The organism is Oculatella sp. LEGE 06141 (assembly GCF_015207605.1).
In the GTDB taxonomy this organism is placed as follows: Bacteria; Cyanobacteriota; Cyanobacteriia; order Elainellales; family Elainellaceae; genus Oculatella.
Genome location: NZ_JADEWO010000050.1, coordinates 1 through 45,615, shown reverse-complemented (window position 1 = coordinate 45,615; position 45,615 = coordinate 1). Strand labels below are relative to the sequence as shown.

The 45,615-nt window shown below is 51.3% G+C and carries 29 protein-coding genes; 16 read left to right on the top strand and 13 right to left on the bottom strand.

Translation table 11 applies throughout. The features are described 5' to 3' along the window. Positions 1-136 precede the first annotated feature (136 nt). Positions 137-820 carry a magnesium protoporphyrin IX methyltransferase gene (bchM, locus tag IQ268_RS24820; protein ID WP_193884857.1) on the top strand — a complete coding sequence of 228 codons (684 nt, stop codon included), beginning with the start codon at positions 137-139 and terminating at the stop codon, positions 818-820. A 199-nt stretch (positions 821-1,019) separates the two neighbouring features. Here the strand turns inward: bchM and treY are convergent, their stop codons facing one another. The 6 genes from treY to IQ268_RS24790 form a co-directional block, all read right to left on the bottom strand. Further along, positions 1,020-3,848: a malto-oligosyltrehalose synthase gene (treY, locus tag IQ268_RS24815; protein WP_193884863.1), complete on the bottom strand. Its 2,829-nt coding sequence runs from the start codon at positions 3,846-3,848 to the stop codon at positions 1,020-1,022. Between the two features lie 341 nt (positions 3,849-4,189). Beyond that, the gene (treZ, locus tag IQ268_RS24810; protein WP_193884855.1) at positions 4,190-6,007 is read right to left on the bottom strand and encodes a malto-oligosyltrehalose trehalohydrolase; all 1,818 of its coding nucleotides are present in this window, start codon (positions 6,005-6,007) and stop codon (positions 4,190-4,192) included. Positions 6,008-6,163: 156 nt separating this feature from the next. Beyond that, entirely contained in the window at positions 6,164-8,287 is a 2,124-nt protein-coding gene (gene glgX / locus IQ268_RS24805; protein WP_193884854.1) for a glycogen debranching protein GlgX, read from the bottom strand. Positions 8,288-8,774: 487 nt separating this feature from the next. Continuing rightward, the gene (glgB, locus tag IQ268_RS24800) at positions 8,775-10,712 is read right to left on the bottom strand and encodes a 1,4-alpha-glucan branching protein GlgB (RefSeq protein WP_193884853.1); all 1,938 of its coding nucleotides are present in this window, start codon (positions 10,710-10,712) and stop codon (positions 8,775-8,777) included. A 638-nt stretch (positions 10,713-11,350) separates the two neighbouring features. Further along, on the bottom strand, positions 11,351-14,824 hold the full coding sequence (gene treS, locus IQ268_RS24795) for a maltose alpha-D-glucosyltransferase (RefSeq protein WP_193884852.1): 3,474 nt from the start codon (positions 14,822-14,824) through the stop codon (positions 11,351-11,353). A 149-nt stretch (positions 14,825-14,973) separates the two neighbouring features. Then, complete coding sequence (locus IQ268_RS24790) at positions 14,974-16,932, bottom strand: alpha-1,4-glucan--maltose-1-phosphate maltosyltransferase (protein ID WP_193884851.1); 1,959 nt, start codon at positions 16,930-16,932, stop codon at positions 14,974-14,976. 380 nt (positions 16,933-17,312) lie between these two features. Here IQ268_RS24790 and IQ268_RS24785 point away from each other — a divergent pair, with 380 nt between their 5' ends. After that, entirely contained in the window at positions 17,313-17,573 is a 261-nt protein-coding gene (locus IQ268_RS24785; RefSeq protein ID WP_228035690.1) for a helix-turn-helix transcriptional regulator, read from the top strand. A gap of 577 nt (positions 17,574-18,150) precedes the next feature. Continuing rightward, complete coding sequence (locus IQ268_RS24780) at positions 18,151-18,591, top strand: DoxX family protein (protein ID WP_193884850.1); 441 nt, start codon at positions 18,151-18,153, stop codon at positions 18,589-18,591. Between the two features lie 259 nt (positions 18,592-18,850). Here IQ268_RS24780 and IQ268_RS24775 read toward each other — a convergent pair whose 3' ends face one another. Continuing rightward, positions 18,851-19,039 (bottom strand): hypothetical protein, encoded by a 189-nt coding sequence (locus IQ268_RS24775; RefSeq protein WP_193884848.1) that lies wholly within the window; start codon positions 19,037-19,039, stop codon positions 18,851-18,853. A 398-nt stretch (positions 19,040-19,437) separates the two neighbouring features. Here IQ268_RS24775 and IQ268_RS24770 point away from each other — a divergent pair, with 398 nt between their 5' ends. Beyond that, the gene (locus IQ268_RS24770; RefSeq protein ID WP_193884846.1) at positions 19,438-22,392 is read left to right on the top strand and encodes a DUF4347 domain-containing protein; all 2,955 of its coding nucleotides are present in this window, start codon (positions 19,438-19,440) and stop codon (positions 22,390-22,392) included. 237 nt (positions 22,393-22,629) lie between these two features. Further along, positions 22,630-23,994 (top strand): tetratricopeptide repeat protein, encoded by a 1,365-nt coding sequence (locus tag IQ268_RS24765; protein ID WP_193884844.1) that lies wholly within the window; start codon positions 22,630-22,632, stop codon positions 23,992-23,994. A gap of 244 nt (positions 23,995-24,238) precedes the next feature. On the opposite strand, the gene rpsN is transcribed toward IQ268_RS24765, so the two are convergent. The 4 genes from rpsN to IQ268_RS24745 form a co-directional block, all read right to left on the bottom strand. Then, on the bottom strand, positions 24,239-24,541 hold the full coding sequence (gene rpsN / locus IQ268_RS24760) for a 30S ribosomal protein S14 (RefSeq protein WP_193884842.1): 303 nt from the start codon (positions 24,539-24,541) through the stop codon (positions 24,239-24,241). 149 nt (positions 24,542-24,690) lie between these two features. Continuing rightward, positions 24,691-25,386: an endonuclease III gene (gene nth, locus IQ268_RS24755; protein ID WP_193884832.1), complete on the bottom strand. Its 696-nt coding sequence runs from the start codon at positions 25,384-25,386 to the stop codon at positions 24,691-24,693. Beyond that, positions 25,383-26,471: an RIP metalloprotease RseP gene (rseP, locus tag IQ268_RS24750; RefSeq protein WP_193884830.1), complete on the bottom strand. Its 1,089-nt coding sequence runs from the start codon at positions 26,469-26,471 to the stop codon at positions 25,383-25,385. Before rseP ends, nth begins: the two co-directional genes overlap by 4 nt. 213 nt (positions 26,472-26,684) lie before the next feature. After that, entirely contained in the window at positions 26,685-27,620 is a 936-nt protein-coding gene (locus IQ268_RS24745; RefSeq protein ID WP_193884828.1) for an SDR family oxidoreductase, read from the bottom strand. A gap of 221 nt (positions 27,621-27,841) precedes the next feature. On the opposite strand from IQ268_RS24745, the gene IQ268_RS24740 reads away from it, so the two are divergent. Together IQ268_RS24740 and IQ268_RS24735 are read left to right on the top strand one after the other, a co-directional pair. Beyond that, on the top strand, positions 27,842-28,486 hold the full coding sequence (locus IQ268_RS24740; protein WP_193884826.1) for a YqiA/YcfP family alpha/beta fold hydrolase: 645 nt from the start codon (positions 27,842-27,844) through the stop codon (positions 28,484-28,486). A 181-nt stretch (positions 28,487-28,667) separates the two neighbouring features. Then, positions 28,668-29,840, top strand: a complete 1,173-nt coding sequence (locus tag IQ268_RS24735) for a histidinol-phosphate transaminase (RefSeq protein ID WP_193884823.1) — start codon at positions 28,668-28,670, stop codon at positions 29,838-29,840. Here the strand turns inward: IQ268_RS24735 and IQ268_RS24730 are convergent. Then, positions 29,830-30,423 (bottom strand): hypothetical protein, encoded by a 594-nt coding sequence (locus IQ268_RS24730; RefSeq protein WP_193884821.1) that lies wholly within the window; start codon positions 30,421-30,423, stop codon positions 29,830-29,832. The genes IQ268_RS24735 and IQ268_RS24730 overlap by 11 nt on opposite strands. Before the next feature lie 729 nt (positions 30,424-31,152). On the opposite strand from IQ268_RS24730, the gene IQ268_RS24725 reads away from it, so the two are divergent. From IQ268_RS24725 to serS, 9 genes are all read left to right on the top strand, one after another. After that, entirely contained in the window at positions 31,153-31,617 is a 465-nt protein-coding gene (locus IQ268_RS24725; protein WP_193884819.1) for a Fur family transcriptional regulator, read from the top strand. 156 nt (positions 31,618-31,773) lie between these two features. Then, positions 31,774-32,097 (top strand): hypothetical protein, encoded by a 324-nt coding sequence (locus tag IQ268_RS24720; RefSeq protein ID WP_193884816.1) that lies wholly within the window; start codon positions 31,774-31,776, stop codon positions 32,095-32,097. 234 nt (positions 32,098-32,331) lie between these two features. Beyond that, positions 32,332-34,350, top strand: coding sequence for a hypothetical protein (locus IQ268_RS24715; RefSeq protein WP_193884814.1), 2,019 nt, complete (start codon positions 32,332-32,334; stop codon positions 34,348-34,350). A gap of 142 nt (positions 34,351-34,492) precedes the next feature. Then, positions 34,493-36,352, top strand: a complete 1,860-nt coding sequence (locus IQ268_RS24710) for a DUF3685 domain-containing protein (RefSeq protein ID WP_193884812.1) — start codon at positions 34,493-34,495, stop codon at positions 36,350-36,352. Positions 36,353-36,477: 125 nt separating this feature from the next. Further along, a complete protein-coding gene (locus IQ268_RS24705; RefSeq protein WP_193884809.1) occupies positions 36,478-37,122 on the top strand; it encodes a thylakoid membrane photosystem I accumulation factor in 645 nt (214 codons plus the stop codon). Positions 37,123-37,273: 151 nt separating this feature from the next. Then, positions 37,274-37,927: a DUF3386 domain-containing protein gene (locus tag IQ268_RS24700; protein WP_193884807.1), complete on the top strand. Its 654-nt coding sequence runs from the start codon at positions 37,274-37,276 to the stop codon at positions 37,925-37,927. 150 nt (positions 37,928-38,077) lie between these two features. Further along, positions 38,078-38,308, top strand: coding sequence for a NifU family protein (locus tag IQ268_RS24695; RefSeq protein WP_193884859.1), 231 nt, complete (start codon positions 38,078-38,080; stop codon positions 38,306-38,308). Between the two features lie 110 nt (positions 38,309-38,418). Continuing rightward, the gene (locus IQ268_RS24690; RefSeq protein WP_193884805.1) at positions 38,419-40,653 is read left to right on the top strand and encodes a glycoside hydrolase; all 2,235 of its coding nucleotides are present in this window, start codon (positions 38,419-38,421) and stop codon (positions 40,651-40,653) included. Positions 40,654-40,800: 147 nt separating this feature from the next. After that, complete coding sequence (gene serS / locus IQ268_RS24685; RefSeq protein WP_193884803.1) at positions 40,801-42,078, top strand: serine--tRNA ligase; 1,278 nt, start codon at positions 40,801-40,803, stop codon at positions 42,076-42,078. A gap of 48 nt (positions 42,079-42,126) precedes the next feature. On the opposite strand, the gene IQ268_RS24680 is transcribed toward serS, so the two are convergent. Then, positions 42,127-45,615: calcium-binding protein (locus IQ268_RS24680; RefSeq protein ID WP_305082387.1), on the bottom strand; the 3,489-nt coding region annotated here is incomplete at its 5' end.

The following is a 45,615-nucleotide window of genomic DNA, read 5'->3' as shown; positions in this document are numbered from 1 at the left end:
GGTTTGAAGTGTGGTGAATGCAAATGAGAATGGCTATAAAATGGCAAGAAGTCGGCCAGAAACGATCAGCTTGGGCACAAGATGTGAGGTAATAGGGATTGATCCTGTTTGAAATGGTTGAACGAAATCCCAATTTATGAACGTAGTGGATGATAAAACGGTTGTTCGAGAGTATTTCAACGCGACGGGGTTCGATCGCTGGCGGCGCATCTATGGGGATGGCGATGTCAACAAAGTTCAGCTCGACATTCGCCAAGGTCATCAACAAACGGTAGAGACGGTTTTGGGCTGGCTCAATGCCGACCCAAATTTACCAGGGCTGACCGTTTGTGATGCGGGGTGCGGGGTTGGCAGCCTCAGCATTCCTCTAGCTCAGGCGGGGGCGATCGTGTATGCTAGCGACATTTCAGACAAGATGGTAGGTGAAGCCAAAGAGCGGGCTGCTTCGCTAGGACAAAGCGATAACCCTATTTTTGCAGTGCAAGATCTAGAGTCGCTAGAGGGCGAGTATCATACTGTGGTTTGCCTGGATGTGCTCATTCACTATCCGCAGGAGCAGGCAATGGAGATGATTTCGCATCTCAGCCAGTTAGCACAGTCGCGGCTTATTCTCAGTTTTGCACCCAAAACGATCGCCTACACGCTGTTGAAAAAGATTGGTGATTTCTTTCCAGGCCCCAGCAAGGCCACTCGTGCCTATCTGCATCGGGAAGCGGAAATTGTGAAAGCGCTAGAGGCAAACGGTTGGGCGATCGAGCGCAACGACATGAGCAAAACGCGGTTCTATTTCTCGCGCGTGTTAGAAGCCGTCCAACGGTAATGTATCCCCAACCCTCCTGGTGTACGAGTTACTGCTGGGAGGGTTTAGTTGAATCACAAGATAAATTCGCTCCACAGCCTTCAACGTTAGAAGACTCCGAAGTGAGTTCGTAACCACTGCTCAAAACCCATTAGCTAGTGATGATAGCCAGTCGAGACGCGAGCAATCGCGTCTCGACTCGTTTCTACAGAGGGATCGACTAATCAGGTGATTCTGTCTCAACTTGTTCAGTGGTACTGTTGCCTATCAACAATGCCACCGGGAAGTGTTTCAATGCATCCCTGATCCAGATAGTGTCTGTCACGCCTACGTTTTCTCCAGTGATGGCATCTTGCCATGAATGGGCATCCCCCTGAGCAAGCGGAATCCGGGTTTCGTACCAGACTTGCTCTCCCATGGGATACTCTCCCGGTTGCACCAGAGAGGTCACTAGACGAGGAGCGATCGCAATTACCTTACGATCGCCCAGGGTGCGGCTAAAGGCCACAACATGATCGCGCAAACTGCCGGAAATCAGCAATTTTTGATAATCGCCCCGCTGAAACAAGTCTAAGTGGGCTTGCCTCACCTGGAGTCCACGCTGAGTTAAAAACAGCTTGATCCGTCCATCTTCGGGCGTTTGCAGCAGGTCTTTAATTAATCCCAGGATATCGTCTTGCGATCGCTGCTTAATTTCTTGCAAAACCTGCGATCGCAACTCATAGTCCACCGGACGACGGTTATCTGGATCAACCATGCTCAAGTCCCAGAACTCTGTGCCCTGATAAAAATCGGGAACACCAGGAGAGGCCAGCTTGATCAATACCTGGGATAGCGAATTGCAGATACCATACTGCTGAATCTTTTGCTGGAAGGGGCGAAACGACTGCCAAAAGGGGTTGTTTTCAGGATCTTTTAGCAGTTGCTCTGTAAATTGAGTAAAGGCTTCTTCATAGCTGGTATCCGGTCGAATCCATCCCGTATGAACCTTCGCTTCTCGGATAGCTTTAATGATGTAATCCTTGACGCGATCGACAAAGGATGGAAACTCCTCATCATCAAATGGGGCAGAACCAATCAACGTTTGATACAAGAAATATTCATCATTGGGATCAGGCGCATCTTGTCCTTCAACCACCTGCTTATACGACGCATTTATATCGCGCCATTCCTTCAGGCAGGTTTCCCATTCCTGCGGCATCTCAGATAAAACATTGATTCTGGCGCGTGTATCTTCGCCTCGCTTTGTATCATGAGTCGAGGTGGTATTCATGGAGTGAGGCCATTGCGTTGCCTTCTCCTGGTTAAAGGCATGGAATTCATCTACCGAGATGCCAAAATCACACGGGCTAGAACCCACTTCATTGATTGAGATCAGACGGTTGTAAACATATAGCACCGTATCTTCTACCCCTTTAGCCATCAAGGGGCCAGTAAACTGTTGCAACCGCATGATGAAATGAATCCATTGGTCTTTATCTTCCTCTGTAATGGGTTGATCAAAGTCCAACAGCAGAAACTTTTCAATGAAATACAGCTCATTTAAAAAGTTAGGAATACTCTTCTTGGCTTTGTCGAGTACTTTGCGAATGTAGCTGCGATCGATTTTGCTCGACCCTTCCCGGTTGATGTAGGTGCGATAAATGGGAAACACGGCCAGAATTTCTACCAATGCCCGCTTTAAGCCAAACATGGTAAAGTCGCTGGCGTAGCGATAGCGGCTAGAAAGCTGCTTCAGCAAGTGAGCCAGGTTATCAATGTCTCCTGCTAAGTGCTTGCCCAAAATCAACCGCTTGTTTTCATCAATCAGGCGATCGCAAGATACAGGCTTACCAATGAACCGATGATAAACCGAGGTATACTCGTCCTCATTCCCTTGAGCACAAAACAGGCCATTGACCTGGTTCAGAAAATCGTATCCTGTTGTTCCTTGAATCGGCCAGTGCAGTGGCAGTTGCTCAGCCGGCTCCAAAATTTTCTCAACCGTAATGTAAGCATCCCCCGCGCTTTCTCGCAACCGCTTCAAGTATTGGGACGGATCGTACAGACCATCAATGTGGTCAATCCGCAGTCCGGTGATCTTTTCTTCCTTGAGCAGTTTGAGCGTCAGTTCGTGAACGATGTCAAAGACACTTTGCTCTTCTACTCGCAGCGAGATCAACCCATTGACGGTAAAAAATCGGCGGTAGTTCAACTCCTCGTTGCCCACCTTCCAATATGAAAGACGAAAGAACTGTTCTTGCAGCAAATTGTCGAGTTGGTTAAAACTCTCTGCATTTCCCGGCGCGCCATTGAAGACCTTGATGTTTTCGTCTAAATACTGCTTTACGTCCGGGCTGTCGTTCCACAGTTCCCACAGCATTCCTTTGATGAAAATAATCTGGTCATACCGCTCGCGGCCTTCCTCCCCAGACGGAATGTACTTCAGCATGTAGAGAACACCGAGCAGCTTCACAAAATCGGGATGGTTTCGCCCCAGTTTCTTTCGCAGCCGCGCCAGGTCATAGCTCAACACCTGAGTGTAGGACTCGATCCGGATCGGAAACTTCATGTCGTAGTAGTTAACCGTCAATCCCGCTTGGCCGTATTCAAGCTGAAGTTCGCCGCTTTCTAAGCAATCGCCATAGAACTTACCAAGAAACGGAGCCAGTAGCCGCCCCCGCAGTGCCTCGTAGGGGTGATCCCAGTCAATATCAAAAAAGTTGTGATATTGCGAATCAGGCCCGTTTTCTAGAACATCCACCAGCATTGGGTTCTGGCTATTGAATGCCATATGGTTGGGTACAATATCTTGCAGCCATCCCAGTTTGTGTTGTTTTAGCACCTCCGCCAGCGCTTCAAACCCCTCCTGCCCACCTAATTCTGGATTAATTTGAGTTGGATCCACTGCATCATAGCCGTGGGTGCTGCCTGTGGTTGCGGTCAATATGGGAGAAGCATATAGATCAGAAATACCGAGTTCAGCTAAATAGGGAACGATCGCCTGGGCAGAGGCAAAATCGAAGTCAGAGGTGAATTGAAATCTATAGGTAGCTGCGGGAATTCGCATCATAAGAAAATTACTCCTAGGGAATCACCTGGCTATGGACAACGCTTTGGGGGCAAATTAGCATAGGCAGGTGCTGATGGTATGGGGGTTAAAGCACCACAGATAAATCCCTCTTCGCTCCAGTGCAGGAGCGAGAAAGAGGGAGTAACCGGCGGCTCTTTGTAACATCAACTGGATCGAAACAACTTAAAACTGTAGCGGCTGAGAAGACCGACTTGAGTGAGTAGATGCGGCAAGGCTTGATTTGACTTAAGACGTTAACCTCTAGACCTAATCAGTAGATTATTCAAACTCCGACAGGATCACTGCTGTTTCAGAGCTTATCGCCTGAAGTGGATGGTTTAAGCGGTGTACACAACAAAACTCAACGGTTTAATTGTAAGGGTTTGTCCAGATTGAAGCTGCGCGGGTAGCTCAGACCCAGAACCGAGCCATTCTGAATCCGACGAATCCAGGATCTTCTGCCAGTTGCCTTGAGGAACGTGGGGCGTGAAGGTCACCGCATCATGGTCAAAATTCAACAGGGAGAAGATTTGATCGTGGTCAGACGTGCGATGGAGCGTGAGCAAATTGGCTGTGTCCAGGCTGGTCACCTCTAACCGATGCTTGTCTAGATTAGCTAATGCCTTTACGTCTTGACGTAGCTGAATTAACCGTTGGTAGAGCGATCGCAACACGCCATGCTTACCCTCACGGCACTTTTCCCAATTCAGGGTAGATTGCTCAAAGACCTCCATCCCTTCCGGGTCGGGCGCTTCTTTGTGCCAATCAAACGACTTAAATTCTTCTTTGCGCCCTTTGCGAACCGCCTCAATTAGATCTGGATCGGTATGGCTAACAAAATATTGGAACGGCGCATCTTCACCATATTCCTCGCCCATAAACAGCATCGGCACAAACGGCGAGAGGAACAGGGTTGCAGCAGCCACCTTTAGCCCGTCGTAGCTGGTCAACATCGACAGCCGTTCCGCATCTAGGCGGTTGCCCACCTGGTCATGGTTTTGAATGCAGACAACAAACTGCTTACCGGGGCGATCGGCGGGCGAATTGCCGTGGCGGCGGTGGCGATGCACGGAATAGGTGCCGTCATACACATAGCCCTGCCGCATCGACTTTTCTAAATCTTTAATGGTGCCAAAATCGCTGTAATAGCTAATTTTCTCCCCAGTTAACAGCGTGTGAACGCAATGGTGAAAATCGTCGCACCACTGCGCGTCGATACCAAACCCGCCTGTTTCTTTGGGGCGAATAATTTTGGTATCGTTGAGTTCACTTTCGGCAATCAAATAGCGCTTGTAGGTGTTCTGGCTCAGCCGCTCGTCTACAGCCGTAGCCATCTCTTCCAGAAAGTGTTCTGCGCCGAGGTCGTAGATGGCGTGGATCGCGTCGAGCCGCAGCCCGTCAATGTGGTAGCGATCGAGCCAGTAGATTGCATTCTCCAAAAAGAAATTACGAACTTCGTCAGAATAGGAATCGTCGTAATTCAGTGCAGCTCCCCAGACCGTACGATATTTCTCTGTGAAATACGGGCCATACTCCCGCAGATAATTGCCTTCTGGCCCCATGTGGTTGTATACCACGTCCAAAATAACGGAAATACCAGCCGCGTGACAGGCATCTACTAATACTTTCAGGCCATCGGGGCCGCCATAGCCATGCAGCGCAGCATAGGGGTAAGCACCGTCGTAGCCCCAATTGCGGTTGCCCGGAAACTGCGCGATCGGCATCAGTTCGATCGCATTGACCCCCAATTCCTTCAGGTCGGCCAGTCGCGGAATGATCGCTTCAAACGTGCCGTCTGGCGTAAATGTGCCAACGTGCAGTTCATAAATAATCATCTCTTCCAGCGGCACCCCAGACCACTGCGTATCGCTCCAGGGAAAGGAACTGTGATCTACAACTTCTGAGGGGCCGTGGACATCCTTCGGCTGATGCTGAGAGGCGGGATCAGGCCGATCGGTTTCTCCATCCAACTGATAAAAATAAAGCGTGCCGGGAGCGGCATCGACCGTCGCTTGCCAATAGCCTCGTTCATCCTTCTGCATGGGGATGATCTGTTCATTGGGCGAAACGATGTGAACGGCGACCTGCGATCGCAACGGTGCCCACACGGTAAATCGACACTTGCCATTGCCAAGGTACTCGGAGCCAACGTTCATAGGTTGTAGATAACGGGTGAAAGACGGTTAAGCGGAACGATGAAATGACCTGAGCGTCAAAGTTACTTTACACTTAGCGATGGCAATATCAACCTATCTACAGAGGGAAGACCGAATTCCTCTAGTTTTCGGTCTTCCCTCTGGCTTAATCCGTGCTTACACCCGCTTCAGCACAAACACCGATCGCCCCTGCACCGGAATCGGTTTGTCTTCTTTGTAGCGAACGCTCCGCTCGATAATCCGGAGTTTGCTGGTATCAATGGTGACCGCCCACTGGCGATCGCGCAACCCTTCGGGCAACAGAAACTCAACCGTTTCGTAGTGAGCGTTGAAAAACATCATAAAACTGTCGTCAATCACGCGTTCTCCCCGGGGGCCAGGAGTGGCAATTTCTTCACCATTGAGGAAAATGCCGATCGCCTTGGCAAAGCCATCACTCCACTGTTCCTGAGTCATTTGCCCCCCATCGGGGTTAAACCAACCGATATCGGTCACTCCCGAACCGTGGATTGCCCGCCCCTGGAACCATTTGCGCTTGCGGAAGATAGGGTGCTGCCGCCGGAAGTAAATTAACTGACGGGCAAAATCCAGCAGCGACTCATTTTCGTCCTGTAAATCCCAATCGAGCCAGGAAATTTCGTTGTCCTGACAATACGGGTTGTTGTTACCGCCCTGGGTGCGCCCAAACTCGTCACCGCTCAGCAGCATCGGCACACCTTGCGACAGCATCAGCGTTACCAAAAAGTTGCGTCGCTGCTGCTTCCGCAGTTTCAGCACCGCTGCATCCTCGGTGTCTCCCTCTGCACCGCAGTTCCAGGAACGATTGTGGCTTTCGCCATCCCGGTTGTCTTCACCGTTCGCATCGTTGTGCTTTTCGTTGTAGCTCACCAGATCGTTCAACGTAAAGCCATCGTGCGCCGTGATGAAGTTGATGCTGGAGTTAGGGCTGCGTCCATTTAGCTGATATAAGTCAGAGCTGCCCGTGAACCGATAGGCGAACTCGGCCAGGCTGCTGTCTTCGCCGCGCCAAAAGTCGCGCACCGTGTCGCGGTATTTGCCGTTCCACTCAGACCACAGCAGCGGAAATTCACCTACCTGGTATCCGCCTTCGCCCACATCCCACGGCTCTGCGATCAGCTTCACATCAGACAGCACCGGATCCTGGTGGATGATGTCGAAGAATGCCGCCAGACGGTCAACCGCATACAGCTCGCGTGCCAACGCCGATGCCAGGTCAAAGCGGAAGCCGTCTACATGCATTTCCAGCACCCAATAGCGGAGGCTATCCATGATCAGTTTTAGGACTTGCGGGTTACGCACATTCAGCGAGTTACCGCACCCGGTAAAGTCCATGTAATAGCGGAGATCGTCTTCTACCAGCCGATAGTAGGAGGAATTGTCAATTCCCCGTAGCGAGACGGTTGGCCCCATGTGGTTGCCTTCCCCGGTGTGGTTGTAAACCACATCCAGAATCACCTCAATGCCAGCCCGGTGCAGGGCTTTCACCATTTCTTTGAACTCGCGCACCTGCTGCCCACAACTGCCGGTTGCGCTGTAGCCAGAGTAGGGGGCAAAGTAATTGATCGAATCGTAGCCCCAGTAATTTTTCATTCCCTTATCAACCAGGTGTCCAGGTTGAGAAAGGAAGTGATGAACGGGCATTAACTCAACGGCTGTAATTCCAAGCGTTTGTAGATAGGACACAGCAGCAGGGTGAGCCAGGCCAGCATAGGTACCGCGCAGCGCGTCTGGAACTTCTGGATGCAGCTTGGTAAAGCCTTTAACATGCGCCTCGTAGATGATCGTCTCATGCCACTGCGTTCTGGGGGGTTCGTCGTCTCCCCAGTCAAACGATTCATCAACCACGATCGACTTAGGAATAAGATGAGCATCATCCAAGTCAGAAAAGGATAGGTCTTCCTCCGGATCGCCCCAGGTATAGCTAAAAATTTCCTCTCCGTACCCAATTTCTCCATCGATCGCTTTGGCGTAGGGATCGATTAGCAGCTTGTTGGGGTTAAACCGATGCCCCTCCTCTGGGGCAAAGGGGCCATACACGCGAAAGCCATACCGTTGTCCTGGGTTAATTCCCGGCACATAGCCATGCCAGACAAAATTGCTGACTTCCGTCAAGTTCAGGCGCGTTTCCTTCCCTTGCTTATCAAACAAGCAAAGCTCAACTCCAGTGGCATTTTCTGAAAACAGAGCAAAATTGGTGCCCTTTCCATCCCAAGTGGCTCCCAAAGGATAGGCTTTTCCAGGCCAGAGTGGTAAGTACATGTTTTTATAAAATTAGGGTCTAGGTTATTTGGCGATTATTTGGCGATCGCGATCGGAAGAAGGCAATGGAGGCTATTCGTGGTTGCTGTCACCCTGCGCTGCAACGTCCCTCGTTCTAACCTGTTAGAACTAGCTTATTGATAAAGATAAAAGACGATCGCATCAACATGCAAACCAAATACCCCCTGGGGAGTATGCCAAGCGTCGAGGATGCTACAAGTATATCCAGGCCAGCAATTGACCAAAGAAACCAGGCACGTTTCGCTGGGAGTGATGATGGTCTGGTCGAGTTAACCGAGTCCGTCTCCAGCCGTTAGACAAGCTGGCGATCGGTATTTAGAACGGCATCTAATCCATCAATATCTCATCGCCTAGCTCGCTATCTCAACCCAACATATAGAAGGGGCAACTCGCCATTGCCCCTTCTACAAACCGGGTAGATTGCCCCAGTGCAGATGGCTGTCAAACCGCTCTGCCTAACCACCGTTTATGACTGCGGCTGGGTGCACTTAAAGAACACAACCGACAGCGGAGGCAGGTGAACGTTGAGCGAATACGGACGGGCATGGAACGGCATTGGGTCGGCCTCAACGCCGCCGAAGTTTCCTAAGCCGCTGCCGCCGTAAATTGACGCGTCGCTATTGAGCAGTTCTTGCCAGAACCCACCGCTGGGTGCGCCAACGCGGTAATCCCACCGGGGAACGGGTGTAAAGTTACAGATCACCAGAACCGTATCATTAGCAGAACGGCCTTTGCGAAGTAGGCTGATGATGCTGTTCTCGGTGTCGTTACAGTCCACCCACTCGAAGCCTGCCGGATCGCAATCTAGCTCGTGCAGCGCGGGTTCTGTTTTGTAGATCCGGTTTAAGTCTGCAACCCATTGCTGCAACCCCTTGTGCATGGGGAACTCTAGCAAATTCCAATCCAGGCTGGTATCATGCCGCCATTCGTTGAATTGCCCAATTTCGCCACCCATGAAGATCAGCTTCTTCGCCGCCTGAGCAAACATATAGCCAAACAGCGATCGCAAGTTAGCAAACTTCTGCCAGTAGTCGCCTGGCATCTTGCCAATTAACGACCCTTTGCCATGTACCACTTCATCGTGCGACAGCGGCAGCACAAAGTTTTCGTGATACGCATAGAGCATCCGGAAGGTTAGCTCGTTGTGGTGGTATTTGCGATAAATTGGCTCCTGGCTCATGTAGTGGAGCGTGTCATGCATCCAGCCCATGTCCCACTTCATGCCGAAGCCCAAACCACCCAAATAGGTAGGGCGAGACACCATCGACCAGGAGGTTGATTCTTCTGCAATGGTTTGCACATCTGGAAAGCGCTCGTAGATAGCTTCATTCATGCGGCGGAGGAAGGCGATCGCTTCCAGGTTCTCGTTGCCACCATGACTGTTGCGAATCCACTCGCCATCCTTGCGGGAGTAATCAAGGTAGAGCATGGATGCCACTGCATCCACCCGCAGCCCGTCAATGTGGCACTTGTCCAGCCAGAACATAGCACTGCTCAGGAGGAAACTGCGGACTTCATGCCGCCCGTAGTTAAAGATAAAACTGCTCCAGTCAGGATGAAACCCTTGCCGGGGATCAGCATGTTCAAACAGGTGCGTGCCGTCGAAGTAGCTTAGCGCGTGTTGATCGGTGGGGAAATGAGAAGGCACCCAGTCGAGAATGACACCGATGTTGTGCTGGTGCAGGTATTCCACTAAATACATGAAATCCTGTGGTGTACCATAGCGACTGGTTGGCGCAAAGAATCCAGTAGCCTGATATCCCCACGAGCCGTAGAAAGGATGCTCGGTCAGGGGTAAAAATTCAACATGCGTAAAGCCAAGCTGCGTTACATAGTCCGCCAGTTTGGGCGCTAACTCCCGGTAGCTGAGCGATCGATTTTCCTCTTCAGGCACCCGCATCCATGAGCCGAGATGGACTTCGTAAATTGAAATTGGGGCACCCAAATCGTTGCGCTGTTTACGAGAGGCCATCCAATCCTGATCGCGCCACTCGTAGTCGTCATCCCAAACAACCGATGCCGTCTTGGGCGGCACTTCTGCTAACCGGGCAAAGGGGTCTGCCTTTTCAACCTGGTAGTTGTTGTGCCTGGAAATGATGCGATATTTGTAAACGGCTCCTTTTTTAACGTCTGGAATAAAGCCTTCCCATATACCGGAACCCGACCGGGTACTCAGGGGATGGCTTTCACCATGCCAACCGTTAAAGTCGCCAATGACGTAAACCTGCGCCGCATTGGGTGCCCAAACTGCAAAGTATGTGCCTTCAACCCCATCTTTGACAACCGGACGCGCTCCTAGCTTGTTATACAAATCAGTATGCGTTCCCTCGTTAAACCAGTAGAGGTCGTCATGACTGAGAAGCGTTAAATCAGAATGAACTGGAGATTGTTGTGTAAATACCATAGTTTTCTTAAAGAAACTTCACATTAGCAGTTAACGATAGGCCGTATTAGCGCCATGCAGGTTGATAAACCCAACCCATGTGCTAACCCTATTGCCACCGTGTTGAGAAAACTGCGTTTTGCTCCTCGCTTCATCGCTAAAGGAGCCAATTGCCGCTTATGCGGCGACAAATAACCATTCAACAAAACCAATTTTGAGGCCATACACAGGGGTCTTGAAATCTAGCGAGTTGCTGTATTCAACAGGTACATCAATCAACAGCGGTTTGACTTCAAACGGTAGAGTATGGCGATCGGTTCAAGCTGATAGCAGCGGTAGAGCCGATTGAGGATTCGCACCTTAGCCAACCATCAGGACAATTGAGCAGAGTCAACCGCCTAGTTTAGGCTCACCTTATTAAAGAGGATCAATCTCTAATTTGTCGTCTGCTCTTAGGAGGAAGGTGAAGTCGAACGTTGCGGGTTAATCATTGACATTGATGCCGGAAATACCAAAAATCGCTCTAAACATCCCCTTTAAGCAGGAGTTTAGAGCGATCGCCAATACAAATCCACCCATTTAGGAACCAGCCAGGGCGCACTTAGCAGAACCCCAGAGCATCCAGACGAGATGGCTGCCCCTCAAGGCAATAGCTGCTACTAAGACTTCCAGTAGCCCATCTGCGACGAATCCAGCAATTGCAGAATGCGGTTGAGCGGAATGTCTGCCCAGGTGGGACGGTTGTTCAGTTCATAAGCCAGCTCATAAATCGCCTTCTCTAGCAGATAGGCATCGAGTAAAACCTGTAGCTCTTGGGGAGCCTTGGGCAAAAACGCGGCATCTTTAGCGGTGGTTAAGTAGCTCTTGAGGAAAGAAATACTCGACCAACAGTAGAGGAACTGCGCCCACTGCTCCATTAAAGGCTGGTTTTCGGGACGAATGAGTCCACTTTCTAGCTCATGGCGGAGAGCCATTTGGCTGGCATAGTAGAACGATTGCAGCATACCCGCCACGTCCCGCAAGGGCGATCGCTTCATCCGCCGTTCGCTTAAGGGGCGAGCCGGTTCGCCTTCAAAATCGATAATGATGAAATCTTTACCGGTATACAATACCTGCCCCAGATGATAGTCACCGTGGCAACGGGTTCGCATTGCGGTAATTTTCTGGTTCAGGATGAACCCAAACCGTCCCAAAATGATCTCTTTTTGATTCAGAACCGTTTGCGCCAAGGGCTGCAACTCTATCGGCAGACGAACGATTTGTTTCTTTAACAGCAGCAATGCCTGCCCTGCCAGGTTCCGCATGTACTGGTAGATCGATCGCTGATAGAACGACGAGAATGCTTCTGGCGCAAAGTTAGGATTCTCATCATCAGAGGCCAGAGCAATGTGCAGTTCAGCCGTTCGCTGACCCAGCAATTCAGCCGCTGTCAGGTACGACCCCATCACCTCGTAGGCCAGATCTGGAATTTCCGTCTCGATCGCCGCTGCCAGCAGAGCGGGCGGCATCGTAATTTCATCGGCCTCAACCTGCATTGCCATGATCTTCTCAAACAGATCGCGCAGGGTATCCAGCGTATAGCTCCAGGCATCGCGGGTGTCGGGAACGAACTTCAGCAGAATCCCAAGCGTCATCGGCTCTGCCTTAGGACGACGATATTCCAGGGCACCGCCCACCGGAGCCAAATGCTCCAACAAACGGTGATCCGTCAGGAATCGACCAATTTCCAGATCAGGATTTAGCCCTTCCTCTACCTTGCGGAAGAGTTTGAGAATGAGACGATCGCCATAGACAATCGACGAGTTGCTCTGCTCCCCTTTCAGCAAATGTGGCTCCAGGTGAACGTTGAAATTGGTATCAATGGCATCCCCACACAGTTCAGGAAAAGCATCGGTTGCCGTTGCCACAAACTCTCCTGAAGTGCCCCTAAACCGCCGTTTGTGGGCGATCGCATCCAGCGGGAAGGTCAAGAAATCTTTATCCGATAAGGCTTCATACAAAACACCCACCTCAGCAGCTTGATCGCCATTCTGGTGAATTTGGGCGATCGCTCGTTCTGGTGGAGCAGATTGACGTTCACCCCCTCCGCCAATGGTTTCGTAGGCCAGCGGCAACACGTAGGTTTCGGGAATGCCTTCGGTGTATTCTACCCGCAGCAGCACCAGATGATAAGGATGGCTTTGCTTACCATCACTCTTGCTGCTGGGTTCCAAGGCGCTGGGTTCAATGGGAATAGCTTCAATGATGTGAACCGTTTGCACCACGCGGGCTTTTCCGCCAAACCAGCGGCAGGTGCGGAGGTAGGTTGGCAATATAGCTTCCAGTGCCAAACGAGACTCTGGCTTTGTAAAGATGTTCTGCCACTTGCCCACCACGGCTAACGTTGGCATATTGGCTTGCGGTATTGCTGCCTCGCCAGGGCTATGTTGCGGTTGCAGGGTAAACCAGAAGAAGGCGTGAGGCCCAAGGCTTAAGAAGTAAGGTTCCTCACCAACGGCTGGGAAGGAAGCGCGACCAAACATTTCGATCGGCACCATGCCCTGGAAGTGAGACAAATCCAGTTCCACCACCTGCACAAAGCGAGACAGGTTGGCGACCACCAAAATATGTTCACCACGATAAGTCCGGGTAAAGGCCAGTACTTTGCGGTTTTCGGGGTAAAGGAACTCGAACGTGCCGCGCCCAAACGCCTGATAGCGGCCTCTCAGCGCAATTAAGCGCTTCATCCACCACCATAACGAGTTGGAGTTGGCTCGCTGCGCTTCGACGTTGATGGCTTCGTAGTGATATTCCGGATCAACAATAGGAGGCGCATACAATCGCTGCGGGTTAGCGCGGCTAAACCCACCGTTACGATCGGCACTCCACTGCATCGGGGTGCGAACTCCATTGCGATCGCCCAAATAGATGTTGTCGCCCATGCCCACTTCGTCGCCATAGTAAATGACAGGCGTTCCTGGCAACGACAACAGCAGACTGTTCATTAACTCAATTCGACGACGGTTGTTTCCCATCAACGGCGCAAGACGGCGACGAATTCCCAGGTTGATTCGCGCTTGCGGGTCTTGGGCATAAACCCGATACATATAATCCCGGTCTTCATCGCTCACCATTTCCAGGGTCAGCTCATCGTGATTCCGCAAAAATAGCGCCCACTGGCAGTTATCGGGAATTTGCGGGGTCTGTTGCAAAATATCAATGATGGGGAAACTATCCTCCATCTGCAACGACATAAACAGCCGGGGCATCAGCGGAAAGTGGAAATCCATCTGGCACTCATCGCCAGCACCATAGTACTGAACGGCATCTTCCGGCCACTGATTTGCTTCTGCCAGCAACATCCGATTCTCGTACTTGGAATCAATATGCTGCCGCAAATCCTTTAGAAACACATGCGTTTCAGGCAAGTTCTCGCAGTTAGTGCCTTCCCGTTCATACAGATATGGAACCGCGTCCAGCCGCATTCCATCCACGCCCATGTCCAGCCAGAAGTCCACCACGTCAAACAACGCTTGCTGCACGTCGGGGCTGTCAAAGTTAAGGTCAGGCTGGTGAGAATAAAAGCGGTGCCAATAATATTGCTTTGCCACCGGATCCCAGGACCAGTTAGATGTTTCAAAATCCTGGAAGATCACCCGCACGCCGGGATATTTTTCGGGGGTCTCGCTCCAAACGTAAAAATCACGCTCACGGCTACCCACCGGGGCTTTGCGTGCCCGCTGGAACCAGGGGTGTTGATCAGAGGTGTGGTTAACAATCAGTTCAATAATGACCCGAATCCCGCGCTGATGCGCGGCATCCAGAAACGCCTGAAAATCTTCTAGCGTTCCATAAATTGGGTTGACGCTAAAATAATCAGACACATCGTAGCCATCATCACGCAACGGTGACGGAAAGAAAGGCAGAATCCAAATCGCCGTTACGCCCAAGTCCTGAATATAGTCCAACTTCTCCGTTAGCCCACGGAAGTCCCCAATGCCATCGCCATCACTATCTGCAAAGGCACGCACTGGCACCTCGTAGATAATGGCATCCTTAAACCACAACGGGTCATTTACAAGCAAAGTCGAACTGGAATTTTGCACGGTCGATGGAGTTACCACTTGCTTCGGGGGTGAGCTAAGGTTCTGCATACGGTACTTCAGGAACAGGTAAGTGTACTAAGTGTGGGAAAAGCCAGACAATGAGTGGAGCTTACTCATCAATAAGCAACGACAATCCGCAGGTCAATTTTGGAAACGAAAAAGCAGAGGCCATGCCTCAGACTTCGTCTTTTCCTACGTTACTGCTTGATCGAAAAAATGTGGGCAGGCATGGCGTACGGGTTAAGCTCGACATAGTTATGTCCGCCAAACCAGGTGTACTGAGCATCCGTCAGCACGTCATACAACTGATAGTGCCGATAGGGGTCAAGCCCCAACGACTCCAGTGGCAGGTCAACCCAGCCAGACTGAGTATGGTAGGGGTTGAGGTTGACCACCACCAACACTCGATCGATGTAATCAGCGGTTTGCTTGGTATAGCAAATCAGTTGGTCACTGCTGACATGATGAAAGCGAATACTGTGGTTGCTCTGTAACGCAAGATGCTCTTTGCGAGCCTGGTTAACCCGAGCAATTAAATCCTTGATGCTGTAGGGGCTATCCAGATCCCACTCGCGAATCTGGTACTTTTCGGAGTCGAGATACTCTTCACTCCCCTCCCGCAGAGGACGGTTTTCGCAAACCTCGAAGGCTGGCCCATAAATCCCATAATTGGCCGTCATGGTTGCAGCCAGGGCTAGCCGGATAATGAATGCCGGTCTACCGCCATGTTGCAGGTACTCATGCAGAATGTCGGGCGTGTTAGGCCAGAAGTTTGGACGAAAGAAATCGTGGGCTTGAGACTGAGTTAATTCGGTGAGGTATTCAGTCAGTTCGTCCTTGCCGTTGCGCCAGGTGAAATAGGTGTAGGACTGAGAGAAGCCCAACTTGGCGAGACGGTACATTACTTTGGGGCGGGTAAACGCCTCGGCCAGAAACAGCGTTTCAGGATGCTGATGTTTGACCGTTCCAATCATCCACTCCCAAAATGGAAACGCTTTGGTGTGTGGATTATCGACCCGGAAAATTTTGACTCCCTGCTCGATCCAGAAGAGAACAACACTTCTCAGTTCTTCCCAAAGACCCTGCCAGTTCTCAGTTTCAAAATCGATTGGGTAAATATCCTGGTACTTCTTGGGAGGGTTTTCTGCATATTGAATGGTGCCATCGGGACGATGACGGAACCATTCAGGATGTTCCTTCACGTAAGGGTGATCGGGAGAACATTGGTAGGCTAAATCCAGCGCAATTTCAATGCCGTACTCCTGAGCTTTCGCAACCAGCGATCGAAAATCGGCCAGCGTTCCCAGGTCGGGGTGGACTGACTTGTGCCCCCCCTCAGCGGAGCCAATCCCCCAGGGCACGCCCACATCATCGCTTCCAGCGATCGTTGAGTTGTTCTTTCCTTTGCGGTAGGTAGACCCAACCGGATGGATTGGCGGCAAGTAAAGGACATCGAAACCCAGAGAGGCAATGTAGGGCAAGCGGGCTTCACAATCTTTGAAGGTACCGTGCTTTCCAGGTGCGCCGCATGAGCGGGGAAACAGTTCATACCAGGTGCTGAAGCGAGCCTTCTGGCGATCGACCACGATCCCTAGCTCTCGTTCGTAGGTGGCAGCCCACTCTAAGTTGGGGTACTGCGAGGTTAGCGCTGCAATCTCATCTGATAGTGCCCATTCGGCTAAAGCCTTCATGTCTTTTTTGTCAGCCGATCGCAGGTGACTGGCATATCCACCCAGCACATCTGCATCGTGCCCTGTGGCACGCTTGCTGGCATGTTCAATCAGTTCTGCGCCAATTAACAGGTCAACCGATATATCTTGATCCGCAGCCAGTCGCTTTCGAAGATCCCGTCGCCATGTCTCGAAGTCGTCTACCCAGGCTGTGAATGTGTAAACATACCGTCCCATTTCGGTAACGGTAAATGTTCCACACCAGCGATCGTTCACTGTATGGGTGAGTGGTGCTTCCAGCCACTGAGTGGAAGTTTCCGGACGATAGCGAACAACACCTGCAATAACGTTGTGACCATCTGAAAACATATCAACTTCAACGTCAACCTGTTCTCCGACGATTCGCTTAATCGGGAAACGACCTCCGTCAATTTCCGGCGAAGCACCCTCGAGTTGAACTCTTCTTCTCCCTTCTTCCGGCAGCATGTCTAGAGGTTTCCTTTGCTAGTAATCCTACGTCTAGTATCTTTACGGTCAAGCTCAACTAATCTTTATCCGTTGTAACCCTGCTTTCTGGCAGCCGTCCTCAGTGTTTTGTGAGCCTGTCAGCAACAAACTTGGCGTAAGCTCAAACTAGTTGCTTATGGATAAACCTGTTCAGTTGACACCTTAGCCGGATAGGCTAATAGATGTCAAAATCTCCGCAAATATGACAAGCGATCGCGCTAACAGAACAGCCTGATCCACTAACTACATAACCGAAAACGTTGGAAGAAAGAATCTGACTCAGGCTAGAGTTACACTACTCAACATTATTTTCATCTACTGAAAGCTAATTTTCATCTACATAAAGTTCAAGTAAAGAGATGCCAATCAAGTGGCGACTAGCGGCGGTCATGGCTGACCGTGAAACGGAATACAAGGAACTCGCGCGGTTGACAGGGCTACACCCGGTCACCCTTTCCAAACTCAAAAACAGTCGTTTGATGCCACCTCGGCTCGATCGCACCACGTTGGAAAAATTGTGCAAGGCGCTTGACTGCCAACCGGGTGAGCTGCTGCGCTACATTCCCGAACCAGAAGAGCCTGCTAAGTCTCAAGAAAGCAAGCCGTCCAACCGTCGTTGATCGCTGCATGTTGATCCTGAGCTGTAATGGCTCACTTCTGTAGAGCAATTTGCCAAGGAGCAGAGATGTAAAGTCTGGTCTGTACTGTAAGGTTTGATCGTCGGTTCTCTAATTTCGATGGCGATTTAACCAAGACGACAGCCATAGAGCCTGATGAACTGACAAACGTACTAGAAACTCCATTCCGCTGTATTGCGCAAACATCAGTACTAGTAGAGTCAGGCAGACATCCACATGCTACTGGTGGATCTGAACAAAAGACGACTGAACCGTGACGGTGAATGACGGAAAATGATGGAGCAGGAATAGTCTGCTCACTTCCGCATCAGCGGAACCAGTGCCAGAATCAATGAAGGTTGACTCAGTAGCGATCGAACAAGAATGATAATGTGGCAACGATGATCCTGAAGCAGGAAACGTATTTACATCACAGGATAAGAATCATGATGGAAAATAATCAAAGACTTGCTTCTTAAGCACTACCTGCATCAGACCAACCTCATTGAGCCAATAACCCAGTCTGTCGTTGAGTTCACTCTAAAGTCGAATTGAAGTCGAAGTAATTAGGGGTTTCACCATGAACGTACAACGGTTTATTCCAGTAGTTGCCCGTGCCTTTCTGGTTATCATCTTCGTTCGGTCAGGAGTAGGAAAACTGCTAGATCCAGCAGGCACAATTGAGCAAATTCAGGGAGTTGGTCTGCCGATCGCGCCCTTATTGCTGATTGGAGCGATCGCGCTTGAATTGGTTGGCGCAGCTTCTGTCATTTTGGGCTACAAAGCTCAATGGGGAGCCATCTTGCTCATCGCATTTCTTATTCCTACGACACTCATTTTTCATACCGACTTTGGCAATCCGATGCAGGTCATCCAGTTTTTTAAAAACCTGTCCATCATGGGTGGGTTGCTCATGGTTGTCGCCTTTGGAGCGGGAGCGATCAGCCTGGATGCCAGAACCGCTGCGTCTCACAGTGCAACCTATGCCAACCGACCCACCGACCTGGAGAGCCGCCGCTAGAGCTGCAACAGGCATCGGTTCGGCCTGTATGGTTTGTTGGCTTACCGGATCAACCCATACGTACTTTCTGTCGCTGTTGCACATAGGGCGATCCAATTTGCCATGCACAATCATTCTGCAAGTCAACCCTTTCTCTCGTGTAGCGTGTAGTGCAATTGTTGAACACCTCAGAGGGTTGCACTACTAGCATAAAATGCAACAATCCAACGGGCAGTTTTTGATCGACTCTGATCAACTCCTATCGACTCCTGAAATCGACCTATTTTGAATAGGCTTGCACGGCAGCTAAATTATCAACCCAATTGATGCAGCAACCATCGCAGACGCTGCATTGGCGATCGCCCGTTTGCTCAATCAAATCGTAGGGTTGAACAGGCAGATGTGGACTCGCTCTAGCCATGAGCAAATGCCATTTATTACCACTGGGATGATGCCGCTTCATCTTCATTTAACTTCACTTAACATTGAGCCTACCTTTGAAATTTTGGTGGCAGACGTGCCCAATGTTCTGTCTTTGTGAAGCATTCATTAAGCGTTACATCTGAATTTATGCAGCCAGGCTCTCTGGCACAAACCATTGCCTGACTGGTTTTGACAGCATTTTGACCTTGAAATCAACCCTATGAATGATGTGTTGCTCAGTAAAAGAGTGTTCAGTAATACTACCGCAATTTAAGGGATTATACGTAAGATTGTTTGTATATTCAATTTAGAACTACGCGACATATCGCTCATCATATGCGAAATTATACGCAGGGTAATTCTACGCAGGGTGTTGAACACAGATCGTCCATTTAATCGCTGTGCCATCGTCCAGTCCGTTGTTGTATATAGCAAGCGTTTACCATGACCTCTTCACCTACTTCTACCCTGATTGTTGTTGATCCAACAGTCGAGAATTATCAGAGTTTAATTGCGAGCGCCAGCCCTAATGCTGAAGTGCTCATACTCGATACTTCTCGCAACGGCGTTGAACAAATTACCGCAGCCCTGGCCGGAAAAACTGGGGTTGAAAGTCTCCATATTGTGTCCCATGGAGAATCTGGACAACTGCAACTTGGTGCAGCACAACTGAGCGCAAGGACGCTTAGTTTATATGCCGAGCAGCTAAAAAGCTGGTCCACTGCTCTTACGGCTGATGCTGACATTCTGCTGTACGGCTGTAATGTGGCCGCAGGAGACATCGGCACAGACTTTGTGCAAACTTTGGGTGCTATCACCGGAGCGGATATTGCCGCTTCTATCGATTTAACCGGAAATGCAGCGTTAGGCGGCAATTGGGTTTTAGAAGCCTCTACAGGAGACATCCAATCCTTTATTGCATTTGAACAAAGCGTCCTAGACAGATACGATTCGGTTCTACAAACGGTCTTGGTCTCCGAGACGTTTACTGGAGCTACTTTAAACAGTGGTCCCTGGCTCTTTGGTAGAGGAACTACTGCCACTCAGTTTGACCCCTTTTTAACGGCTCGAAGTACGACGGCTCCGGATGCATCGGGCATACCGGGTAGCCCCACTGGAGTTGCCCTTGACCCAGATGGACAGGGCGCGTTGAGACTAACCAGCGCCGATCGCGATGAAGCGTCTTTTGTCATTTATGACACTCCTGTTGAGTCTAACGCCGGGTTGTCCATCACATTTGATCTCTTTGCCTACGGCGGTACGGGGGCAGACGGTATCGGCTTCTTCCTGATCGACGGCAGCCAGTCTCCTAGCGTTGCGGGAGGCTTTGGCGGTTCCTTTGGCTATGCACCCCGTAATGTGGATGGCATCGCCGGTTTGCAAGGAGGCTACCTTGGCATCGGGTTTGATGCCTATGGCAACTTCTCCAGTACCGAAACGACGTTCCGAGGCAGCCAAAAAACAACCGGGCCAGGACGAATTCCTGACTCTATTGCAGTTAGGGGTAGTCAACAAACCGACTATGCTTATCTAACGGGCACTGGCAGCTTACCTCGCGGCATCGACAATTCCTTTAACGGAGCAGTGGTCACGAACCGTGAGGATGCTCGCCGCCGCGTCAATGTAGAGCTTAGCCGGACGGGCGTTCTAAGCGTTCGGATCGACCTGAACGGCGATGACGATTTTAATGACCCCGGTGAGTTAGTCATTGATTCCTTTGACGCGATCGCCGCTAACAGTCCGGTTCCCGACACCTTCAAGTTTGGGTTTAGTGGCTCCACTGGCTCGCAAACGAACATTCACGAAGTTCGTAATTTCCTGGTTGAAACGCTGTCCCAACCACCACAGGTTGCCAATGTCAACCTCAGCCTGAACCAGGGTGAAACGGTCAATGTCACCGGGCTAAATGCAACCGACCCCGATGGGGTGATTGTTGCCTATTTTATTGACACCCTTCCCCCGGCTAACCAGGGTACGCTCTTCTTAGGCAACCCCAATGCAGGCGGTACCGCGCTGGTTGAAGGGCAGGAAATTTCGCCCGCTCAAATTGGGCAAATTTTCTTCAGAGGCACGCCAGAGTTCTTTGGCAACGGCGGTTTTACATACAACGCGATCGACGATAGTGGTTCGGTTGCCGCTACGCCTGGAACGGTTGCCTTGTCGGTTCAGGGCGTGTTGGACTTTCCACCAGAACCAGAGTTTCCAGAACAGCCACCTGCAGACCCCGGTTGCTTGCCCGGTTTAACCCTGGTAGGTACGGCGGGCAACGACCGTATTGAAGGTAGCGCCGATAGCGACACCATTCGCGGATTGGCGGGTAACGACGTGCTGCTTGGCCTGGAGTGCGGTGACATCCTGGAGGGAGGTCTGGGGAACGATCGCCTCATAGGAGATGGCGGTAACGACTTGCTGCGCGGCAATCAAGGCGACGACATTCTGCGCGGCGGCCAGGGAGTTGACGTGCTGTTTGGCAACCTTGGCAACGATGACCTGGACGGAGGATCAGGTGACGACTTCCTCGATGGTGGGGCTGGCAATGACATCGTCCGAGGGAAACGTGGCAACGATGTCCTCCGAGGAAACGATGGCAACGATGTTCTAGAGGGCGGAGCAGGCAACGACGACCTCGATGGCGGTCTGGGGAACGACATCCTGAGAGGGGGCGGCAACCAGGACATCCTGAGAGGCCGACAAGGAGAAGATAGGCTCTTTGGTGGTCGTGGTGACGATAACCTCTTTGGCAACCTGGGTGACGATCGCCTTGATGGTGGCTTGGGTGACGATCGCCTCAATGGCGGAGTAGGCAACGACGTGCTGTTTGGCCGTCAGGGCGACGACTTGCTCCGAGGCAAAGAAGGAGATGATGTCCTCTACGGTAATCGCGGTAACGATGTTCTTCAGGGTGAAGAGGGCGATGACCTCTTGGTGGGTGGTCCCGGCCAAGACATTATGACAGGGGGTACCGGAGCCGATCGCTTCTTCTTTGTTGGGGTGAATCAAGATGCTGCATTGCGACAGTCAACGGGTGCAGCTCCCGATCAAATTACCGACTTCAATTTCAGCGAAGGCGACAAGGTTCTACTGAGCTATGAAAATAATCTGGGGGCATTAACGGCTCCAACCGGGTTGTTTAATGCTGGAACAATCACGGCTCGAAACATCATTCGGGCAGGCAGACGCGCCTTTCGCGACAAAAATCAGGAAGCTGAAGGCAACCAGCGACTACAAGCCAGAGAAGCGGTGTTCTTTGAGTGGCGGAATCAAACCTTCCTCGTTGTCAACAACAACGTCCCAGGCTATGGCTTCCGTGACTTGACGGTGAATATGACTGGCATCAACTTTAAGCCCGGCGATCAGGCGGCAGGGGTGCTAAACGTAACAGATTATTTTGCCGTCTAAGCCTCACCATAGCTAAAACAAATACCCTATGTAACATCCGAAGGGACAAGCTAGCTTGTCCCTTTTTTGCATGTCCTTTGTTTGCATAACATCGGGCTGCGCTTAAAGATTTGCAATGAAGCTGTTGCTGGACGCCGTAGCCTGGGTACTATTTGGCTGAAGATTCGGCATTCGGGAATCTCTCTGCATTTATCGGCAAAATCTGAGGGCAAAGCTATGCATTCAATGCACAGGATTATGACGGCAGTCGGACTGGCTGCCTGTTTAGCAGGGGCACCTATCGCTTCCGCCCAACCTCCAGCTTTGGTTGCCCAAGCAACGGCAGGCGACTACTACACGCGCGGCGTTGCTAACGTCACCGAACAAAACTACGGTGAGGCCATTGCTAATTTTGACCAGGCGATCGCCATTGACCCTGATTATGCGGCAGCTTACCTTTATCGTGGCTTTGCCCATATCGCGTTAGACAATGAATCCGCCGCGATCGCAGATTATGATCGGGCGATCGCACTCAACCCAACCTATGGCGAAGCGTATTACAACCGGGGCATTGCCTATTACAACCTGGGCGATCTCCAGCAGGCATTAGCTGATTTTGATCAGGCCGTTCAAATTGAGCCAACGAATGCCAGAGCCTATCTCTATCGGGGCATTGCTCAGGCAGCACAGGGCGATCGCACCGCTGCCGCTGCCGATTTTGAACAGGCCACTCAGCTTCAGCCCGATTTGGCAGAAGCGCATTTTCATCGTGGCACCACCCAAATGGAACTAGGTGATTCAGAGGGAGCGATCGTCCATCTTAGCCGAGCCATCCAGATCCAGCCGCGTTATGCTAAAGCCTATTTAAACCGTGGCAGCGCTCAGTATGCGTCTGGGAATCGGCAAGCGGCCGTTGCTGATTTTGACCGGGCGATCGAGCTAGCCACTGATTCACCAACCGCTTACTTTAACCGAGGCTTTGTTTTATCCGATCTAGGCGCACTTGATCAGGCACTGGCCGACTTTAATCAGGCCATCACTCTCAAACCAGACTACACCGAGGCGTATTTGGGTCGTGCGGTCGTGCGGCTGGCATTAGCGAATCGGCAGGGAGCCTTTGAAGATTTGAACCGAGTGATTGCCTTAGATCCTAGCTCCTCAGAAGCTTACAAGCGTCGAGCCGACATTCGGCTGCAAACCGGCGACCCAGAAGGGGCAATCCAGGACTATACGCAAGCCTTGACCATTCAGCCCGATCATGCAGAAGCGCTGAGCGGTCGGGCAACGGCTCGTCTGGCTTTAGGAGATAGCGGTGGCGCGAACGAAGACTACACCCAGGCGATTTACTTCAATCCGGGGAATGCCCAGGCATTGGGAAATCGCGGTGCAATTCGCTCGACGTTGGGCGATCGCCAGGGCGCTCTGGAAGACTATACGCAAGCGATTCGGTATAACCCTGAGAATGCAGATACCTACTACAGCCGGGGGCGGTTGCGGGTAGAGATAGGCGATCGCTCGGGGGCAATGGACGACTTTGGCCGCGCCTCTGAGCTGTACTTACAGCAGGGGCAGGCCGAAGGGTACCGGAATGTGCTTCGTTCGATATCCAGTCTGCAACAGTAGCCGATGCAGGCCATTTAATTAAAGGCATTGCTGAACAGATGGATCAGGCGTTGAGCGGTCACAGCTTCAATCGCCTCCCAAATCCCTTAGATTTTTGGGAACGTCGGAGATGCGGACGTTCCCTGAAACTGGAGGTGAGTGGACGAATTCATATCACGATTTAGCAACGCCACAATAAACAAAAGCGATCGCTCTATCCGAAGGCGATCGCTTTTGTTTATTGAACGTTAAATGATTCAAACCGCTACCAGCTTGACTTAACAACTCCAGGCAACAATCCCTCGTGGGCCATTTCTCTCAGAACGTTGCGGGACAGACCAAAATCACGATAGTAGCCCCTTGGCCGTCCAGTCATCCAGCACCGATTCCGCACACGATTTTGAGCGCTGCTGCGTGGCAACTGCTGAATTTTGCGATGAATCTCAAGTTTTTCTTGCTGAGTCGTAGCGTTCGCAAATTGCTCTTTTAAATCGCTTCGTTTTTGAGCGTACTTATCCACCAATTTTTGGCGTTTTTTCTCCCGCTCGATCATGCTCTTCTTTGCCATGCAGGTTTCTAATACCCCAATTAAGACACCGTTTTCTATTCTATCCGATTCAATCTGAAACCGTTAGATGCGATGCTCACTATTTCTGATTTTGCCATGACCAGAGCGGCAATCACGAGTGGCTCCCTACTGCAATCTACTGAGGCAATCTACTGAGGCAAGATCATGGCCGGTGGAGAGGGAGGCGTTACTTTGGTTAAATCGACCGACGGGCACAGATCCGCCAACTGGCAGCGATCGCAAGCCGGGTTGCGAGCATTGCAAACCGCTCGACCGTGATAAATCAACCGAATCGACCAATTTTCCCAATCGGCCTGGGGCAATAGCTCCATCAAATTGCGTTCAATTTTGACTGGCTCAGTTTGCTCGGTTAGCCCCAAACGGCGGCTCAACCGCTTGACATGGGTATCGACCGTTACTCCAGCGTTGATGCCATAGGCATGAGCCAGCACCACATTGGCGGTTTTGCGGGCAACCCCCGGCAGTTTTAGCAACGCGTCCATTTGCCTGGGCACGGTGCCTCCAAAGTCCGTCACAATCATGCGGCACGCCGCCTGAATGTTTTTAGCTTTGTTGCGATAAAACCCGGTAGAACGAACCAGACGTTCGATTTCGTCACTATCCGCCTCGGCCAGGTCGTGAGCGGTTGGAAACCGCCGAAACAGCTCTGGCGTAACCATATTCACCCGCTCATCCGTGCATTGAGCCGAGAGAATGGTAGCCACCAGAAGCTGCACTGGCGTTTCATAGTTAAGGCTGCACGTTGCATCTGGATAGAGCCGCTTCAGGCGGAGCAAAATTTCTAACGCTCGTTGCTTGATGACCCGTTTACGGCTGATGCTCACTGGAATAGCTGTTGAAACACTTCTAGTTGAGTTGTATCACGAACGATCAAAAAGATACCTAACCCCAACAGCAATACCAGGCCAGTTTGCATCACGTTTTCCTGAATGCGGTTGGGTAAAGGTTTGCCGCGTAAGCCCTCGATCAGCAGAAATGCCAGTTGCCCACCGTCTAGAGCCGGGAGAGGCAAGATATTGATGATCGCCAGGTTAATACTGATGATGGCTGTGAACGGAAACAGGCTGTTCGCGTTAGAGGAGACTAACCCTGCTCCTTGTTCCACAATTTTCACCGGGCCAGCAACCTGACCTGCCATCTCTGAGAAATTAGTGATCAGCATCCCAAATCCCTGGACGGTTCTAACGAACATGCCCTGGAAATCTTGAGCAGCAAGGGTTAGCACCTCGCCTACTCCATTGGGAGAGCGGTACTCTACCGTTCCATTTGGGATGAGTTCTACGCCCACTCGCGATTTGCCATCAGGATTGGGAGCGGGTGTTACCGCCACGTCTAGCTGACGTGTGCCCCGTTGTACGGTTAAATCGAGCGATTCGTTCGGGCTGTTTTGAATCGTCTGCATCAACTCTTGAATCGCCGTTTCAGACGAGCCAAGTTCGCGATTGTCGATCGCCAGAATAATATCGCCAGAACGCAGTCCCGCTTCGGCAGCAGGCGATTCCTGCATCACTTGCGGCACTAACACTCCCGGTTGATAGTTAAACCCGTCGGGAACGCCAACCGTTGTGAATTGAACCACAAAGACCAGGTAAGCAAAAATTAAGTTGGCAATAACGCCAGCGCTGATGACAATAGCGCGATCGAGAACGGGACGGTTGTGTAGTAGGTCTGGATCGTTTTCTGGAATCTCACTCTCTGGGTCGTCATCCGGAAAGCCAACGAAGCCACCTAAGGGAAAGGCTCGAATCGCATATTCCGTTTGTGCCCCCTGGTATTTCCAGAGGACAGGGCCAAACCCAATTGAAAAACGGTTAACATGAATCCCTTGCAAACGAGCGGCTGCAAAGTGACCCGCTTCATGTACCACAATCAAAACTGCTAGTACCGCGATCGCCGCCAAAACTGACATATAAATTCCAGCGCAACTCAGTTAGTTATCTTAATCCATTCTAGAGTGTCTCTGCTGCGACACTTGAGACTCATTTTGCTACTTTGCCTGTATCCAGGCCAGAATTGAGCCAATCAGTATTCCAACCATGTCTCCCACGCTTGGGAATTCAGCGGCGAGCAGTGCCACGACCACTCAACCAATGCATTCGTCCATTCAGCAACGCCCGTGTCTCTATTTTCGCGGCGCAGCCAAACCGTTTCCTTTCGGTTGCTGTTTTAATCGCCAGTCTTTAGCGACCTGATCGATGCCATAAAAGCGTTGCCAGAACCGATCGACCAGGCGAGTCGGCATGAGCTTAGTCATAACAAACACCAAAAAACGGCCACCGGTCGCTGCCATATAACGCGGCTTGGGATGGCGATCGCTAATCGCTTTTAACACCACTTTAGCGACCTGTTCGGATGTCCAGGCACTGCGGCTCACTTGTTGGTCTAACCCTTCTAGTTTTTCAAACGCTGCTCGATACGGTGTTTCCATTGGGTTGTGAATCGCCAGTTTGACCTGTTGTTGCGCCACGTCAACAAAATCGTTTTGCACCGCACCTGGCTCAACCACACTGACGCGAATATTGAAGGGTTCTAACTCCATGCGCCAGGCATCGCTTATCCCTTCCAGGGCAAACTTCGACGCGCTGTATAAGCCGCCAAAGGGAAAGGCCAGTCGCCCCCCCAGAGAACTGACATTGATGATGCGACCGCCGCCGCGATCGCGCATAACCGGAATTAGCGCCCGTGTCAGAGTAATGGGGCCAATCAAATTCACCTCAAACTGTCGCCTGATTGCCTCCACCGGAATGAGTTCGGCTGGCCCCATCTGCCCATAACCCGCATTGTTGACCAGTATATCTACCCAGCCAAATCGATTTAAGCCCGCCGCGACCAAGGCATCGATCTGCTCAACCTTCGTAATATCGGTGGGAACCACCAAAACATCTGCCCCTGCTTTTCGACAGTGTGTAGCAACAGATTCTAGTTTGTCGGCATCACGGGCAGCCAGAATGAGCCGAATCCCTGAATGCTGTTCAGCCAACAGTTGCGCCAGTGCCGCGCCAATTCCAGAGGAAGCCCCTGTAATTAAAACAACTCGATCGGATAAAAAATTAGACATGGTTTCGGTTACAAACCAAGAAACAGCAAACTTTAGACACTTGGTTAAGATGCCTGATAGACCTGTGCTGAGAACCTAAAGCAACCCTATTAAGCGTTTTGTTCCGTGCAGCAGTCAGGATATGACAGCAGGATATGACAGCCAAAATTTATAGGGCACAACGGTAGGCTCTGCCCACTATACCGATAAGATTGACTCTGGATCGTCTCTCTCCAGAGTGGATGGAATCTTACATTTATTTACATGGGTTTGCGTCTAGCCCTCAATCTAACAAGGCGCGATATTTGCGCGATCGCTTTCAGGCTCTTCGGCTCAACCTCAACAGTCCCGACTTAAATCAAAGCGACTTTTTTCACCTCACCCTAACGCGCCAAATTCAGCAGGTGCAAACCGAGTGTTTAGCCACTCAAGCCCCAGTTACCGTGATTGGCTCCAGTTTTGGCGGGTTGACCGCCGCATGGCTAGGTGAAAAGCAGGATCACGTTCATCGCCTGGTTTTATTGGCTCCGGCGTTCCAGTTTCTAGCGCACTGGTTACCCAAATTAGGAGCAGAGCAACTCCAGCAGTGGCAAGACCAGCAGCATTTGTCGGTTTACCACTACAGCAGTCAGCAAATGCAGCCCCTGAGCTACAGGTTTGTAACCGATGCAGAGCAATACAGCGAAAACCAGCTTCAACGCCCTGTGCCAACGCTCATTTTGCACGGCGTACATGATGATGTCATTCCAATTCAAGCGAGCCGAGATTATGCGGTTCAACGTCCCTGGGTTCAGTTGGTTGAACTGGATAGCGACCATGCTCTCGATACGGCAAAGGACGAAATCTGGCAGGCAATCAAACAGTTTTGTCGTTTGAAGGAGAGATAGCAAAAGGGGAACGGCGTTGCTCCCATTGCCTTAACCCTGGCTGGACTCAGCCCCGCTCCACGGCACCTCTGGGAAATAGGGATTTTTCGTTTGATTTCGCTGTCCACTATCGCTGACAACGTATCCTAGAAGCAGTCATTCTCAGCTTTATACCGTTTTAGCAACGGCAATGGTATTGCTTATGCTGCCTTTTCTCCGTTCAGATTTGGCTCAACTTACCGCTTACACGCCTCATCCCGGCGGTATGTCTGGTAGTCCAGATCCTTCAGCATCGGGTCTGGCTCCTGCAACGATCGATCGGCTCGACACCAACGAAAATCCGTACGACTTGCCCGATGACCTCAAGCAAAAGCTGCTGTGGATGGCACAGCAGACGATCGAGTCTAACCGCTATCCAGATGGTGCCCACGGAACACTCAGAGCGGCGATCGCGCACTATGTCACCCAGTCGGCAGCACTGACCGCTAACTGGGTAACGTCTAACCACATCTCGGTCAGCAACGGCTCAGACGAATTAATTCGCTCTATTTTAATTGCCACTTGCTTAAAGGGGGAAGGAGCGGTTCTGGTCGCTCAACCAACCTTTTCAATGTATGGAATTTTGGCAGAGACGTTAGGAATTCCAGTCGTTACCGTAGGGCGATCGGACGTTACCTTTGAACTTGACGTGGCCGCCGCCCAATCAGCTATTGAGCAAACACAGCATCCTCCAATTCGGGTGGTCTTTATGGTTCACCCAAACTCGCCCACCGGAAATGCACTGACCCAGGCTGAACTGAACTGGTTACGCAGTTTGCCAGAACAGGTGCTGGTCGTCGTGGACGAAGCCTACTTTGAATTTAGTCAAACCACAGTCGTTGGTGAATTACCATCGCGATCGAACTGGATGGTGTTACGTACATTCTCTAAAGCGTTTCGCTTAGCCGGACATCGCGTTGGGTATGCGATCGCCCATCCTGAGTTAATTGCCACGCTAGAAAAAGTTCGATTGCCCTACAACTTGCCCAGCCTGTCGCAAGCCGCAGCACAGTTGGCAATTACCCATCAGCAAACGTTGCTGAGCATCATCCCCGAAATTTTGGGGGAACGCGATCGGCTCACTCAAATTCTTTCGGCGCATCCGGCTCTACAGGTCTGGCCGAGCGATGCCAACTTTATTTTTGTGCGCTTACGCGAACCGGGTGGAACCGCGTCCAGTACCCAAGGAAAACCCGATCTAAACCAGCTCTTTGAGCAATTGAAAGCGCAGGGCACCTTAGTCCGCCAGATTAATCATGGTCTGCGTATTACGGTTGGCAGTCCGGCAGAGAATCAGCGCACTATCGACCGCATTCAGGCGCTGCTCAAGTCCTGACTTTGAGTTTTCCAGGAGGGCGACGCGCCAGACGAATCGTTTGGGGCAACACCCCAACCATCATGGCAAACGCTTCATCGGGCAGTCGAGCCACCGTTTCAGCATCAAAATACGTTTCAAATTGATTCAAAATCATTTGCGCTCGCTGAAGCGACAATGACTTGTCTGTAAATTGTTGAGTCAGCCGAATCCACTGCCGCCGAATCAAATACGCCCGCTGGCGATCGTCGTGCGACTCAGGGTAGAGCAGCGACAAGTCCCCAACCGGAATCACCAGCCGACAGTCGCGATCGAACATACCGCCCACTGCCGAGCCAGGGCCAGCAAACTCAGCATGGTAGCCTTTGTAGAGAACCAACCCATTGCGCCGTCGGCTGCTGACCGTCAACAGTTGCCCGTCTCGCAGCGCGGCCAGAATCGTCTCGGGTTGAGAACAATCAATCAATGACAGAGAAACATCTGAACGCTTAATATTAACTCCGTTATCATGCGGTGGGTCTGCTTGTGGGTCAGCAGACCGTTCAGATTCGGCAGAAGGGTCGGGCGGGGCAGGCTGGTAGCGCTGCTGATTTTCGCTATCCATCTCCGATGTGTTCCTGGGGCTTGCCGATAGGGCCACGGATACGTCCACTGGGTAAATCGTCGGGTGAGTAGATGAGCGACAAAATTCTGAGGTACTTTACTATGCATCTGCTGTGCATCGCTTCAGCAACAGGCTGCTGTCAATGAAACGTTGGGTTTAGCACTCAGCCATTTGACGCTTATCAGTTTGACATGTATGTAGTTAACACTCACATTCTATGGCATCAAAGCCTAGCTCCAGCGTCCGCAAAATCAAGAGTTGCTGAAGTAATGGTAAAGAACTTGAGCCAACCCAGCAGATTGGCCAGCAGACTGGAATAATTCTACCCAACGGTACTGGAATGCCAACCCAGACCCTAAGTGGACAATTTAGCAACCTGTAAGTTAAAGTGGTAGTGAGTTTGTTTTAGCAAACTTGAGACAAACTCACCTCAAATGAAGCTGCTTACGGTTATCGCCTCAGCCTTCTGCCGTTATTCTTGCATTCTGCAACTGGTTAGTCTGCAACTGGTTAGATAGTGTGTCTCACTCAGGCTAATTGCCTCAACACTATTATAAATAAGCAAGCTTTTATAACCGAGACTGGCAACCAAACGCTGACTGTAGGTGGTAAGGTGATTCCACCCTTTTGCATCAAGGCATCAACCCCGATTTGGTTTGGCAGTCACAACTAGAATAGAGGGTGGTTGAGGTTAATCACTAGTTTGGATAGCTTGAGAGTAATTAAGATATGCACACTGAAGCAGCTGTTAAAAAACCAATTCGTTCCCTGGATGATGCCTTAGATCGTTGCCAAACGCTAGGGATGCGCCTGAGCAAGCAGCGTCGCTTTATTTTGGAGCTGTTGTGGCAAGCGCAAGAGCATCTCTCGGCGCGTGAGATTTACGATCGCCTCAACCAACAAGGTAAAGCGATCGGTCATACATCGGTGTATCAAAACTTAGAAGCACTATCAGGACAAGGCATCATCGAATGCATTGAGCGCTCAGATGGCCGTCTGTACGGTAACATCAGCGATCCCCACAGCCACATTAACTGCGTCGATACGAATCGCATCATTGATGTCCATGTTGAATTGCCTGCCGACCTGTTAGCTCAAATTGAGCAACAAACAGGAGTTAAAATCACGAACTATTGCATTGACTTCTACGGCTACCAGGAAGCAGATGCCGCTTTGGGCGCTGCGCTTCAGTAAGCTATCAGCAACTTGACGGGCTGATAACCCAACACGGTTTGATGAGTCATCAAACTGTCCTCACCCTTAAACGACCCTTCACCCGAGTACGTTCCAGTGAGACTTCCTTCAAATCGGCTAATAAGAGTGCTTAAGCAATTAGGCACTCTTGTTGTTATGGTGATCGTTGTGTTTTTGATTGTGCAACGCTCGACCCCCGCTCCGGCTACGGGACGAGTAGATTCCAGAGTATCGCGGTTGGAGTCCGAAACAACCCTGATTCGATCGAGGCTCAGTCGGCTAGAAACTCAGCTTTCCCGAGTAGGTCGTGCTTCTGGAGTGGAAATCCCCGACCTGAACATCAGCGACAACGTTGCCCCCTCTCCGCCCCCGGCTCCCATGCTTGAACGGTTGGGTACCTTGCTGATCGAGCAGCGAGAACGGATTGACCGCTTAGAAGCTCGCATTGTTGAGTTGGAGCGATCGCGTCCAGCCTCGTAATGCCGCCTCTTTTAAGTCCCTATCGTTTCTATCCCCACTCCTTTGCTGTCCCCAAATGGCATAAAGTTCTGCAAACACTCCGTAAAACTTGAGCAGATTTAAGTTTTCACAGGTAAGCTGAATTATTCAGGATCACAGCTACAATCTACGTGACTGAAACAGGGGATAGCTGGGTTGGTAATTATCTCGCTGAGAGAGCTATCCTTGCTCGTTAAAGGTGTAGATAGAGGGGATATGGTGAGGAAGAGATTTGACCGATTTGGGGGAGCGACTCGTGAGTCCACCTGGTATCCAGACGAGTCTTTGGGGAAACATTCTCCTTCCCCACCCCGCCCAATAGCATCACCATCTATCTCCAATTCAGGGCCACCAGATCCGTCTGTGCCATCGGCAGTTCACCCTGTGGCACCCGTTGCCCGACCCAGACCCCAATCTAGACGGCGATCGCGTCGTCCCAAAAAACCGTGGAATCTGCGGGTCTTTTGGCTGAGTACATTTGCTGTTTTCGGTGGCACGGGGCTGGCGGCGTTTTTATGGATGACCCATTTACCGCCCCCACCAGACTGCCAAAACATCTCACCCCTGTCTTCTGATATGGATCGGCTTTACTGCGCCCGAGAAGCCGCGCAGTCGGGACGGTTGAATGACCTGGTTGCCAGTATCAAGCTGGTGGAGCAGTGGCCTACCGAAAATCCGCTTTATGGTGAAGCGCAGGGATTATTAGCCGATTGGTCTGCTGTGCTATTGACCACGGCGCGGCAGCAGATCGAGCGAGGAGACTTTGACGGCGCGATCGCGACGACTCAGTACATTCCCACCAAAAGCCCGAATTACGCGGATGTAGAAGCGGCGGTGTCTACCTGGAAACAACAGTGGCAAGACGGTGAAGCGGTGTATGCCAAAGCGGAAGCGGCATTGAAGGTGCATAACTGGGATGAAGCCGCCAGGCAGCTCTCAACGCTTGGACAACTACAGAACCGTTATTGGCGGCAGCAACGAGTCGATGAACTGGCTCAGCAAATTATCTTAGAACGGCAAGCCTGGAAGATGTTGACAGACGCGCGGAACCTTGCCAAAGGAAATCCGCTAGAACGCCTGGGGAGTGCGATCGCACTGGCCGAAAAGGTGAATCAGCAAACGTTTACCTGGGCAGAGGCTAAAACCAACATCGAACAGTGGAGTACCCTGTTGCTCAACGGTGGTTCAGAGAAACGTAATGCTGGAGACTTTGACGCGGCGATCGCCCTGGCCAGTCAGATTCCGGATATCTCTACGCTCGCCTCGGAAGCAAAAGACCTGATTGAATTTAGCAGCGCTCAAAAGCTGGCACGTCAAAGCACGTCGGCATGGCATCCCTCGTTGGTGCATGTGCTGAATCTGTTGGAAGCAACTAAAGCAGCACGCCAGGTGGAACCCAACGGTTCCCTTTATGCAGAAGCGCAGGCAAACGTTCAAGACTGGGAACAACAGTTAACGGATTTGATCCAACTGCAATATGCCAATATTTTTGCTGGCATTGGGCATCACAGCACGCTTCAGATGGCTGTCCATCAGGCTACCCAAATCGAAGCAGGGCGATCGCGCCGGACTCAGGCTCAAACGTTGATTGCTCACTGGACGCAAGAGATTCAACGCATTGAAGACCGCCCGATTATTGCGCGGGCGCGCCAACTGGCAGAACCTGGTACCATTCCAGCGTTCAAAACGGCGATCGCAGAAGCCAGCAAGGTGCAGATGGGACGTGCCCTTCGCAACGATGCCCAAACCTGGGTTGCTAACTGGACAAACCAAATTGAAATTATAGAAGATACCCCAACCCTGGAGGAAGCGCGATCGCTAGCGTCGCAAGGTAGCCTGAGCCGAGCCATTGATGTTGCCGGACGGATTGGTGCCGAGCGGGCACTGTATGGCGAAGCCCGTTCTGCGATCCGGCGCTGGCGGTACGAGATTTTGGTGGCTCAAGACAGTCGTACGCTGGATCAGGCGCGATCGCTCGCCGCAGAACTGAGCTTAACTCGCGCCATTGATGTCGCCTCTCAAATTGGTGCGGGACGACCGCTTTATTCGGAAGCGCAAGGAGCGATCGCCGACTGGCAAGCCCAACGCGCTCAGATTTGGGCCGATCAAGAAGCTGCCCAACAAAGCAGCAGTGACTATTACGACGATGGCTATTCCAGCGATGGCTACTCAGACGACAGTGGCTATGAAGACAGTGGTGATTACAATGATGGCTATTATGACGAGTCATATTAATGGTTAACTGCGAACCAACCGCCACTTTTAGGTTCAATCGGTGTCTGGTATAGCCGCACCCATCTAGTTTTCTGATATGGTGAGTCGAGTAGCAGCAGCGCCGATATCCAATGTCTAGTCCGTGCGCCACCCGGAAGCGCTTATGAGCGATCGCACAGCGTCTCCTGAGGAGAGGCTCCCTTCTAACCTGATCATTGTTGACCACGATCCTGTTTTTCGGTTGGGTTTGCGGATCTGGTTGAACCGATTTCCAGATTTAAATGTGGTTGCCGAAGCAGAAAACGGCGAAACGGCGTTACAGGTTCTAGCAACCTGCACTGAGCCATCAAACCCCGTGGCGATCGATCTGGTGATTCTAGATCTGACGCTAGGGCAATTTGATCCGGCTCAAATGCAGGGATTTGCGGTGTGTCAGCAGATCCGAGCAACGTATCCCGATGTGTCGATTTTGCTGCTCAGTTCTGCTACCGAGCCGTTGCTGTTAGCCGCCGCTCAGCAGGCAGGGGCAACGGGTTATTGCCCTAAAAGTGCCGATGTTGAAGACCTGACCACCATCATTCGTCGAGTTGCGGCAGGCGAAAGGTGCTGGATTCAACCGTTCCCCGGCGGCAGTCGCTCTATCACAGGCGAACCGCCCCGACCAAACCGCTCCACAGGCAACGAACCGGGCGATCGCCAGCCGTTGACTCGTCCTCCTAATTCCTTTGCCATTTTGCGGCGTAATTTGCGACGCTCGGGCTTGCAACGCATTGATGCGGCGATCGCAGATGTAGTGGCTCAGTTGCAAAACCTGAATCTATCTGACCTCGATCGCGCGGTGGTAGCTGGACGCTATCGGGAATTACGGGCGGCGCGCTGGCTGGTCAATCAATTGCTAGCAACCCCTACCGTACCGGAATCGGAACCGGAAGCAACTACAGCCCCTACAGCCCCTACAGATATCTCATTGCCGCCATCAGCCGCAGTTGCTCGTCCAAACCGTTCCATTCAGCCCATTGCAACCGCATCCGAGCCGATCGCGCTACAAAACACCATTGTGACGGCACAAAGTCTGCAAGCGGTTCTGTTTGATGCGGTCTTGGCGAAGCTGCAAACGGGGTTAGACAATCAAACGAACGCACCCTTAGAGATAGATATACTGCGCGAAGAGCGAAAACGTGAACTGTTTTACTTGATTTTACGCAAGCTGGAAGGACTGTTGAACGAGTTGCGCTACTCCCAGATAGAGCCAACCCAGATCATCGAGAAGCGATCGTCCATGTTGCGCGATGTTTGGCAAGCAGCGGCTACTGATTTCTTTGGCAAATACTATGCAGTGCCCATCGATAATCAATCGGTGGAAGTGGTTAGTGCGCTGCTGCAAGAGGAGTCGTTGGTGCAAACCGAAATCCTCGATCGCATTCCGCTGGTGGTTGAGTTTTTCAATCATCTACTCTTTCAAACTCCGTTAGAGGTAGACGGCACTGCCTATGTTGCGGGTAATCCTGAATCGTTAGCCAGAGCTGAGCTAATTTTGGATCACCTGGTCATCCAAGTAGCCAACGCAATTGTTCAACCTCTGCTCAACCGATTTGCCAACGTTGAGATCGTTAAGCAAACCTTTTACGATCGCCGCCTGCGGTCTATCCGTGAACTGGAGCGCTTCAGAAATAATTTGTCCTGGCACTATCGGGTAGAACAGCTATTTCGCGACCCCCAAAATATTTTTGAAAGCCAATACAGGTTGTTTACCTTTACGGGACGGGGCATCAAGCAACGGCTGGTTTACGCTCCCCGTACTCGTGAACTAGAACAACTTTCTGGCGTTCGTCTGGCAGTAACGATTCTCCTGGAAGCCCGAGACGCGATCGCACCCCGCTTGCGCTCTACTATCTCTCTGGTGGGCAACGGCGTGATTTATGTGCTGACCGAAGTGATTGGCCGGGGGATTGGTTTAATTGGTCGCGGTATCATCAAAGGCATTGGTAACACCTGGCAAGACAGCCGCTATAGCCGCAAGTAGAACGTTAAACGCTGTTGCGCTTGCCCTGTCGCCCTAAACAACCACCTGAACAACCAATGGTGTTTGTGCAAGCGATGTTACAAAATGGACAGCAGCACCCTCTGACGTTTTAAAGATTTCTTCTGATGATCTTGCCTTTACGATGGATTGATTCTGGGTTAGTGTCTCTCTGGAGCCGCTGTCTTGCTGTGGGGCAGCCGCTACTACGCAAACGATTGGGGCGATCGCTCCTCTGCGCGATCTTAATTCCCTGCCTCGTAGTTTTGCTGGGTACCCCGTCTGCCCTGGCCGGGTTAAACGACGATCACTTTGACGGCAACATTTTTCCGCTCTATGCCGGGAATGGCTCGATTGTTCCACCCCGTCTGACGCTGAAGCAGTCTCTTAAGCAAGACAGACCCACGTTGCTAGTGCTTTATATCGACGACAGCAGCGACTGTAAAGCCTACGCCTCTGTTATCTCTCAGCTTGATGCTTTCTACGGTCGCGCCGCTCATATCATCGCGATCGATGTGGATTCGATTGCCACAAAAGATAGTTATGCCCCTGATGAACCAGGACACTACTACAAAGGGTTGGTGCCACAAACGGTTCTGTTCAATCAGTCGGGAGACGTGGTTTTAAACGAAACGGGTTCCTTGCCGTTTGAGCGGATTGATGATGTGTTTCGTGAGGTCTTTGACTTGCTGCCCCGATCTGAATCCACAGAATTGCGACGGCGGCGGCAAATCAACGAAATCAGCTCGGAGATTGTGCCTGAGAACCAGTAAGGCTCGGCAATTCGGCGAATAACGCAGGTCAAAAGCAGCGATCGCCCCCATCTCACACTGCCAGCACACTGACGGTAACCCCTCCCTATTTGGCTGGGCACAACCCAGGTGCTAGCTTTTAGACTAGAGAGTGACGTTCGGAGAGTCTGGAATGACAGAGCAAACACAAGCGCGTGACTTATTTCAAGCGGCCTACGAAAACCGCTACACCTGGGACAACCGCTTCCCAGGTTACACAGCGGATGTTGAGATAAAGCGTGGTGATCAAACCTGCACAGGCAAAGTTCGAGTCAATGCTGATCTCAGTTATGAAGTGCTAGAAATTTCAGATGAAAGCCAGAAGGAGTCATTGCAAAGCCAGTTGTGGGAAACCGTAACCCACCGCAAGCGCAGCAGCTTTGCAGAAAGCCACGGCAAGCATTCGTTCGACCTGGGTGAAACGGATGACACGGGGGCTGTCGAAATCCTGGTGGGTGGAGATGCAATGGGGTCGAACTACAAAGTTCGCGATCGGGAAATTTGCCAGGTCAGCCGCGTGTTTCCCGGTCAAGTGGCTTTCACGATCAACCACAAAGACAGTCTCGACACGGGTGAGGGCTATATCTCAACCCATTACGATGTGATTTACCGCAAGCCCGATTCGGGTGAACTGGTGCGAGAAAATGAGGTTAAACTCACCTATGAAAAGATGGGTGGCTACTATCTAATGACGCATCAGGTGGTTCATTCCAACGAGCAAGGGCAACGCTCTGTCGCGGAAACTAGCGTCTCAAATATTCAACTGCTGCAACCTGCTGCTGTGTAAGCAACCATCTCCTAACGAAGGACGGTCTGCCTGTTGGGGTAGGGCGATCGCCCCAAAGCAGCCAGATTCCCTAAACATAACGATTGTAAACGCGTCCTCTACAATGGAATGATGCGACTCTCTGTGAGGTGAACTATGACGACCGGAACAATGGAACTGACCCCCGACAATGTAGAAACGGTGCTAGATGAACTGCGCCCCTACTTAATGTCTGACGGTGGCAACGTAGAACTGGTTGAGATCGATGGCCCCATTGTTAAGTTACGGCTTCAGGGAGCTTGCGGTTCCTGCCCCAGTTCAACCATGACCCTAAAGATGGGAATTGAGCGCAGGCTTCGGGAGTTTATTCCCGAAATCTCTGAAGTTGAGCAAGTTCTGTGAGAAAGTCTAGACATTTCACCATTTGCTCGACTTAATGATCTATTATTCTCGGACAGGGAAAGCTAAATTTAGTTTTCCCTGTTTGTTTTTTTGGGTTGCTTCTTACGCCTATGCCATATCCTCTCTACGTCGCCTTTATCTGGCATCAGCACCAACCCCTCTACAAAAGCCGGACGGCAGGAGAATATCGCCTGCCCTGGGTGAGGCTGCACGGCACGAAAGATTATTTAGACCTGGTTCTATTGCTAGAACGCTATCCTAAGCTGCATCAAACGGTTAATCTGGTGCCTTCACTCATTCTGCAAATCGAAGACTATGCAGCAGGAAAGGCGATCGATCCCTACCTGGCGATGGCGTTAACCCCAACCGAGTCACTCGATCGAGATCAGCAACGGTTCATCATCGAACACTTTTTTGATGCCAATCACCGGACGCTGATTGATCCGCATCCTCGCTACGCCGAGCTGTACTACCAGCGGCAAGATAAAGGACGCGACTGGTGTTTACAAAACTGGAACGTGCAGGATTACGGTGATCTGCTGGCATGGCACAATTTAGCCTGGATTGATCCCCTGTTTTGGGATGATCCGGAGATTGCCCAGTGGCTAGAGCAAGGCCGAGGGTTTAGCCTGAGCGATCGCCAGCGTATCTTTACCAAACAACGAGACATTCTGGGGCGCATCATACCCCAGCATCGCCAGATGCAGGAGCGGGGGCAGATCGAAGTAATAACCACACCATACACGCATCCGATTCTGCCGCTGCTGGCTGACACCAATGCCGGACAGGTTGCAGTACCCGACATGAAACTGCCGCACCATCGGTTTCAATGGGCAGAAGACATTCCGCGCCATTTGCAGAAAGCGAAACAGATGTATCAAGAGCGGTTTGGCTGTGCGCCTAGAGGGCTTTGGCCTTCAGAGCAGTCGGTTAGCCCAACTATCTTGCCCTATGTCGCTGAACAAGGCTTTCAGTGGCTCTGTTCGGATGAGGCAGTATTAGGCTGGACATTAAAGCACTTTTTCCATCGCAACGCGTCTGGAACGGTCATGGAACCGGAGCTGATGTATCGTCCGTATCGCCTGGAAACGGCCAATGGCCCTCTTTCAATGGTGTTCCGCGATCACCGTTTGTCTGACCTGATTGGGTTCACATACAGTTCGATGGAACCCCAACGAGCGGCGGCTGACCTGGTGGGGCACCTGGAGGCGATCGCCCGTCAGCTCAAATCGCATCAGGAGTCTGATACCACTACCCTTGAGCATCCCTGGCTGGTGACGATCGCCCTGGATGGTGAAAATTGTTGGGAATATTACAACCAGGACGGCAAGCCCTTTTTAGAAGCGCTATATCAAACGCTCAGCGCTGATTCTGAGATTCAGCTAGTTACGGTTGCTGAATTTTTGAGCAAGTTTCCAGCGACGGAACCTTTACCCACGAACAAGCTGCACAGCGGCTCGTGGGTGGACGGTAGTTTTACCACCTGGATTGGCGATCCAGCGAAGAATCGCGCCTGGGACATGCTGACTCACGCTCGGCAAGCGTTAGCCAACCATCCAGAGGCAACAGAAGACGCGAACCCTGCGGCATGGGATGCTCTGTATGCGGCTGAAGGGTCAGACTGGTTTTGGTGGTTTGGGGAAGGGCATTCCTCCAACCAGGATGCCATGTTTGATCAGCTCTTCCGCGAACATGTAGCCGCCATTTACCAGTCGCTAAATGAGCCGATTCCGCCTGAGGTTCATCGTCCGATTGAAGCCCACGTCGCTCCGGGAGATCACCGTCCTCAAAGCTTTATTCATCCCACGATCAACGGTCGAGGCGATGAACAAGACTGGGATAAAGCAGGGCGGATTGAAGTGGGCGGCGCACGGGGAACCATGCACCGCAGCAGTACCGTTCAGCGACTGTGGTACGGCGTTGATCACCTCAACTTCTATCTGCGCTTAGATTTCCAGGCAGGCAGTAAACCGGGGGTTGACTTGCCACCAGAGTTGCACTTGCTGTGGTTTTACGCCGATCGCCCCATGGCGAACAGTCCCGCCCCCCTGGTCGATCTGCCAGATGAAGCTCCTCTCAACTACCTGTTTCACCACCACTTGGGGATCAACCTCATAACCCAATCGGTCTGGTTTCAGGAAGCGGGAGAACATCACCAATGGCATTCTCGGATGAGTCGTGCCTGCATTGGGTTGGACTCTTGCCTGGAAGTGGCGATTCCCTGGGCAGACTTGCAGTCGATTGAACCCGACTGGGCAATGCGATTGGTCGTCATGCTGGCCGATGAAGGACGGTACTCTAGCTATATACCCGAAAATGCTCTAATTCCGGTCGATGTTCCCTAATCGTCTGGGGCAATGGTTTTCTCTAGGGCAGCACAGACGGGGGTGGGGAACGGGACGGTCGCGCTTCATCCCCTAGCTGCTAGATGCCGTATCAGAGTATCCTGATGTATTGGCAGGTGAGTTTAGCCAAACGTTTGGGGACTATCCGTGATCGACTTAAAACAGCTTAGAGAGAATCCAGAGCATGTTCAGGCACGCCTGAATCTACGGGGAAACTTTGACCTGAAGCCGATTTTAGACCTCGATCAGCAGCAGCGAGAGCTGGAAATGAAGCGATCGCTGCTTCAGGCGCGCAGCAATGAAATCGGCAAACTCGTAGGTCAAAAGATCCAATCTGGAACCAATCCGCAAAGTTCAGAGATTCAAGCCCTACGCGACGAAGGGAATCAGGTTAAGGCACAGCTTGGTGAACTGGAGCCGCAAGAGAAAGAGATCAAGGCGCAGTTAGAAGCAATCTTGCTGACGGTTCCCAATTTGCCAAGCGAATCAACTCCGGTTGGCAAAAGTGAAGAGGACAACGTTGAGATTCGTCGCTGGGGAGATGAGTATCTGCCAGGTAATCCCAACATTGTCCCCCATTGGGAAGTGGGTGAAAAGCTGGGAATTCTCAACTTTGAACGGTCGGCTAAAATTGCTCAAAGTCGGTTTGTGACAATCATTGGTGCCGGAGCTGCATTGGAACGAGCGTTGATCCAGTTCATGCTCGATCGCCATATTGCAGAGGGCTACACCGAAGTTATTCCTCCGTTTCTAATTAATTCTCAATCGCTGACGGCATCGGGGCAACTGCCTAAATTTGCGGATGAAAGCTTTAAGTGCGATCGCGACGACCTCTGGCTGACTCCTACAGCAGAAGTGCCGATCACCAGCCTGTATCGAGATGAAATTCTCCCAACCGAGGCGCTGCCAATCTACCACTGTGCCTACACTCCTTGCTTTCGCCGCGAAGCAGGCAGCTATGGACGAGATACACGGGGCTTAATTCGCTTGCACCAGTTCAACAAAGTGGAGATGTTCAAATTTGTTCATCCCGATACCTCGGAAGCCGAGCATCAAACCCTAACCCAGGATGCTGAAGGGGTGTTGCAAGCGCTAAAGCTGCCCTATCGGGTGTTGCAACTGTGTACGGGGGATTTAGGATTCTCGGCTACCAAAACCTACGATTTAGAGGTGTGGCTGCCGTCCTCTGGCAAGTATCGTGAAATCTCAAGCTGCTCGAACTGTATGGATTTCCAGGCTCGCCGGGGCAATCTGCGGTTCAAGGAAGCGGGCAAGAAAGGAACGCAATTTGTTCACACCCTGAACGGTTCAGGGCTTGCCGTAGGGCGCACAATGGCCGCCATCCTGGAGAATTACCAACAGCCAGACGGTACTATCCAAATTCCAGACGTGCTACAGCCGTACATGGGGCGATCGGTGCTCTAGTATCTCCAACTCCACGCTGGGCTGAGGAGTCCGGCTCAGCAACATCGGTTACTGCTCAACCACAAAAACGTTGGCCGATAGTGTAGCCAGTGGTGTAGCCAGTTTGGCAAACTCGCCACCCGTGCCTAAACCCACTCCGCTGCCGTTCTGGTTATAAAACAAGCGTCCAGACTTGCTGTAAACAATCAGCGCTGTGCTTCCAGGTGCCTCTGCGTCGGTATCAACCACGGCAAATTCACTGGCTTGAAGCGGACTCACAGCCTGATTGGGATCCCGAGTTAAAGCTGAGAAGACCGATTTGCTCAGCGAAATCTTGTCTTGCAGTGCCTCAAAATTTCTGATTTCGTCAACGCCAAGGTCTGCGAACTCCGTGCTGGCATCATAGGCAAAAATATCTTTCTTCAGAACATTGCCGACGAGGACATCGTTGCCAGCGCCACCAATTAAGATATCGCTACCGCCATTACCAATCAGCATGTCATTACCTGCCCCTCCCTCCAAGCGGTTGTTACCGCTGCTGCCGGTGATGGTATTAGCCAGGTTGTTACCGATGCCCTCAATATCGCCGCTAATTAGTTCTAAGTTCTCAACATTTCGCAAGTCAAATGTGTTGAGGCTAAAGCTAATGCTGGCTTTTACGGTGTCTGTGCCAGTGCCCAATTCAACGACGCGATCGCCTGCGCTATCAATGATGTAAATGTCGTCGCCGTTTCCACCTTCTAGGCGATCGTTACCCGTCCCTCCATCCAAAAGATCATTGCCATCACCGCCGTACAAATTATCGTCACCTTCGCTACCGCTTAGAAAATCGTTACCGCTGCCTCCGAACAAGTCATCATTGCCGCTGCCACCCTCAATAGAGTCGTCGCCAGCTTCACCGTACAGTTCGTCGTTGCCAGCATCACCACTGAGCGCGTTATTGCTGTTATTCCCATAGATGATGTTATCCAGGCTATTCCCTTCCCCATCAATACTGCCAGCAGATTCTTCCAGTAGTAACCTCTCGACCTGGGCAGGTAGTTTGAAAGTAACGAAGGAGCGAATCAGATCGCTATTGCCTTCACCTGGCAATTCAATGACCTTATCATCAATATGATCAACAATATAAGTATCGTTGCCCTCCCCGCCCCTCATCTCATCCGCTTCACCACCACCGTCCAAAATGTTATCTCTACTGTTGCCGATGATCAGATTTTTGAGGCTATTTCCGGTTCCGCGCAACGCCAGCAAGGTCAGGGTCAAATTTTCAACATGTTGTCCTAACGTATAGGAAACCGCACTGGAGATTACGGTGTCTACCCCTTGATTAGAACCTTCATTTACAACATCATTGACGGTGTCTACGTAATAAGTGTCATTGCCCAATCCACCCGTCATTACATCGTCACCTGTTCCTCCTTTGAGGACATCGTTTCCGTCCCCACCGTTGAGGATGTCATCTCCATCTCCACCGTCCAGCTCATCATCTCCAGTGTTGCCGTTTAACTGGTCGTTTCCGCCCAAACCACTGAGGAAATTGTTTTCACTATTTCCTTCAATGAGGTTGGCAATACTATTACCAATACCGCTAATCGCCTGACCAATGAGCGTTAGGTTCTCAATATTGGCACCTAGTGTAAAGCTATTGGCACTAGATTTAACCAGATCTATCCCTGAAGAACCCGTTTCATCAACGACATCACTGTTGCTATCAACAAAGTAGATATCATCGCCATTGCCACCGCGCATGACATCATTGCCGGTGCCCCCATCCAGGATGTCATTCCCGGCTCCGCCATCCAGGATGTCATTCCCGGCTCCGCCGTTGAGGGTGTCGTTACCAATTTCCCCTGCAATGGTGTCATCACCCGCTTCACCGTTCAAAAGGTTATTCTCATCATTGCCAAGGATAACGTTATTTAAGCTGTTTCCAGTACCACCGATGGCCGAGCCAATCAGGGTGAGGTTTTCTAGATTGGCACCCAGGGTGTAACTCGCCAGACTGGATTTAACCAAATCAATGCCGCCACTGGCAGGATTACTGTTCGTTTCAATCACCTGATCCTGAGCGCTATCAACAACATATGTGTCGTTGCCATCGCCCCCAGTCATGGTATCGTTGCCAGTTCCCCCATCTAGAATATCGTCACCAGCATTACCGTTGAGGATGTCATCGCCAGCCAAACCGTTCAGGCTGTTGTTTCCTTCGTTGCCTGTAATGATATTTGCGCTGCTGTTTCCCGACCCACTAATATTGCCTGCACCAGACAAAAGAGTCAGGTTCTCAACCCCAACACCGAGCGTGAATGTAGGAGCAGTAGAATTAACTAAATCGATTCCTGTAGAGCCTGCTTCATCAACAACGTCATTGCTGCTATCGACAAAATAAACGTCATCTCCATCTCCTCCTTTGAGGACATCATCTCCGGTGCCGCCGTCCAAAATGTCATTACCGCTGCCCCCTTCCAGGATATCGTTGTCTGCTCCACCGTTCAGGGTATCGTTTCCGCCATTCCCCTTGATGATGTCTGCTCCAGCCAGACCATTAAGGATATTATTTTCTCCATTTCCGGTGATGACATTGTCTAGCTCGTTACCTGTGCCGTTCAGGGCAGTGGCAATCAGGGTTAAGTTCTCTACGTTTTGACCAAGGGTATAGCTCCCAAGGCTAGATTTGACGAGATCGATCCCCGTAGAATTCTGTTCATTGACGCGATCGCCCTGGCTATCAACAATGTAGGTGTCATTACCATCGCCACCTGCCATTTCATCATCGCCGGCCCCACCGTCCAGGGTGTCATCACCCGCGCCGCCAATAAGAATATCATTGCCAACACCACCATTGAGAATATCATCCCCGCTGCCGCCATCCAGCGTATCGTTACCAGCCGCACCGCTCAACGTATTGTTTTCACTGTTACCGAGGATAACATTATCGAGTTCATTACCCGACCCATCTAATGCTGCATCGATCAGGGTAAGGTTCTCTACGTTAGATCCCAGTGTGTAGTTGACCAGTTTAGATTGAACGAGATCAACACCACCGATGGAGCGATCGCTGTTGGTTTCAATGACCTGATCGGTACTGCTATCAACAACATACGTATCGTCACCGTCACCGCCAATCATGATGTCGTTGCCAGTCCCCCCATCAAGGAGGTCATTTCCGGCTCCACCCTCTAAGTTGTCGTCATTCTCATTGCCAAACAGGCTATCGTTGCCAGCATTGCCAACTAGAGTGTCGTTGCCAGCACCACCGTTCAAGGTATTGTTGCGATCGTTTCCTCGAATCGTATTGTTACCATTGTTACCTGTACCAACCGTTGCATTTCCGACTAGCGTTAAATTTTCAACATTGGCATAAGGAGTAAGGCTAAAATCAATGCTAGCTTCAACAGTATCGTTGTCTCCTCCAGTCGCGCTAGTTTCATTGATCACATCTCCAGCACTATTGACGACATAAGTATCATTGCCGTCTCCACCCGTTAGCGTATCATCGCCACTGCCACCATCTAACCGATCGTCCCCATCCCCACCCATTAGAACATCATTTCCGAC

Coding starts and splice junctions, on each gene's coding strand:
- IQ268_RS24745 (WP_193884828.1), bottom strand. CDS start 27,620: ATGTCTAATTTTTTATCCGATCGAGTTGTTTTAATTACAGGGGCTTCC.
- IQ268_RS24690 (WP_193884805.1), top strand. CDS start 38,419: ATGCCATATCCTCTCTACGTCGCCTTTATCTGGCATCAGCACCAACCC.
- rseP (WP_193884830.1), bottom strand. CDS start 26,471: ATGTCAGTTTTGGCGGCGATCGCGGTACTAGCAGTTTTGATTGTGGTA.
- IQ268_RS24725 (WP_193884819.1), top strand. CDS start 31,153: ATGCACACTGAAGCAGCTGTTAAAAAACCAATTCGTTCCCTGGATGAT.
- IQ268_RS24780 (WP_193884850.1), top strand. CDS start 18,151: ATGAACGTACAACGGTTTATTCCAGTAGTTGCCCGTGCCTTTCTGGTT.
- bchM (WP_193884857.1), top strand. CDS start 137: ATGAACGTAGTGGATGATAAAACGGTTGTTCGAGAGTATTTCAACGCG.
- rpsN (WP_193884842.1), bottom strand. CDS start 24,541: ATGGCAAAGAAGAGCATGATCGAGCGGGAGAAAAAACGCCAAAAATTG.
- IQ268_RS24785 (WP_228035690.1), top strand. CDS start 17,313: ATGCCAATCAAGTGGCGACTAGCGGCGGTCATGGCTGACCGTGAAACG.
- treS (WP_193884852.1), bottom strand. CDS start 14,824: ATGCAGAACCTTAGCTCACCCCCGAAGCAAGTGGTAACTCCATCGACC.
- IQ268_RS24720 (WP_193884816.1), top strand. CDS start 31,774: ATGGTGATCGTTGTGTTTTTGATTGTGCAACGCTCGACCCCCGCTCCG.
- IQ268_RS24740 (WP_193884826.1), top strand. CDS start 27,842: ATGGAATCTTACATTTATTTACATGGGTTTGCGTCTAGCCCTCAATCT.
- IQ268_RS24765 (WP_193884844.1), top strand. CDS start 22,630: ATGACGGCAGTCGGACTGGCTGCCTGTTTAGCAGGGGCACCTATCGCT.
- glgB (WP_193884853.1), bottom strand. CDS start 10,712: ATGGTATTTACACAACAATCTCCAGTTCATTCTGATTTAACGCTTCTC.
- IQ268_RS24710 (WP_193884812.1), top strand. CDS start 34,493: ATGAGCGATCGCACAGCGTCTCCTGAGGAGAGGCTCCCTTCTAACCTG.
- glgX (WP_193884854.1), bottom strand. CDS start 8,287: ATGTACTTACCACTCTGGCCTGGAAAAGCCTATCCTTTGGGAGCCACT.
- IQ268_RS24730 (WP_193884821.1), bottom strand. CDS start 30,423: ATGGATAGCGAAAATCAGCAGCGCTACCAGCCTGCCCCGCCCGACCCT.
- IQ268_RS24775 (WP_193884848.1), bottom strand. CDS start 19,039: ATGAAGATGAAGCGGCATCATCCCAGTGGTAATAAATGGCATTTGCTC.
- IQ268_RS24790 (WP_193884851.1), bottom strand. CDS start 16,932: ATGCTGCCGGAAGAAGGGAGAAGAAGAGTTCAACTCGAGGGTGCTTCG.
- treZ (WP_193884855.1), bottom strand. CDS start 6,007: ATGAACGTTGGCTCCGAGTACCTTGGCAATGGCAAGTGTCGATTTACC.
- IQ268_RS24735 (WP_193884823.1), top strand. CDS start 28,668: ATGCTGCCTTTTCTCCGTTCAGATTTGGCTCAACTTACCGCTTACACG.
- IQ268_RS24695 (WP_193884859.1), top strand. CDS start 38,078: ATGGAACTGACCCCCGACAATGTAGAAACGGTGCTAGATGAACTGCGC.
- IQ268_RS24700 (WP_193884807.1), top strand. CDS start 37,274: ATGACAGAGCAAACACAAGCGCGTGACTTATTTCAAGCGGCCTACGAA.
- IQ268_RS24715 (WP_193884814.1), top strand. CDS start 32,332: ATGGTGAGGAAGAGATTTGACCGATTTGGGGGAGCGACTCGTGAGTCC.
- IQ268_RS24705 (WP_193884809.1), top strand. CDS start 36,478: ATGATCTTGCCTTTACGATGGATTGATTCTGGGTTAGTGTCTCTCTGG.
- IQ268_RS24770 (WP_193884846.1), top strand. CDS start 19,438: ATGACCTCTTCACCTACTTCTACCCTGATTGTTGTTGATCCAACAGTC.
- treY (WP_193884863.1), bottom strand. CDS start 3,848: ATGCGAATTCCCGCAGCTACCTATAGATTTCAATTCACCTCTGACTTC.